This window comes from Vagococcus humatus, assembly GCF_003950325.1.
In the GTDB taxonomy this organism is placed as follows: Bacteria; Bacillota; Bacilli; order Lactobacillales; family Vagococcaceae; genus Vagococcus_C; species Vagococcus_C humatus.
Window position 1 is genome coordinate 1 of record NZ_PXZH01000008.1, and the last position, 57,671, is coordinate 57,671.

The 57,671-nt window shown below is 35.1% G+C and carries 51 protein-coding genes, 5 tRNA genes and 1 riboswitch (1 of these 57 running past the window's edge); of the genes, 44 read left to right on the plus strand and 12 right to left on the minus strand.

Going from position 1 to position 57,671, the window contains the following annotated elements; translation table 11 throughout:
• The first annotated feature begins 51 nt into the window (after positions 1-51).
• The 8 genes from C7P63_RS09835 (at position 52) to C7P63_RS09870 (ending at position 3,727) form a co-directional block, all read left to right on the plus strand.
• Positions 52-124, plus strand: a tRNA-Thr gene (locus tag C7P63_RS09835).
• A gap of 42 nt (positions 125-166) precedes the next feature.
• A tRNA-Gly gene (locus C7P63_RS09840) sits at positions 167-238 on the plus strand.
• Between the two features lie 23 nt (positions 239-261).
• Positions 262-347: transfer RNA gene (locus tag C7P63_RS09845), tRNA-Leu, on the plus strand.
• A gap of 4 nt (positions 348-351) precedes the next feature.
• Positions 352-425, plus strand: a tRNA-Arg gene (locus C7P63_RS09850).
• A 33-nt stretch (positions 426-458) separates the two neighbouring features.
• Positions 459-532: transfer RNA gene (locus C7P63_RS09855), tRNA-Pro, on the plus strand.
• A 189-nt stretch (positions 533-721) separates the two neighbouring features.
• Entirely contained in the window at positions 722-1,888 is a 1,167-nt protein-coding gene (locus C7P63_RS09860; RefSeq protein ID WP_125943989.1) for an NAD(P)-dependent malic enzyme, read from the plus strand.
• 29 nt (positions 1,889-1,917) lie between these two features.
• Entirely contained in the window at positions 1,918-3,288 is a 1,371-nt protein-coding gene (gene fumC, locus C7P63_RS09865) for a class II fumarate hydratase (protein WP_125943990.1), read from the plus strand.
• Between the two features lie 136 nt (positions 3,289-3,424).
• Positions 3,425-3,727 carry a Dabb family protein gene (locus C7P63_RS09870; protein WP_125943991.1) on the plus strand — a complete coding sequence of 101 codons (303 nt, stop codon included), beginning with the start codon at positions 3,425-3,427 and terminating at the stop codon, positions 3,725-3,727.
• Between the two features lie 39 nt (positions 3,728-3,766).
• On the opposite strand, the gene C7P63_RS09875 is transcribed toward C7P63_RS09870, so the two are convergent.
• From C7P63_RS09875 to C7P63_RS09885, 3 genes are read right to left on the minus strand one after another with little or no spacing between them, the layout of a single operon-like run.
• Complete coding sequence (locus C7P63_RS09875) at positions 3,767-5,218, minus strand: ATP-binding cassette domain-containing protein (RefSeq protein WP_125943992.1); 1,452 nt, start codon at positions 5,216-5,218, stop codon at positions 3,767-3,769.
• Positions 5,215-5,868 carry an energy-coupling factor transporter transmembrane component T family protein gene (locus tag C7P63_RS09880; RefSeq protein WP_125943993.1) on the minus strand — a complete coding sequence of 218 codons (654 nt, stop codon included), beginning with the start codon at positions 5,866-5,868 and terminating at the stop codon, positions 5,215-5,217. The genes C7P63_RS09875 and C7P63_RS09880 overlap by 4 nt, the downstream gene beginning before the upstream one ends.
• Positions 5,861-6,472, minus strand: coding sequence for an MptD family putative ECF transporter S component (locus tag C7P63_RS09885; protein WP_165863819.1), 612 nt, complete (start codon positions 6,470-6,472; stop codon positions 5,861-5,863). Before C7P63_RS09885 ends, C7P63_RS09880 begins: the two co-directional genes overlap by 8 nt.
• Positions 6,473-6,658: 186 nt before the next feature.
• Here C7P63_RS09885 and C7P63_RS09890 point away from each other — a divergent pair, with 186 nt between their 5' ends.
• Complete coding sequence (locus C7P63_RS09890; RefSeq protein WP_125943995.1) at positions 6,659-7,423, plus strand: phosphopantothenoylcysteine decarboxylase domain-containing protein; 765 nt, start codon at positions 6,659-6,661, stop codon at positions 7,421-7,423.
• A 1-nt stretch (position 7,424) separates the two neighbouring features.
• Positions 7,425-7,979, plus strand: a complete 555-nt coding sequence (locus C7P63_RS09895; RefSeq protein ID WP_125943996.1) for a flavoprotein — start codon at positions 7,425-7,427, stop codon at positions 7,977-7,979.
• A gap of 134 nt (positions 7,980-8,113) precedes the next feature.
• On the opposite strand, the gene C7P63_RS09900 is transcribed toward C7P63_RS09895, so the two are convergent.
• Positions 8,114-8,590 carry a nucleoside 2-deoxyribosyltransferase gene (locus C7P63_RS09900; protein ID WP_125943997.1) on the minus strand — a complete coding sequence of 159 codons (477 nt, stop codon included), beginning with the start codon at positions 8,588-8,590 and terminating at the stop codon, positions 8,114-8,116.
• Between the two features lie 152 nt (positions 8,591-8,742).
• Between C7P63_RS09900 and C7P63_RS09905 the strand changes: the two genes are divergently transcribed.
• The 11 genes from C7P63_RS09905 (at position 8,743) to C7P63_RS09955 (ending at position 24,633) form a co-directional block, all read left to right on the plus strand.
• Entirely contained in the window at positions 8,743-9,861 is a 1,119-nt protein-coding gene (locus tag C7P63_RS09905; protein ID WP_125943998.1) for a coiled-coil domain-containing protein, read from the plus strand.
• A 157-nt stretch (positions 9,862-10,018) separates the two neighbouring features.
• Positions 10,019-10,492: a CtsR family transcriptional regulator gene (locus C7P63_RS09910; RefSeq protein ID WP_125943999.1), complete on the plus strand. Its 474-nt coding sequence runs from the start codon at positions 10,019-10,021 to the stop codon at positions 10,490-10,492.
• A gap of 6 nt (positions 10,493-10,498) precedes the next feature.
• Positions 10,499-12,988: an ATP-dependent Clp protease ATP-binding subunit gene (locus C7P63_RS09915; protein ID WP_125944000.1), complete on the plus strand. Its 2,490-nt coding sequence runs from the start codon at positions 10,499-10,501 to the stop codon at positions 12,986-12,988.
• Positions 12,989-13,116: 128 nt separating this feature from the next.
• Positions 13,117-14,040, plus strand: coding sequence for a peptidase U32 family protein (locus C7P63_RS09920; RefSeq protein ID WP_125944001.1), 924 nt, complete (start codon positions 13,117-13,119; stop codon positions 14,038-14,040).
• Positions 14,041-14,052: 12 nt separating this feature from the next.
• Positions 14,053-15,294, plus strand: coding sequence for a peptidase U32 family protein (locus C7P63_RS09925; RefSeq protein WP_125944002.1), 1,242 nt, complete (start codon positions 14,053-14,055; stop codon positions 15,292-15,294).
• A gap of 136 nt (positions 15,295-15,430) precedes the next feature.
• Entirely contained in the window at positions 15,431-16,789 is a 1,359-nt protein-coding gene (gorA, locus tag C7P63_RS09930) for a glutathione-disulfide reductase (RefSeq protein ID WP_125944003.1), read from the plus strand.
• A 102-nt stretch (positions 16,790-16,891) separates the two neighbouring features.
• Positions 16,892-18,286, plus strand: coding sequence for a cytochrome ubiquinol oxidase subunit I (locus tag C7P63_RS09935; RefSeq protein WP_125944004.1), 1,395 nt, complete (start codon positions 16,892-16,894; stop codon positions 18,284-18,286).
• Between the two features lie 7 nt (positions 18,287-18,293).
• Positions 18,294-19,310, plus strand: coding sequence for a cytochrome d ubiquinol oxidase subunit II (gene cydB, locus C7P63_RS09940; protein WP_125944059.1), 1,017 nt, complete (start codon positions 18,294-18,296; stop codon positions 19,308-19,310).
• Between the two features lie 2 nt (positions 19,311-19,312).
• Complete coding sequence (cydD, locus tag C7P63_RS09945) at positions 19,313-21,046, plus strand: thiol reductant ABC exporter subunit CydD (protein WP_125944005.1); 1,734 nt, start codon at positions 19,313-19,315, stop codon at positions 21,044-21,046.
• Between the two features lies 1 nt (position 21,047).
• Positions 21,048-22,799 (plus strand): thiol reductant ABC exporter subunit CydC, encoded by a 1,752-nt coding sequence (gene cydC / locus C7P63_RS09950; protein ID WP_125944006.1) that lies wholly within the window; start codon positions 21,048-21,050, stop codon positions 22,797-22,799.
• A 127-nt stretch (positions 22,800-22,926) separates the two neighbouring features.
• A complete protein-coding gene (locus C7P63_RS09955; RefSeq protein WP_125944007.1) occupies positions 22,927-24,633 on the plus strand; it encodes a hypothetical protein in 1,707 nt (568 codons plus the stop codon).
• Between the two features lie 64 nt (positions 24,634-24,697).
• Here the strand turns inward: C7P63_RS09955 and C7P63_RS09960 are convergent, their stop codons facing one another.
• On the minus strand, positions 24,698-25,678 hold the full coding sequence (locus C7P63_RS09960) for a polyprenyl synthetase family protein (RefSeq protein WP_125944008.1): 981 nt from the start codon (positions 25,676-25,678) through the stop codon (positions 24,698-24,700).
• Between the two features lie 147 nt (positions 25,679-25,825).
• Here C7P63_RS09960 and C7P63_RS09965 point away from each other — a divergent pair, with 147 nt between their 5' ends.
• Positions 25,826-26,728, plus strand: coding sequence for a prenyltransferase (locus C7P63_RS09965; protein ID WP_125944009.1), 903 nt, complete (start codon positions 25,826-25,828; stop codon positions 26,726-26,728).
• Positions 26,729-26,795: 67 nt separating this feature from the next.
• On the opposite strand, the gene C7P63_RS09970 is transcribed toward C7P63_RS09965, so the two are convergent.
• Positions 26,796-27,383 carry an ECF transporter S component gene (locus C7P63_RS09970; RefSeq protein ID WP_125944010.1) on the minus strand — a complete coding sequence of 196 codons (588 nt, stop codon included), beginning with the start codon at positions 27,381-27,383 and terminating at the stop codon, positions 26,796-26,798.
• A gap of 67 nt (positions 27,384-27,450) precedes the next feature.
• Positions 27,451-28,461 carry a YhdH/YhfP family quinone oxidoreductase gene (locus tag C7P63_RS09975; RefSeq protein WP_125944011.1) on the minus strand — a complete coding sequence of 337 codons (1,011 nt, stop codon included), beginning with the start codon at positions 28,459-28,461 and terminating at the stop codon, positions 27,451-27,453.
• Positions 28,462-28,664: 203 nt separating this feature from the next.
• On the opposite strand from C7P63_RS09975, the gene C7P63_RS09980 reads away from it, so the two are divergent.
• The 7 genes from C7P63_RS09980 to ispE all read left to right on the plus strand — a co-directional run bounded on the left by C7P63_RS09980 (position 28,665) and on the right by ispE (position 35,400).
• On the plus strand, positions 28,665-29,207 hold the full coding sequence (locus tag C7P63_RS09980) for a helix-turn-helix domain-containing protein (protein ID WP_125944012.1): 543 nt from the start codon (positions 28,665-28,667) through the stop codon (positions 29,205-29,207).
• Between the two features lie 22 nt (positions 29,208-29,229).
• Positions 29,230-30,327 (plus strand): ABC transporter ATP-binding protein, encoded by a 1,098-nt coding sequence (locus C7P63_RS09985; protein WP_125944013.1) that lies wholly within the window; start codon positions 29,230-29,232, stop codon positions 30,325-30,327.
• Between the two features lie 5 nt (positions 30,328-30,332).
• Entirely contained in the window at positions 30,333-31,145 is an 813-nt protein-coding gene (locus C7P63_RS09990) for an ABC transporter permease (RefSeq protein ID WP_125944060.1), read from the plus strand.
• The gene (locus C7P63_RS09995) at positions 31,145-31,975 is read left to right on the plus strand and encodes an ABC transporter permease (RefSeq protein ID WP_125944014.1); all 831 of its coding nucleotides are present in this window, start codon (positions 31,145-31,147) and stop codon (positions 31,973-31,975) included. The genes C7P63_RS09990 and C7P63_RS09995 overlap by 1 nt, the downstream gene beginning before the upstream one ends.
• The gene (locus C7P63_RS10000) at positions 31,972-33,045 is read left to right on the plus strand and encodes an ABC transporter substrate-binding protein (protein WP_125944015.1); all 1,074 of its coding nucleotides are present in this window, start codon (positions 31,972-31,974) and stop codon (positions 33,043-33,045) included. The genes C7P63_RS09995 and C7P63_RS10000 overlap by 4 nt, the downstream gene beginning before the upstream one ends.
• Positions 33,046-33,144: 99 nt before the next feature.
• Positions 33,145-34,524, plus strand: coding sequence for an aldehyde dehydrogenase family protein (locus C7P63_RS10005; RefSeq protein WP_165863820.1), 1,380 nt, complete (start codon positions 33,145-33,147; stop codon positions 34,522-34,524).
• A gap of 27 nt (positions 34,525-34,551) precedes the next feature.
• On the plus strand, positions 34,552-35,400 hold the full coding sequence (ispE, locus tag C7P63_RS10010) for a 4-(cytidine 5'-diphospho)-2-C-methyl-D-erythritol kinase (RefSeq protein WP_125944017.1): 849 nt from the start codon (positions 34,552-34,554) through the stop codon (positions 35,398-35,400).
• Between the two features lie 39 nt (positions 35,401-35,439).
• Here the strand turns inward: ispE and C7P63_RS10015 are convergent, their stop codons facing one another.
• A complete protein-coding gene (locus C7P63_RS10015; protein ID WP_125944018.1) occupies positions 35,440-36,126 on the minus strand; it encodes a metal-dependent hydrolase in 687 nt (228 codons plus the stop codon).
• A gap of 199 nt (positions 36,127-36,325) precedes the next feature.
• Here C7P63_RS10015 and metG point away from each other — a divergent pair, with 199 nt between their 5' ends.
• The 4 genes from metG to rsmA all read left to right on the plus strand — a co-directional run bounded on the left by metG (position 36,326) and on the right by rsmA (position 40,639).
• Entirely contained in the window at positions 36,326-38,332 is a 2,007-nt protein-coding gene (gene metG / locus C7P63_RS10020) for a methionine--tRNA ligase (protein ID WP_125944019.1), read from the plus strand.
• A gap of 69 nt (positions 38,333-38,401) precedes the next feature.
• Positions 38,402-39,175 (plus strand): TatD family hydrolase, encoded by a 774-nt coding sequence (locus C7P63_RS10025; protein ID WP_125944020.1) that lies wholly within the window; start codon positions 38,402-38,404, stop codon positions 39,173-39,175.
• A complete protein-coding gene (rnmV, locus tag C7P63_RS10030; RefSeq protein WP_125944021.1) occupies positions 39,172-39,765 on the plus strand; it encodes a ribonuclease M5 in 594 nt (197 codons plus the stop codon). The genes C7P63_RS10025 and rnmV overlap by 4 nt, the downstream gene beginning before the upstream one ends.
• A complete protein-coding gene (rsmA, locus tag C7P63_RS10035; protein WP_125944022.1) occupies positions 39,755-40,639 on the plus strand; it encodes a 16S rRNA (adenine(1518)-N(6)/adenine(1519)-N(6))-dimethyltransferase RsmA in 885 nt (294 codons plus the stop codon). Before rnmV ends, rsmA begins: the two co-directional genes overlap by 11 nt.
• Positions 40,640-40,839: 200 nt before the next feature.
• Here the strand turns inward: rsmA and C7P63_RS10040 are convergent, their stop codons facing one another.
• Positions 40,840-41,943 carry an ABC transporter ATP-binding protein gene (locus tag C7P63_RS10040; protein ID WP_125944023.1) on the minus strand — a complete coding sequence of 368 codons (1,104 nt, stop codon included), beginning with the start codon at positions 41,941-41,943 and terminating at the stop codon, positions 40,840-40,842.
• A 129-nt stretch (positions 41,944-42,072) separates the two neighbouring features.
• Between C7P63_RS10040 and C7P63_RS10045 the strand changes: the two genes are divergently transcribed.
• From C7P63_RS10045 to C7P63_RS10070, 6 genes are all read left to right on the plus strand, one after another.
• Positions 42,073-42,498, plus strand: a complete 426-nt coding sequence (locus tag C7P63_RS10045; protein ID WP_125944024.1) for a methylglyoxal synthase — start codon at positions 42,073-42,075, stop codon at positions 42,496-42,498.
• A gap of 69 nt (positions 42,499-42,567) precedes the next feature.
• A riboswitch (THF riboswitch) is annotated at positions 42,568-42,668 on the plus strand.
• 32 nt (positions 42,669-42,700) lie between these two features.
• The gene (locus C7P63_RS10050) at positions 42,701-43,225 is read left to right on the plus strand and encodes a folate family ECF transporter S component (RefSeq protein WP_165863821.1); all 525 of its coding nucleotides are present in this window, start codon (positions 42,701-42,703) and stop codon (positions 43,223-43,225) included.
• Positions 43,226-43,636: 411 nt separating this feature from the next.
• Positions 43,637-44,626 carry a tryptophan ABC transporter substrate-binding protein gene (gene trpX, locus C7P63_RS10055; protein WP_125944026.1) on the plus strand — a complete coding sequence of 330 codons (990 nt, stop codon included), beginning with the start codon at positions 43,637-43,639 and terminating at the stop codon, positions 44,624-44,626.
• Positions 44,627-44,642: 16 nt separating this feature from the next.
• Positions 44,643-45,515 (plus strand): ABC transporter permease, encoded by an 873-nt coding sequence (locus tag C7P63_RS10060; protein WP_125944027.1) that lies wholly within the window; start codon positions 44,643-44,645, stop codon positions 45,513-45,515.
• Positions 45,512-46,267 carry an ABC transporter ATP-binding protein gene (locus tag C7P63_RS10065; protein WP_125944028.1) on the plus strand — a complete coding sequence of 252 codons (756 nt, stop codon included), beginning with the start codon at positions 45,512-45,514 and terminating at the stop codon, positions 46,265-46,267. Before C7P63_RS10060 ends, C7P63_RS10065 begins: the two co-directional genes overlap by 4 nt.
• A 101-nt stretch (positions 46,268-46,368) precedes the next feature.
• Positions 46,369-46,848 (plus strand): GIY-YIG nuclease family protein, encoded by a 480-nt coding sequence (locus tag C7P63_RS10070; RefSeq protein WP_125944029.1) that lies wholly within the window; start codon positions 46,369-46,371, stop codon positions 46,846-46,848.
• Positions 46,849-46,881: 33 nt separating this feature from the next.
• On the opposite strand, the gene C7P63_RS10075 is transcribed toward C7P63_RS10070, so the two are convergent.
• Positions 46,882-48,657, minus strand: coding sequence for a sigma-54-dependent Fis family transcriptional regulator (locus tag C7P63_RS10075; RefSeq protein WP_125944030.1), 1,776 nt, complete (start codon positions 48,655-48,657; stop codon positions 46,882-46,884).
• A gap of 211 nt (positions 48,658-48,868) precedes the next feature.
• On the opposite strand from C7P63_RS10075, the gene C7P63_RS10080 reads away from it, so the two are divergent.
• Positions 48,869-50,029, plus strand: coding sequence for an iron-containing alcohol dehydrogenase (locus C7P63_RS10080; RefSeq protein ID WP_125944031.1), 1,161 nt, complete (start codon positions 48,869-48,871; stop codon positions 50,027-50,029).
• A gap of 40 nt (positions 50,030-50,069) precedes the next feature.
• On the plus strand, positions 50,070-51,530 hold the full coding sequence (locus C7P63_RS10085) for a CoA-acylating methylmalonate-semialdehyde dehydrogenase (protein ID WP_125944032.1): 1,461 nt from the start codon (positions 50,070-50,072) through the stop codon (positions 51,528-51,530).
• 97 nt (positions 51,531-51,627) lie between these two features.
• On the opposite strand, the gene C7P63_RS10090 is transcribed toward C7P63_RS10085, so the two are convergent.
• Together C7P63_RS10090 and C7P63_RS10095 are read right to left on the minus strand one after the other, a co-directional pair.
• Complete coding sequence (locus C7P63_RS10090; RefSeq protein WP_125944033.1) at positions 51,628-53,370, minus strand: ABC transporter ATP-binding protein; 1,743 nt, start codon at positions 53,368-53,370, stop codon at positions 51,628-51,630.
• Positions 53,367-55,106, minus strand: a complete 1,740-nt coding sequence (locus C7P63_RS10095; RefSeq protein WP_125944034.1) for an ABC transporter ATP-binding protein — start codon at positions 55,104-55,106, stop codon at positions 53,367-53,369. Before C7P63_RS10095 ends, C7P63_RS10090 begins: the two co-directional genes overlap by 4 nt.
• 146 nt (positions 55,107-55,252) lie before the next feature.
• On the opposite strand from C7P63_RS10095, the gene C7P63_RS10100 reads away from it, so the two are divergent.
• The 3 genes from C7P63_RS10100 to C7P63_RS10110 form a co-directional block, all read left to right on the plus strand.
• Positions 55,253-56,071, plus strand: coding sequence for a putative ABC transporter permease (locus C7P63_RS10100; RefSeq protein WP_125944035.1), 819 nt, complete (start codon positions 55,253-55,255; stop codon positions 56,069-56,071).
• Between the two features lie 377 nt (positions 56,072-56,448).
• Positions 56,449-57,072, plus strand: a complete 624-nt coding sequence (locus C7P63_RS10105) for a 50S ribosomal protein L25/general stress protein Ctc (RefSeq protein ID WP_125944036.1) — start codon at positions 56,449-56,451, stop codon at positions 57,070-57,072.
• Between the two features lie 102 nt (positions 57,073-57,174).
• A protein-coding gene (locus C7P63_RS10110) for a glycoside hydrolase family 3 N-terminal domain-containing protein (RefSeq protein WP_125944061.1) crosses the window boundary here: on the plus strand, positions 57,175-57,671 show its 5' portion. It continues 658 nt past the right edge of the window; only the first 497 of its 1,155 coding nucleotides appear in the window; its start codon is at positions 57,175-57,177; its stop codon lies off the right edge, out of view.

Here is a 57,671-nt window from a genome sequence, read left to right on the forward strand (position 1 = left end):
GCCTAACGGCGTGGGGGTTCAAGTCCCTTCACCCGCATCAAGAAGATAATAGCCGGCTTAGCTCAGTTGGTAGAGCATCTGATTTGTAATCAGAGGGTCGAGGGTTCAAGTCCTTTAGCCGGCATTAGAGAGTTAAAAACTCTCAACTTTTTTATTTTATGAGTTTGCGGAAGTAGTTCAGTGGTAGAACATCACCTTGCCAAGGTGGGGGTCGCGGGTTCGAACCCCGTCTTCCGCTTTCTAAGAACATAAAATAATTAAGCCGGGGTGGCGGAACTGGCAGACGCACAGGACTTAAAATCCTGCGGTAAGTGATTACCGTACCGGTTCGATTCCGGTCCTCGGCATTATGCGCCCATAGCTCAATTGGATAGAGTGTCTGACTACGGATCAGAAGGTTAGGGGTTCGACTCCTCTTGGGCGCGTATTGCGCTTTTTTTTATAAAATTAAGATATTTCGGGAAGTAGCTCAGCTTGGTAGAGCACTTGGTTTGGGACCAAGGGGTCGCAGGTTCGAATCCTGTCTTCCCGATTATAATGAAAAGAGTAGCTAATATTAGCTACTCTTTTTTTGTTTATTAGAAAATATAGGGCTATTTATGAAATTGCTTACAAAACGATTGGAATAAAATAATAAAACCTAAGTTAATCAGAATATTATGCTTAGATGCGTTATAATATGAATGAATTTGGGTTGGAAACAGAAAGGAATGAACATTGAATGGATCTTAGAGAAGAAGCTTTACAAATGCACTGTGAAAAACGAGGTAAAATTTCAATAGAAAGTAAGGTATCGGTTAAAAATAATCATGATTTAGCCTTAGCTTACTCACCAGGAGTTGCAGAACCATGTAAAGAAATCCATCAAGATGTTTCAAAAGCATATGAATATACATCTAAAGGAAATTTAGTAGCAGTTGTATCTGATGGAACTGCTGTTTTAGGTTTAGGTAATATTGGTCCAGAGGCAGCAATGCCTGTAATGGAAGGTAAAGCTATTTTATTTAAAGAGTTTGCTAATGTGGATACGATGCCTTTATGTTTAGATACACAAGACACAGAAGAAATTATTGAAACAGTTAAAAGATTAGCTCCAACTTTTGGTGGAATTAACTTAGAAGATATTGCCTCACCAAAATGTTTTGAAATCGAAAAACGGTTGGATGAAATGCTTGATATTCCAGTTTTTCATGACGATCAACATGGCACGGCTATTGTCGTAGCTGCTGGTGTCATTAATGCGTTAAAATTAACAAATAAAAAATTAGATGAAGTAAAAGTTGTTTTAAATGGCCCAGGTGCAGCAGGCACAGCTATTATGAAAATGTTACTGGCTATGGGAGTAACCAATGCAATTGTATGTGATCGTGAAGGAATTTTGGATGAAAAACGAGTGACAGGTCATAAATTAGAATTAGCTCAAGCAACTAATCCGGAACATGTTACTGGAACATTAGCAGATGCGATTGAAAATGCTGATATTTTTATCGGTGTGTCAGTAGCTAATGCCTTAACTAAAGACATGGTTCACAAAATGAATAAAGATGGGATTGTTTTTGCTATGGCAAATCCTGTTCCTGAAATAATGTATGAAGATGCGAAAGCATGTGGTGTTAAAGTTATGGGCACAGGTCGCTCAGATTTTCCAAACCAAGTTAACAATGTGTTAGCTTTCCCAGGTATTTTTAGAGGAGCATTAGATGTAAGAGCGACAACTATTAATGATGAAATGAAAATAGCAGCAGCTTACGCTATTGCAGAATTAATTGCTGAAGAAGATTTAAGGGAAGATTATATTATTCCAAGTCCATTTGATCCAAGAGTAGCTGATCAAGTAGCTAAATATGTAGCTGAAGCAGCAGTAAAAACTGGTGTGAATCAGATTTAAATTGATTAATAATTGAGGGGGTTATAAGTGTGGTAGATTACCGAATTGAACAAGATTCTATGGGAGAAATAAAAGTATCGACATCTGCTTTATGGGGGGCACAGACCCAACGAAGTTTACAAAACTTTCATATAGGTTCTGAAAAAATGCCGCAACCACTTATTTTTGGATTAATTCGTTTAAAAAGAGCTTGTGCTATTGTGAATTTAAAAGAGGGCAAGTTAGCTGAAAATTTAGGGACTAGCATTGTTGCTGCCTGTGATGAGATTTTAAAAAATCAAGCTGAGTATTTAGAGCAATTCCCTTTATGTTTGTGGCAAACAGGTAGTGGTACACAAACAAATATGAATACAAATGAAGTTATTGCACATTTAGCTACAAGTCTAGGAGGAGAGACTGTCCATCCTAACGATCACGTGAATATGTCTCAAAGTTCTAATGATGTTTTCCCAACTGGTATGCATATTGCTAGTTATACACAAATCAAAGAAAACTTAATTCCAGAATTAAACTTGTGGATAAAAGAATTAAAAGAACTTGAAGAAAGTTATGCACAAGTGATTAAGATTGGTAGAACTCATTTACAAGATGCGACACCTTTAACGTTTGGTCAAGAAATTAGCGGCTGGCGGAGTATGATAGAACATAGTTTGCAAGCAGTGGAAACTTCTAATGAAACTCTACGTTATTTAACCATTGGTGGTACAGCGGTAGGAACTGGTATTAATGCCTCTAAAACTTTTGGTGAAGAAGTTTGTTTAGAATTGAGTGAAGAGACTGGTTTTGAATTTTTAAGTGAAGAAAATAAATTTTTTGGCTTAACTAGTCATCAAAATATATCTTTTGCACATGGGGCTTTACGCGCTTTAGCCAGTGATTTGATGAAAATTGCTAACGATATTAGATGGTTAGCTAGTGGTCCTCGCTGCGGAATAGGTGAATTAACTATTCCAAGTAACGAACCAGGTAGCTCGATTATGCCAGGAAAAGTTAATCCGACTCAAGCTGAAGCTTTAACCATGATTGCTACACAAGTTATGGGAAATGATACAACGATTCAAGTTGCAGCTAGTCAAGGTAATTTTGAATTGAATGTCTTTAAACCAGTTATTATTCATAACTTCTTACAAAGTGTGACATTACTAACAGAGGGCATGATTTCTTTTAGAGAGAAATGTCTACATGGTCTAGTAGCAAATGAAGACCGAATGCATGAATTATTAGTTAATTCTTTGATGTTGGTAACAGCATTAAATCCTCATATCGGTTATCAAAAGAGTGCAGAAATTGCTAAAAAAGCCTTACAAGATAAAACGACTTTAACAGTAGCTGCTGTTACATTAGGCTATGCAACAGAAGAAGAATTACAAGATTGGTTAAATCCTGAAAATATGTTATAAAGAGATAAAATTAGTAAATAGCAAATCATTTCTAGAAGACGGCTAGAAAATGATTTGCTATTTTTCGCTTATTTTTACTAATGTGATAAAAATAGGTATACTGAAGAAAAGGCTGATAGAAAAGGAGAGCTGACAGATGTTAAAACATATTGTTTTATTTAGTTTTAAAGACGCTAAAAGAGAAAGTAATTTAGAAGATGTTAAAAAAATTAAACAGGAGTTAGAAGCATTGCCTCAAAAAATTGACGGCTTAATTTCACTACATGTGGTAATCGAGCCAGAATCATCTAGTAACCGAGATTTGATGTTAGAATGTGTGCTAACAGATAAAGAAGCGTTAAGTTATTACGCAACACATCCTGAACATGTTAAAGTGAGTCAAAAGATTGGTGAGATAATGGAAAACCGGACAGTCATCGATTATTTTTTAGAACATTAAGCTAAACCTATATAAAAAACCTTAAAGAAATAAGTTTCTTTAAGGCTTTTTTTCATCATGCAAAAATAAGTGGGAGATAGAACTATCAATTAAAGGAGAATCTTGGCTAATTTTTCCGTGTTCTAAATATAATAGACGTTCTCCTACCAATTGAATTAATTCTAAATCATGGGTGATAATTAATAGTAATCTCCCTTTTTTAGCTGCGAGTTGGATAGCTTTAGCCACTTGGGTTAGATGATAATAATCCAAGCCACTAGTTGGTTCATCTAAAATTAAAAAAGAACGTTGGCTTAAAAGAGCTAGGGCTAAAGCTAGTCGCTGTTTTTCTCCCCCAGATAAGTTAAAAGGATTGTGATTTAAAACAGGTTTTAAATTAAGACATTGAATCATTTCTTTTAACTCTTTTTGATCAGTTGAAATAGATAAAAGTTCTGCCAAAACAGTGTGTGCGGTAAATTGATAGGTAACTTCTTGTGGCACAAGCCAAGATAGGGTTGTTTTTTTTCTAATAGTTTGGCCATTAAGCTTTAGTTTCGCTTTCTTTTGCGGTAAAAAACCACATAGAAGATGAACCAATGTAGTTTTGCCTGCGCCATTTTTTCCAGCAAGTATGTTAACTTGTTGATTACTTAGTGATAAATGTTCAATGGATAAAACAGGATATTGACGTTTATATGCAAAACAGGCAGGAGCCATCACTAGTTGTTGCAACTTTTCTGAATGTTGAAATTTTGGTAAAGGTGCTACTTCAAACTGTAAAGCGCGAAGCCCCATTTTTTTTCTTTGTTGAGTAGGTAAAGCGATTAATTCTTGGGTAGTAAATATTTGTAAGTTGCCTTCATCTAAGTAAAAGTAGCGGTCTGCTAACTGAAGTAAATAGTAGAGACGATGTTCAGCAATAATCAAAGTGGTACCTAACTGTTTGATGTGCCGTAATACATCAGCTAACTTTAAAATAGTTTCTTGATCAAGGTGACTACTAGGCTCATCTAAAATAAAAATAGCAGGCTCATGAATATAAGCAGCCGCGCAAGCTACTAGTTGTTTTTGTCCACCAGATAAGTGATACATGGAAGTGTCTAATAAATCTTCTATGCTAAATAAAGCGGCGATTTTAGTGATTTGTTGCTGGGTTTGCTCTGAAGACATCCCTAAATTTTCACATACAAGAGTTAATTCATCTCGGACTCTGTCGCTAAAAAACTGTGTTCGTGGATTTTGAAAAACACTTCCAATTAATTTGACACGTTCAAAAGTGGAGAAGTCTTGCCAAGATTTATCTTGAAAAGTTAACTCACCTTGCAGAGACCCTTCTTCGACTAACTGAGGAAGTAATTGATTCAGTAGTAAAAGTAGCGTGGTTTTTCCGCAACCACTTTTTCCGCAAAGCACCACACATTCACCTGGTTGAATTTGAAAGGTTAAATGATTTAAAGTCAAGGGAGCAGTAGGGTTATATTGATAGCTAAGCTTAGTTGCTTGGATCATAAAAAACTCCTCCAAACTATCAAACCTAGACTACTTGTTGCAACTAGATAATCTAGGAAAGTAAGTGATGTTAGTTTTGAAACAGGTCTAGTTTCTAGCTGATTAATACCTTTAGCTAGGGCTGCCATAGTTAATTCTTGTGAACTTTGAATGGCCGCGTGAAGCAAGACGATTAAGGTTCTTTCTAGTCGTTTAAAAAGAGAAGAATGAGGCACTCTCATTTTTTGTAGTCGAAAGGTATGTTTAAAATCCTCTTTGAAGTGAGGAATAAAGCGAAACATAACTGTGATTGGTAAGATAAGATACATAGGTAGTCGGCATTTTTTTAATAAAAGAATCCAATCAGAAAGTAAGCTAGTCCGAATTAATAGACTACCTGCTAAAAAACAAGGATACAGTAGTAGAAACACCATAGCTAGTTGTCCGAAAGAATGACCTAAAAAGCTTTTAAAATAAGGTAAAGCTATTAGAATACCAAGCAAAACTAAGTAAATACTGCCGTATAAGAGACTTCGTTTTCTTTCTTTCTCCAAAAAGAGTATGCTTAGTAATAAGCCGACTAACACAGTTTGTTGTACTGGGTGAAAAGGGATAAATAAAAAAATATGGGTGATAAATAATAGCAAACATTTGATTTGAATGTTAATCATACAAGTCACTGATTTGTTTTGAACTAGTTTGACCAAAGTGTTTTGCTACGAGTTTTTGTCCGTAAATACCACCTAAAATAGCACCAATTAAAATGAAAAACATTAACAGGATAAAGAAAGTAGGCGTAACATATTGAAACATGCCACTAATGTAAGTGGCTGTTTTTCCTCGGCTAGTTAGATTGTCGATATATTGTTGTTTCATAAACCAAAGGGGCAGTAAAGGGCCAGTTAATCCGTAACTAAATAAAATATAACCTAAAAGTGATTTGTGTTTAGTTTGAAAAGTTGTTCGGTAAGTAAACCAATCAGCTAAGCCACTAAATCCTAAGTTAGCTATAATAGCTAAAGGAAAATGACCTGATAAGAGTAGAAAAGTTCCCATAACTAGACTAAAAATAGTGATGGCTCCAAATTTTGGTACTTGTTTCAGTAATAAAAAATAAATGGAACCAGTTGTTAAAGCAGCTACAGCTGGTAAGAGAAAATTGCCTAAAACAGGTAGAGTGAACATACAAATAAATGTAACAAGTCCAATGGCTAAAAAATAAAGAGCAGAGAAGATACCTGCTGTCATTAAATCTTTGGTAGTTAGATGTTTCATAATAAGACGAGTCCTTTCTAGATGATAATTATTTTTAATTAAAACCATGTTCATTTTAGCATAAAGTATGGGGAGTTTCATGGGTGACAGGTTGTCGATATTAAATTAGTGTAAAGTTATTTGACATTTCATTTAATCTATTTTTTAATACTTAAAGAAGCTATAAAAAAGCAAGGAGGTTTTTTCATGCGTGTTTTAATAACAGCAGGAGGAACAACTGAAAAAATTGATGAAGTGAGAGCTATTACTAACCATTCTACTGGTCGGTTAGGAAGTTTAATAGCTGATTATTTTTATGAAGCAGGGGCAACAGAGATTGTGTATATATGTTCAGAACAAGCTAAACGACCTAAACACATTCAGAAAATGAGAGAGTTACCTATTGTTTCTGTTCAAGATCTTTATCAAACCTTAACTAAGGAATTGATATCAGCTAGTTTTGATATTGTGATTCATAGTATGGCAGTAAGTGACTATTATCTTGAAGGAACAGCCAGTCAAGATGTTTTAACAACAGAAATTGTGAAACAATTAAATCAGCATCCAGATATGTCACAAGAGGAGGCGGTTAAACAGGGATTAGAATTAGCTTTTCACGAAATGACTTCAGCTAATCAACCGAAAAAGATGAGTTCCGCCTTACCTACAGTTTATTTTCAGTTAAAACAAACCCCTAAAGTCATTCGGCAAATTAAAAAGATTCAACCCCATGCTACTTTAGTTGGATTTAAATTATTAGTAGATGTAGATTCAACAGAATTGGTTCAGGTAGCTAGTCGGTTGATGGAAAAAAATGATGCAGATTATGTATTAGCGAATGATTTGTCACAGATTAAGGGAGATCAGCATGTAGGGTATTTATTACAACAAGATGGTAGTTATACCTTATTTCAGACAAAACAAGCGATTGCTAAAGGCATTGTAGAGGCGACTATGAAGGGAGTTAACTAAAGTGAAAAAACGTGTGGTATTAGGTGTGACTGCAAGTATTGCCGCTTATAAAGCAGCAGAAATTGTTTCCGCGTTAAAAAAGCAAGAGATTGATGTGCATGTAATTATGACAGAACATAGCACTCACTTCATTACTCCTTTAACGATGCAAATTTTATCTGAAAATCCAGTGCATGTAGATGTGATGACGGAACCTTCTGTTGAAAGAATTAATCATATTTATTTGGCTCAAAATTCTGATTTATTTGTGATTGCTCCAGCAACAGCCAATATTATTGGAAAGATTGCGAATGGATTGGCAGATGATATGCTTTCTACTGTTAGCATGGCGGTTCCAAATGAAACGCCTAAGCTTATTGCGCCAGCTATGAATACGAAAATGTATGAAAATAAAAGTATGCAACATAATTTACAGCAAATAAAAGAGTGGGGATTTAAAGAAATTACCCCTGTATCAAAAGTATTAGCATGTGGGGATATAGGAATAGGTGGATTAGCGCAAGTTAATCAAATAGTAGCAGCTATTTTAGATGAACTGGGACAGACGTCTATTTAACTAATCAAGATAAAATGACTGGTCACGAAAAAAATAAGCGCCAGTTATGTTAAACCAGTGTGCTAAAAATTGACTTTATTAAATAAATAAATAGGCTCTATCTAGTTTTAAAAGCTAGATAGAGCCTATTTTTATTACAAATATGTTTCAATCGTTTCAAGAAATGTTGCTTCATTGTTAGCAATGGTTCCGTTTAATTTTATTAAACCAATGGTATATAAGTTAGCATATGGAAATTGAGATTCAGCTATTTCTTGTAAGGCAGCTAATTTTTTAGGGTTAGTTGCTCCTTGCTGACGACTATCAGTAAACAAGCCGATAATGGGAATATTTGCTTGATAGGCTACACCGATTTCTGATGCTACTCCAACGTCAATCACTGGTCCATCTAGGACAGCTAACATCAGTTTGCTATTTAAAAGAGCGTCAGTATCATATTTAGCAATGAGTTTAGAATCAGCGTAGCTATTTTTGTCATTGATACTCATTTGTTCTTGGGGAACGTAAAAGGTTTCATTTGGAAATGTTTCTCTTAGTTGTTGTACCAAATACTGGTTATATTGTTGCTCCATATTAGAAAAAAGTGGGGCAGCATAATAAATTTGTTTCATCCTATTTTTCACTCCTATTATGAAAAGTATATTACGAACTATTCTTAGAATACCTCATATTGTAATATAATGTAAAAGGATTGTTACATCTAGACCGATTTTTATTAGTATAATGATAAAGCGAACATGAAAAAGAAAGGTGATGTAACTTTTTGAAATCTAAATATTGGCTTTATCTAGGGTTATCTACTTTGTTTTTCGCTATCTTGTCACCTATCACTGTCCAAGCAGCTTCTGTTTCTGATATGAAAGCAGAAGAAGCAAGAGTGAAAGAAGAAGGAGCTAGCCTAAACCGAGAGATTGATGCAGTAGTTAAACATATTAATGAAAAGTATCAAGAATTAGCTAAAATTGAAGAAAAAATCACTACTTCAAAAGAAAATATAGAAAAAACAGAAAAAGATATTCAACAAACTCAAGGAAGTATTGATAAACGAACTGAACTAGTTGCTAACCGTATGCAAAATTTGCAAGTCAATGGAAGTAATCAAGGGTCTATCCAAATGTTGTTAGAGTCTGAAAACTTTTCTGATTTTATTAATCGTGCTTATGCAGTAACTGTTCTTCAAAGTGCTGAAAAAGCAAAAGTAATGTCACTTTATCAAGATAAAGAACATTTAAATCAATTAGAAACTCAACTAAAATCTAGTCAAGATACGTTAGAAAAAGAGCAACAGCAAGCTAAAACTGAGCAGTCTGAGTTAGATCAACAAGTTAAAGGATTACAGGCTAAACTTGCTAAAAATGAAACAACCTTGCGACAAGTGACAGAACAACGTATGGCTAAAGAAGCTCAAGCTAGAGCAGAAGAATTAAAACGTCAACAAGCAGAAAAAGAACGTCAAGCAAAAGAAAAGGCAGCTGAAGAGGAAAAAGCAGCAGAACAAGTGCAGCAAGTACCAACTCAACCTGAAGAAAAGCCACAAAAACCTGAGGTAGAGGTGCCAACTCAACCTACTCCGCCAACAGAAGTGACGCCACCTTCAGGCATGGTTAACGGTCAAGCAACGGCTTATATTGCAACAGGTAACAACACAGCAACAGGAACTGTTCCTGGAGTTCATCGTACGATTGCCGTTGATCCTTCTAAAATACCTTTAGGCTCAAGAGTTATGATTCAAGTACCTAGTCTGCCTCAGTATTCAGGTATTTATGTCGCTGAAGATACTGGTGGTGCAGTTAACGGAAATATTATTGATATTTTTGTCGGAAGTCAAAGTGAAGCCATAATGTTTGGTAGACGGGCTATTTTGTTTTCAGTTTTAGGTTAATTAGTATAAATAACTCAAATTTTAATAAATATATGACAAGCTTTCTCTAATACTTTAGAGGAAGCTTTTTTCTTTGAGTAAAGTAACTTTCTTTCCCTTTTTAAAAAACTCTAGTATAATAAAGGTCAAAGATAGTCAATGAAATGAGGTGTCGTAAGTGACTAATCACAATATGTCTGATTTAATAGAAGAATACATTAAACAGTTATTGGAAGAAGAAGGATTAGTTGAAATCAGACGAACAGATATGGCAGACCAATTTCAGTGTGTTCCTTCTCAAATTAATTATGTGATTAATACACGCTTCACAGTTGGACAAGGATATCATGTGAAAAGTAAGCGAGGTGGTGGTGGTTATATTCGTATTCAAAAAGTCGAATTAAATCATCACGGAGACCTGTTATCAGAGTTGGAAGATTGGATTGATCAAAAATTATCCGTAAAAGATAGTATGGCAATCCTCCAACAGCTGTATAAGTATGATATTATTACTAAGAGAGAGGCAAATTTATGTTTGTCTTTATTAAGTAGTGATGCTTTAAAATTGTTGGATAAAACCACAGAAGAAAAAACTCGAGCTTGTATGATGAAGCGGCTTTTTGAGCGTCTTCGTTATGAAGAAAAGGAGTAGTGACTTATGGATGAAATGTTTACAGAAAAGGCTAAAGCCGTTCTGGTTATTGCCCAGGAAGAAGCTAAAAACTTTCGTCATCAGTCCGTCGGTTCAGAGCATTTGCTTTACGCATTAGTCATTGAACCAGGAGGTATTGGTGGAAAGATTTTAAGGCAAGCGGGTATTACAGAAGAAGATATCCGAGAAGAAATTGAAAAATTAACAGGCTATGGCATGGTTCGGGGATATAGTAAAGGCATTTATTTACCTTACTCGCCTAGAGCTAAAAAAATATTAACATATGCAAGTGATGAGGCTAAGCGCTTAGGAGCTCCTCATGTAGGGACAGAACATATTTTATTAGGAATATTGCGTGATGAAGAAATTTTAGCTACACGTATTTTGCGTAACTTTGGCTTGGATTTACAAGGAACTCGTCAAACGGTACTGAAAAAAATAGGTATTTCAGATCCTAAAAGTCAAAAACAATTATTGAAAAAAACACCTAATAATAATCAAGCAGTAGCAGAAGCTGGTACACCTACCTTAGATTCACTTGCAAGAGATTTAACTCAGTTAGCTAAAGATAATCAACTAGATCCAGTTGTTGGACGGAAAGAAGAAGTTCAACGATTAATTCAAATTTTAAGTCGTCGAACTAAAAATAATCCTGTTTTAGTTGGCGAACCAGGTGTGGGTAAAACAGCTATTGCTGAAGGTCTTGCTCAAAAAATTATTGCTGGAGAAGTGCCAGAGGAAATGACTAAAAAACGCTTAATGATGCTTGATATGGGCTCATTAGTGGCTGGTACAAAATATCGAGGCGAATTTGAAGACCGAATGAAACGGATTATTGAAGAGATTTATCATGATGGAGATGTTATTTTATTTATTGATGAATTACATACGCTTATTGGAGCTGGTGGGGCAGAGGGAGCGATTGATGCTTCCAATATTTTAAAACCTGCTTTAGCTAGAGGGGAATTGCAAACGATTGGGGCAACCACCTTAGATGAATATCAAAAGTATATTGAAAAAGATGCAGCGCTTGAACGTCGTTTTGCAAGAGTACAAGTAGATGAACCTACAGCAGATGAAGCTATTGAAATCTTACAAGGACTTCGTTCACGTTATGAAGAACACCATAGAGTAACGATTACCGATGAAGCGGTCAAAGATGCTGTTCATTTATCTATCCGCTATATTAACTCTAGACAATTACCAGATAAAGCCATTGATTTAATTGATGAAGCCTCTGCTAAAGTGCGGCTAAGTGCTGCTTACAAAGCTTCTCCTAAAGTGAAACTTCAACGAGAATTAGATGGGTTGAAAGAGCAAAAAGAAGAAGCTATTCAACAACAACAATTTGAACAGGCAGCGAACCTTCGAAAAGAAGAACAAAAATTAGAAGAAAAAATTATAGCCTATGAGAAAAAACATGCAAATGAAGATCATTATGCTAACCAAGTGGTTGCTGAAGATATTGCAGAAGTTGTGTCTCAATGGACTGGAGTTCCTCTTCAACAATTAGAGAAAAAAGAAAGTGAACGCTTGCTTCACTTAGAAGAAGAATTACATAAACGAGTGGTTGGTCAAGATGAAGCAGTGGTTGCAGTAGCCAAAGCAATTAGACGGGCGCGAAGTGGTCTAAAAGATCCAGGGAAACCAATTGGATCCTTTATGTTCTTAGGGCCAACTGGTGTTGGTAAGACAGAATTAGCTAAAGCTTTAGCTGAAGCAATGTTTGGCTCAGAAGATTCACTTGTTCGAATAGATATGTCTGAGTTTATGGAAAAATACACGACGAGTCGTTTAATTGGTTCGCCTCCAGGTTATGTAGGATACGATGAAGGTGGTCAATTAACAGAAAAAATTCGTCAAAAACCTTACTCAGTTATTTTGTTTGATGAAGTCGAAAAAGCCCATCCTGATATTTTTAACGTATTACTTCAGGTGTTAGATGATGGTCATTTAACAGACGGAAAAGGTCGTAAAGTTGATTTCCGTAATACGATTATTATCATGACATCAAATGTGGGAGCTACAGCTCTTAAAGAAGAAAAATCAGTTGGATTTAATGTACTGGATATCACTCAAGATCATAAAGCTATGCAAAGTCGAATTTTAGAAGAATTAAAAAAATCATTCCGTCCAGAATTTTTAAACCGGATTGATGAAACGATTGTCTTTAAATCTTTAGATAAACCAGAATTACGTGAAATTGTTAAAATTATGAGTCAATCGATTGTGAAGCGTTTGGCGGAACAAGATATTCAACTTAAAATTACTCCAGCAGCTTATGATGTGATTGGGCAAGTTGGTTTTGATCCGGAATATGGAGCTAGACCGATTAAACGAGCTCTTCAGCGTGAAGTGGAGGATCGTTTAAGTGAAGCGTTACTATCAGGTCAAATTAGTTTAGGCGATAAAGTAACGATTGGTGCCTCAAAAGGCGTAATCACTTTAAATGTTACTGAGTCCAACTCTCATGAGAGTGAAAAAGTTAAAGCATAAGACAAAATGAAAAGAAAGTTGATAAGTCTCATACTTATCAACTTTCTTTTACTGTTTGTGAAATGGGACTTGGCTTTACTAAGCGGCTATGATAGGATTATTCTTAGTTATTTGAAGGAGGAAACCTTGTGAACATTGAAATAACAACAACGGTTGAGTCAATTGAACAAGCGAAACAGCTTTTAGAAAAAGGAATAGATACACTTTATTTTGGTGAGGAAACATATGGTTTGCGTTTACCTACTTCTTTTTCACGAACTGAACAACAAGAGTTAGTTGAGTTGGCTCATAGTTATGGTAAAAAAGCAACAATTGCTGTGAATGGCATCATGCACCCAGATAAGATGGCCACTATTTCTGAATATTTAGATTTTTTGGCACAAATTAAAGTAGATGCTATTACAGTAGGAGATCCAGGTGTTATCTATTTATTAAATAAAGGAGATTATCCTTATTCCTTTATTTATGATGGACATACCTTAGTCACAAATGCTCGTCAAGTTAATTTTTGGGCTAAAAAAGGAGCGGTCGGAGCAGTTATCGCTAGAGAAGTTCCTTATGAAGAGTTAAAGGCTATGAGTTCTCATTTAGATGTTTGGGGAGAAATATTAGTTTACGGTGCAACGTGTATTCATCAGTCTAAACGGCCCCTTGTTCGTAATTTCTTTTCATTTATTCAAGCAGAAGAATCTGTTGGAAAAGAAAGAGATTTATTTATATCAGAACCTAAAAAACCAGAAACTCACTATTCCATTTATGAAGATACCCATGGCACTCATATCTTTGCGGATAATGATTTGAATTTAATGGGGCAATTAGATAAATTAGTTGAGTCTCAGTTTACTCACTGGAAGTTAGATGGTCTTTATACACCAGGAGATAATTTTGTGGCTATTGCAGATTGTTTTATTCAAGCTCGTCAGTTGATTGGTGAGGGAAAATGGACGACAGAGCAGATGAACCGATTAAACGAACAAATAGAAGTATTACATCCTAAAGGTCGTGGCCTAGATACTGGTTTCTTCCTAATGGATCCAGACGAAGTTAAATAAGGAGTTTAAGTAATGACAACTAAACAATTAAAGCGTCCAGAAGTGCTAGCTCCTGCTGGCACACTTGAAAAATTAAAAACAGCTATTCATTACGGAGCAGATGCTGTTTATATTGGTGGAGATGCTTATGGATTAAGAAGTCGTGCAGGGAATTTTAGTTTTGAAGATATGGCTGAAGGTGTGGCATTTGCCAAAGAGCACAATGCCAAAGTATATGTAGCAGCGAACATGGTTACTCATGAAGGAGATGAACAAGGGTCTGGCGAGTTTTTTAGAACACTGCGAGATATTGGGATTAATGCAGTGATTGTTTCTGATCCTGCTTTAATCGAAATTTGTGCGTTAGAAGCTCCTGGCTTACCTATTCATTTGTCTACGCAAGCCTCTGCTACTAACTATGAAACACTTGAGTTTTGGAAAAATGAGGGCTTAGAGCGAGTTGTTTTAGCTAGAGAAGTTTCAATGGAAGAAGTTAGAGCGATTCGGGCTCATACAGATATTGAGATAGAAGCATTTATTCACGGAGCTATGTGTATTTCCTATTCAGGTAGATGTACATTGTCTAACCATATGTCTAAGAGAGATGCAAACCGTGGAGGATGTTCTCAGTCTTGTCGCTGGAAATATGATTTATTTGATATGCCAATGGCGGATACAAGACGCTCTCTTTTAACTAGTGGGGAAGTTGAAGAAGAAGATTTCTCTATGAGTGCTGTTGATATGGCAATGATTGAACATATTCCAGATTTAATTGAGGCAGGTGTAGATAGCTTCAAAATTGAAGGACGGATGAAATCAATTCACTACGTTTCTACAGTAGCTAATGTTTATAAAGCAGCCGTGGATTCTTATATGGCAGATCCTGATAATTATGTTTGTAAGCAAGAGTGGCTAGACGAACTATGGAAAGTTGCTCAAAGAGAATTATCTACAGGTTTTTATTATCAAACACCTAGCGAAGAGGAACAATTATTTGGACCACGACGCAAAATTCCTGTTTATAAATTTGTAGGAGAAGTCTTGGCCTATGATGATACAACAGGTTTGGCGACTATTCGTCAAAGAAATCATTTTAGTGTGGGAGATGAAGTGGAATTTTATGGTCCAGGATTTAGACATTTCCATCAACCTGTTACAGAAATGATCGATGACAAGGGAGTTTCTATTGAACGAGCTCCTCATCCAATGATGGTTTTAACAATGCCAGTTATCTCTCCTGTTGAACCTGGGGATATGATTCGTAAGAAAAAATAAAATCTTTTTATCAAAACAACCTGTGAATAAACTATTCACAGGTTGTTTTTTTGACAAGGGGTAATTCCATGACATTAATGGGAGATATGTTAGAATAAAAATGAGATATCTATTAGAAAATGAAAGAGGTGAAAAGATGCAATCATTCGATTATATCGTTATTGGCGGTGGCAGTGGTGGGATTGCCTCAGCTAATCGAGCAGCACTTCACGGAGCTAAAGTTTTGTTAATTGAAGGTCGTTATTTAGGAGGAACTTGTGTCAATGTAGGCTGTGTACCTAAAAAAGTTATGTGGCAAGGCAGTGAGTTATTCCATCAAATGATGACAGAAACAAAAGCTTATGGTTTTGATGTAACGAGTCAAGACTTTGATTTTTCTACATTTGTAGCTAACCGAGATAACTATATTCAAAGACTTCGCCAATTATATCAACAAGGTTTGGATCAAAATGGTGTTCAAGTTGTTTTTGGCTTAGCTCGCTTAAAAAATCAACAAGAAGTAGTCGTTAACGGAGAGAGTTATATTGGCAAACATATTTTATTAGCAACAGGTGGAGCCCCAGTTATTCCAGAAATACCAGGTGCTGAATATGGTTTAACTTCCAATGATTTTTTTGACATGAGGGAATTACCTAAAAAAGTCGCTATTATTGGTTCTGGTTATGTAGCAGTCGAACTAGCTGGAGTTTTAAGTCATTTTCAGGTGGAAACTCATTTAATTTACCGACATGATCATGTTCTACGTTCCTTTGATAGGGAAACGGTTAGTCATTTAGAAGAGCTTTATAGAAAAGAAGGTCTTCATTTACATCCTTATCAAGAAGTTCAATCAGTTAAAAAGCAGTCACAAGGTTATCAGTTAAACTTGAGTGATGGTAGTTTTTTACAGGTAGATTTGTTTATTTGGGCAGTTGGTAGAAAACCGATGACTGACTCATTAGGATTAGAAACAACAGGTGTTAGGGTAAATGAGCAAGGATATATTCAAGTAGATGAGTATCAAAATACAAAGGTAGCAGGTATTTATGCCTTGGGAGATTTAACTTGTCAGCCCCATCTTACTCCAGTAGCCATTAAAGAAGGTAGACAACTATCTGAACGTTTATTTAATCATCAGGTAGATGCTAAAGCAGATTTAACCTATGTTCCTACAGTTGTTTTTTCACATCCTCCACTAGGGACAGTTGGATTAAGCGAAGAGGAAGCTAGGCAAAAGTATCCAGATGAGCTTATTACAGTTTACACGTCTCAATTTAATCCAATGCGTTATGCATTACTGTCTCATAAGTTGCCTGCTTTTTTTAAATTAGTGTGTGTAGGTAAAAAAGAGCAAGTCATTGGATTACATGGTGTAGGAGAAGGAATGGATGAGTTATTGCAAGGATTTGCTGTTGCCATGGGATTAGGTGCTACTAAAGCAGATTTTGACCGAACAATAGCTATTCATCCGACAGCAGCAGAAGAGTTTGTTACGATGACTAGAAAAAAGGATTAGATTTTAATAATGTATTTTATTTTTACAGCTATTTAGACTATAATAGTTATGTATTGATAATTATTATACTATACAAAAACATATAAGAAGGGAGATTTAATGATGAGCATTTTAACGTTAGCGCGTTTTCAATTTGCTATGACGACAGTCTTTCACTTTTTCTTTGTACCACTTTCGATTGGACTAGGCTTAGCTGTAGCAATTATGGAAACTATGTATGTCGTCAAAAAAGACGAAAAATACAAAGATATGACGAAGTTTTGGGGGAATATCTTTGCCTTAACATTTGCTGTAGGTGTTGTAACAGGGATTATCCAAGAGTTTCAATTTGGGATGAACTGGTCAGAGTATTCTAGATTTATGGGGGATATTTTCGGGGCACCATTAGCAGTGGAAGCTTTATTAGCATTCTTTATGGAATCTACTTTTTTAGGCCTTTGGATGTTTACTTGGGATAAAGTAAGTAAAAAAATGCACTGTGTCTTTATGTGGTTAGTAGCATTTGGTTCTACTTTGTCTGCTTTATGGATTTTAGCAGCCAACTCATTTATGCAAAATCCTGTAGGCTTCAAATTAAATGAAGCAACAGGTAGAGCAGAATTAACTAGTTTTGGTAAATTATTAACCAACCATCAATTATGGTTAGAGTTTCCTCACGTTATTTTTGGTGCTTTTGTAACAGGTGGTTTTATTATTGCAGGTATTTCAGCATTTAAATTGTTAAAAAATAAAGATAAGGAATTTTTCCGTACATCTTTAAAATTTGGTTTAATTATGGGTCTTATTTCTTCTATTTTAGTGATTGGTGCAGGTCACTATCAAACACAAGCTATTATTGAAGATCAACCAATGAAGTTTGCAGCAACAGAAGGGTTATATGAAGATACTGTTGATAAAAATGTTCCTTGGAAATTGATTGGAGCGTTTGATACTGAAAATCATAAAGAAGGAGCTTCCATTGAAATTCCTTATTTATTGAGTATCTTAGGTAGTTCTCACGAAGGTAGTTTCAAAGGAATGAATACTATTAACGAAGAACTAAAAGAAAAATACGGAGATCAGTTGAATTATTACGTACCAACTAAAACTCTTTTCTGGAGTTTCCGAGTAATGGCAGGATTTGGTAGTGGGTTAGCTGCCTTAGCTATTTTAGCTTTACTACTACTTAAAAAAGATCGTCTATTAAAAATTCGTTGGTTACTATGGATTGTTGGTATTTGTACATTCGTTCCATTTGTAGCTAATACATGTGGGTGGTTAATCACTGAATTAGGTCGTGCTCCTTGGACAGTTTATGGTTTATTTACTATTGCAGATAGTGTTTCTCCAAGTGTAACGGCTAACCAATTGTTATTTAGTAACATTGTCTATTTCTTATTGTTTACTGTTTTAGGAGGAGTATTAGTCTTCTTAATTTACCGTGTGTCTAAGAAGGGTCCATACGCTAAAGCTGAAGTAACAGATAATGTAGATCCTCTAGCAAAGGAGGCTTTCTAAAATGGCAATGACAGGTTTACAAATGTTATGGTTTATCTTAATCGCAGTACTTTTTATTGGCTTTTTCTTTTTAGAAGGATTTGACTTCGGTGTGGGAATGGGTATGCGTTTCTTAGCTCATAACCGAGAAGAAAGAGATGTTTTAGTTGCAAGTATTGGACCAGTGTGGGATGGTAATGAGGTTTGGTTAATTACTGCTGGTGGAGCGTTATTTGCTTCTTTCCCAGAGTGGTATGCTACATTATTTAGTGGCTACTACATTATTTTATTCCTGATTTTAGCAGGATTGATTTTACGTGGTGTTTCGTTTGAGTTTAGAGCTCATATGCATACAGACAAGGGACGGAATATTTGGGAATGGGCAATGTTTATTGGTAGTTTCCTAGCACCTTTCTTATTCGGTATGATGTTTACTAGCATGGTAAAAGGTATGCCAATGGGAGCAGATAAAAATATTTATGCCACATTTGGCGACTATGTTAACTTGTTCTCTGTTGTAGGGGGAGTAGCAGTTACATTGATTTGCTACATTCATGGTTTAAACTATATTCGGTTAAAAACTCATGGACCTATTCGCTACAGAGCAGAACATCAAGCTAAACGTTTGTACCCACTTTTATTTATCGGTTTAGTTGTTTTTGCTATTTTAGTGAAAACAGAAACAGATTTCTTTGATTTAAGACCAACATCTACTTTGCTTCTTTTAGGATTTATTGTGTTAAGTGCTGTAGTAGCAGCAGTAAGTACCTTTAAAGGGAAAGAGTTAGCATCATTTTTAGCAACAGGTTGTATTTTAGCAGGTGTGGTTATCCTATTATTTAATGGATTATTCCCACGTGTGATGGTAGGATCTGTTGAAGGAGTAAAAGAAGCTTTACTAATTACGGAAGCATCAAGTTCTCCTTATACATTAAAAGTTATGACCTATGTAGCATTTGGTTTACTTCCATTTGTTTTAGCTTATCAAGCATGGTCATACTATATTTTCAGTAAACGACTAAAGGCAGGAAAAGTTGAGGGATAAAAATGATTGATAAGAATTTATTTCGAATCAACCGAATCAAACCTGTTCTTATAGGGCTTGCAGGACTAGCAGTTCTGCAGGCTCTTTTGATTATTGGTCAAGCCTATTTTTTGTCAAAAGGAATTAGTCAGTTATGGAAGGGAGCTACTGTAGCAAGTCAACTAGCTCCTATTTTCATTTTTTTCGCCTGTTTTATGGGTCGTCAGCTAATTAATTGGCTTAGAGATAAGGCTTTAGATGACTATGCGTATAATCAATCAGAGTTGATTCGTCAACAGTTGATGACAAAACTATTTAATTTAGGACCTCAGTTCATTCAAAAAGAAGGAACGGGGAATACAGTAACAACAGCGATTGAAGGAATTAGTCAAGTCGAAAACTATTTACATATTATTTTGCCTAAAATTACTAATATGATGGTGGTTCCTTGGGTTGTTTTAATTTTTGTTTTGACCCAAGATATTCGTTCAGGAGTTGTTTTATTTTTAGTTTTTCCTATTATTATTATTTTTATGATTGTATTAGGTTATGCCGCAAGAGCTAAAGCGGATAAACAGTATGAAGGGTTTCAAATTTTAAGCAACCATTTCATAGATTCGTTGAGAGGGCTTGAAACATTAAACTTACTAGGTTTAAGTAAGCGTTACGGAAAAAATGTTTATCAAGTCAGTGAAAATTATCGTTTAGCAACTATGGGAACATTGAAAATTGCTATTTTGTCCACCTTCGCTTTGGATTTTTTCACTACATTGTCTATCGCAGTGATTGCTCTTTTCTTAGGGTTACGACTGATTAACGGAGAAATGCCTTTATTTCCAGCGTTAACCGTGTTAATCTTAGCGCCTGATTTTTTCATGCCGATTCGCGATTTCGCTAATGATTATCATGCTACGTTAAACGGAGGAAATACCCTTAAAAGTATTTTTGCTATTTTAGATAAAGAAAATCCTTTAGAGCAAGGAACAGATAGTTCATTACCCCTGTTTCAAGCTAACAGTGAGTTGGCGCTAAATCAATTATCTGTTCAATATCAAGCAGATAAATCCGACTTAGCTTTAGACAACATCGACTTTAACTGGCAAGGTTTTGGAAAAATCGGTATTATCGGGTTATCTGGCTCTGGCAAATCTACGCTAATCAAAGTATTAGGTGGTTTTTTACCAGGGACTAATAAGCAGGCTATTCGTATGGATGGGATAGATTGTCAGCATCTAATGCATCCTGATTGGCAAAAACAATTAGCTTATATCCCTCAAGATCCTTATATTTTTCATGATACATTAAGATATAATATTGCGTTTTATGTACCAGAGGCAACAGAAGAAGAGGTACATCTAGCTTTAGAAAAAGCTGGCTTAGGGCAATTAGTTCATTCTCTTCCTGATGGGTTAGATACAGTGATTGGTGAAGGAGGACAAGCGCTAAGTGGTGGCCAACTTCAACGGGTTGCTTTAGCTCGGGCCTTTTTAGATCAATCTCGGAGAATTTTATTATTTGATGAACCGACAGCCCATTTAGATGTGGAAACCGAAGCGGAACTTAAAGCAACTATGTTACCATTATTTGATCAACGTTTGGTATTTTTTGCTACCCACCGTTTGCATTGGATGAAAGAAATGGATTATATTTTAGTTTTGGATCACGGAAAACTTGTGGAACAGGGAACTTATGAAGAACTGTCACAAAAAGAAGGGTATTATCAGGCTTTTGTAAGAAAGATTAGGGGGGAAGTATAAGATGAAACAATCCTATCTTGTGTTAAGTCGCAAGGATAACTGGGTACGTCCCTATTTTAAAAAATATAAAAAACTTTTAGCTTTGGTGTTATTCCTAGGCTTTTTAACTTTTTTTTGTGGCAGTGCATTAATGTTTACCTCAGGATTTTTAATCAGTAAATCAGCCACTCAACCTTGGAATGTGTTAGCTGTCTATGTTCCGATTGTTTTAACTCGGGCTTTTGGAATAGGCCGGCCTGCCTTTCGCTATGCAGAACGTTTAGGAAGTCATAATTGGGTGTTGAAAATGACTTCAGATATTCGGCTTAAATTGTATCAATCCTTAGAAACACGAGCAACACGAGCTAAAGAAGAATTTCAATCTGGTGATATACTCGGTATTTTAGCTGAGGACATTGAACATATTCAAAATCTTTATTTAAGAACAATTTTTCCTACTTTAATTGGATTATTACTGTATGTATTTATTGTGGTAGCATTTGGTGCTTTTTCTCTACCATTTGCTCTATTAATCTTACTTTTATTAGGGATTTTAATTGTTTTTCTACCCTTGGCTTCCGTGGCGGTAAATCAAGGTCGCTCTTACCGGCGCAAAGCTAAAAGACATGTGTTGTATAATGAATTAACAGATTCTGTTTTAGGGGTAGGAGACTGGCAGTATAGTGGACGTTATGAAGATTTCTTAGATCACTATAGTCAATCATTAAAAGCAGTTAGACAAGAAGAAGCTTCTCTTAATCGGTCTAAACGAATTCAAGGGACTATTGTTCAATTTGTTTTTGGCTGGATTGTGGTGGCTATCTATATTTGGGTAGGAAGTTATTTCTATCAAACTAATCAAGATAACTTGAACTGGATTGCTGCTTTTGTTTTAGCAACATTTCCTTTAATGGATGCTTTTGGGCCTATTAGTCAAGGGGTGGCAGAATTACCGATGTACGAGGACTCTACAAGGCGTTTACATCAATTGCCTATTCCTAGTGATAAACCAGAAAAAAGTGTCTCAGAAGAGGTTTTAGCTAAGTTAACAGGTAAGATAGACGTGAAAGATTTGTCTTTTACTTATAGTAATCAAACTTTACCAATTTTTACTGAGTTTGATTTAACTATTCACCCAGGAGAAACGGTGGCAATTCTAGGTAAAAGTGGGACAGGCAAAACAACTTTAGCTAAATTATTACGTGGAGACTTACTTCCTTCAAAAGGGGAGATTACTTTAGATGGGTTATCCTTGGAACACTTAGAGCCTAGTATGTCTAAAGTGATTGGTGTGTTAAATCAAGCCCCTCATTTGTTTAATACCTCTTTGTATAACAATGTGCAGCTAGGTAATTTAAATGCCTCTGAAGAAGAAGTTATGCGAGCAATTTCGCAAGCCGGTTTAGATCCAGTTATTGCTAAATTAGCTGATGGGGTCCAAACGCTAGTTGAAGAAGGAGGCAAACGTTTTTCCGGTGGAGAACAGCAACGAATCGCTTTAGCTAGGATTCTCTTGCAAGATACGCCTATTGTCATCATTGATGAACCAACGATTGGTTTAGATCCAATTACTGAAAAGTCTTTATTAGAAACGGTGTTTAAAGAATTAGAAGGCAAAACAGTTATTTGGATTACCCACCATCTTTTATCCATTGAGCATGCGGACCGAGTGGTATTTTTAGAGAAGGGTCAAGTAAAAATGGATGGTACCCCAGAAGAATTATCTATGAGAGATAAACATTATCAGGCACTTTTAGCTTTAGATTATGTATAAAATGTGGTGAAATGCCTAGATTTTTTTAATCTAGGCATTCTTTTTAAACTTTTTTGAGTTGTAATCTTTACACTTTTTCTTTTTCTAGGTAAGATTGAATACGAAACAGAGAGTGAGGGAAAAACAGATGGGGTCATCATTAAATCGGGTAACGGTCCATGAAGAAAAAGAACCAGTTATTTATAATCGGGCACAACATGTGGTGCTTATGCATCCAGTGAATGATACAAAAGATAGAACAGAGCAACAGGTTGTTTTAACCTGTGAGCCTCAAGGTATGGATTTTGATACATTAAAATTGGTTAGTGAAGATGTGTTAAACTATTGGCCAAGATACTTTTATTCTTATGAATTGAATCAGTCCTTTTATTATGAAGCATTAAATGGTGATTTTTTACTATATATTAATTATTTACTACCTGTTAACAAGCAAGAAGTCCTACCTGAATCTATGTTTCATAAGAAACTCATTCGCTTGTTTTCCGTTAGTTTGCAACAAATAATCAGACAGATTATTTTTGCTCAAGAAGAAGAGCTTTATCAAGTTAAACACAATCAAAAAGAATTACAGGAGCAAATTATGAGACAAAAAGAAAAATGGCAAAATTGGATGGCGGAAAAAGAAACAGAATTAATTGGTTGGCAAAAAAAATGTCATCAATTAGAAGAAGTCGTGGAAACATTATCAAATGAAAATACTCAACTAGCACAGAGTTTGAAAGAAATGAAAGAAGTGTACGGAGTATATCAAAAACAAAATAATGACCTAATGGCAGCTATCGACTTAATTCAAGAAAAACAGCAACAAATCGAAAAACAAATGCAACGAGAAAAAGAATTAACTCAAGCTTTGACTGGTAGAGAAAGAAAAGAAACACAAGATGTTCAGCTAGAAGAAGAGACTGCTTTAACGGAGCAAGAAACCTTTCTTGCAGAAGAAAAACAAGTAGCTTTAGAAGAAACAACTTCCACTGAAGAAGTAGCTTCTGAAAGTCTAGTGCTTGGTTCTCATGTGGAAGTAAACTTAGAGAAACAAGAAACAGATGTTCCTCCTTTTCATGTTTGGCAAGATTTTGTTTTACCCCAACAACCAGTTGAGGAAAGTGTGACCATTGATATACCAGATTTAGAGCCGATTGAAAAAGAAATTAACAATGAAGAAGTACCAGAAATACTTGAAACAGAAGAACCATCAGTAGAAGAGAAAGTCGTAGAAGTAGAAGAAACAACTGAAATAGAGCCAGTATTAGAGCCAGAAGAAGTTACAGAAGAGTTTGACGAAGATGTGACGATTGAATTAGATTTACCAGAAGAATTGCTTTTACCAGAAGAACAAGAAAAGAGTGATTTGGATGTCACAGAGAAAATGGCTCCTGCAGAAGAAGCTACAGAGACAACAAGTTCACAATCTCACTCTGCTCCTGTTTTACAGCAACCTTTAACTGATTTAGCAGGTAAAACATATACTAATTTAATGGAGATTGAACAAGGGATTGTAGAGGGTTTTTTAACAATCTCTCACTTACCTTCAGATGACCGAGTGAAAATTTCTATTGAGCAATTTCGTGTGGTTCGGCAAGAGTTAGACTTTTTAGAAGCCCATTATGAGCAGTTACAAGACAATCATCAATTGGCAACTAACTATCCTTATTCGTTAGAGTGGTGTCAACCATATTTACAACGGTTAAGTATTTTCCAACAAGAAATGCCTCACCAAGTTTTTAAAAATATGTTTGTTAAAAAACATTACTACACAGATAGTCAAACCTATCAACAATTTGTGTTATATGATTTACTTTATCAATATTTAAATCATTACATTAATGAGTTTTAAACAATTAAATAGATAACAAAAAGCTGTCTAAAATTGACTTACAGGTCAACTTTAGACAGCTTTTTTAGTTTTTACGAGTTAATAACTGTTCAGTAATAGTTTGTAAGATAAACTTAGCTTCTATGTCTGGTAAGCGTTGGATATCTTTTAATGCTTTATTAGTATATCTTTCAGCTAGCTTAGTCGCATATCCTACCCCATCAGTTTGCTGGATGAGACGAAGGATGTCTTGGAGTTGTTCAGTTGTTACATCTTGATCAGGTTGAAGTAATACTTTAAACTCTTGAGGCTTTTGAGTCATGGCATAAATAAGTGGCAATGTATAATAGCCGTTACGAATATCTTCAAGAACTGGTTTTTGTAATTCTTCTGTAGTGGAAGAAAAGTCTAGTACATCATCTAAAATTTGGAAGGCCATACCAATGTGGTAGCCAATCCGTTGGGCTAAGAGTTGTACTGATTTAGAGGCGTTTGAAAAATGAGCCCCTTGATAACAGCTTAGTTGAAATAATTGGGCTGTTTTTCCTCGAATATGTTGAAGATATTGTTTGATAGTAATATTTGGATTATAGCGCAAGTGCATTTGATCTAGCTCTCCCACTAGAATTTTTTTCATGTAAGCTGCATTGGTTTCTAGAGCTTTCATATCATCTGTGGAGCTAGCAATTAACTGGAAATAAACGGTAAAAAGAAAATCTCCAGCATAAACCGCAATATCTTTACCATAAACTGCTTGAATAGAGGGTAAATTTCGGCGGACAGGAGATTCATCAATAATATCATCATGAATCAAAGTAGCTGTATGTAGAATTTCAAGTGATGCGGCTAACTGGTATTTACTTTTTTCTGAAGGAACTTGTCCAAATTGGGAAAATAATAAAAAATATGCTGGTCGTAATAGTTTACCTCCAGATTTAAAAAACAGTTGTAAAGCTTCCGTCATCTCTTTGTTACGAATTTTAACAGAGCGTTCCATAATACTTTGTGTTGCGATAAGTTCTTGTTGGATAGTAGGATAGTTGTCCCACAATTGATGAATAGCCATAGATTCCTCCCAGTTTATTGCATTAATTACAATCTATCGAAAAGCATGAAAGATGTCAATCAATTGCAACCTCTTGTTTTTAATTATAGAATGAACTGTAGGAATTCTCAATCATCTCAAGATGTTTTTTTAGAAAGGACTTATTTTATGACATGGAAATTATTTGGTGAACTAATTGAAATTAAGGCAAAAACAGCCAGTGTTTTTCCTTTTATCATTGGTTTAGCCTATTCAGTTTATCATTTTAAGACAGTGAACTGGCTTCATATGGGGTTGTTTTTTATCGCCATGTTTCTTTTTAACATGGTTGTGGACATGTTTGATAATTACATGGACTACCATCATGCTACAGAAGGACATGACTATAAAGATAAAACTAATATTATTGGCCGAGAAGGGCTGTCCTTGACGTTTATTCGAAATTTAATCATTGGTTTAACAGTTCTATCTGGAGGAATTGGCATATTTTTAACTTATCAGACAGGTTGGCCTTTGCTGTTGTTAGGATTGATTAGTTTTGGGGTAGGCTTTTTATATTCTGGGGGACCAAGACCGTTATCTAGTTTACCAGTTGGAGAATTAGCATCAGGGATAACTATGGGATATTTAATTCCGTTAATTACAGTTTATCTAAATATTTATGACAGTTATTCGTTGACTTGGCAAGTTTTAGGACAAGTGTTCTTTATCTGCTTACCAGGAATATTACCTATTGCTAATTTGTTATTTGCCAATAATATTTGTGATGTGAAAGAGGACCGGTTAAATTTACGAGTTACTTTGCCTCATTGTTTAGGGAAAAGTCGCTCTTTACGGTTGTTTCAATGGGTCGCTTATTTACCTTTTGTTTTGATTGTATTGATTTATCTCACACAGGAAGGCCCTTGGACTATTTTATTTAGTTTATTAGTGTTACCTATGATTCATAGACAAACGAAAGGTTTCTTACAAAAGCAAATAAAGACGGAAACATTTCCTTTAGCGATTAAAAATTTAGCAATGACTCTATCTCTTTACAGTTTAACCTTTTTAATAGGAAGTTTCTTCTAATAAAAAAACCTAAAGTCAGCAGACTTTAGGTTTTTTTATTTGGCTAGTTAGTGATAATAAGTAAGATTTAATGAAGGGAAGATTTCAATGCCCGAGTAATTAGTGGCACCACTAAACAAGCAAAAATAGCTTCTGGTACTCCATTTGTCAGGACAACAGCACCTAATGGTTTCAGTAACTGAGAGGCATCGACCCCGTATTGTTTCGCTACCACATCTGTATAAAGTATAGCCATAGAGCCTAATACAAGAATGGTATTAGTTAAAGTGGCAATAGCAGCAGATGTGATGGACCCAAGGTAGAGATTTTTACTTGCTTGATAGATCCACCGAAAAATAAATCCGGCAACTAATCCTACAATCATTCGCGGTAACACTGATACTAATGGGTTTCTAAAAACTAAGGTATCAATAATTGAGGTAGGGGCAACATTTGCTCGAATGAGGGTACACATTCCCCAAATAAATCCCATCAACATACCATCTTTAGGTCCTAAAACAATTGCAGCAACAATAACTGTGACATGAATCGTTGTGATACTAATAACACCAAATAAGGGAATATAGCCTAAAAAGGGAATCATTGCTTGCAGTAAAATGATGGCAATTAAAATCCCTCGAATAGCTACACGGTGGGCAGCATTGGTTTTAGCCATAATTCAAAACTCCTTTACGCTTAGATAGTGTCTATATCATAATGATAGATTGAAAACTCGTCAAGTATTAGTTAGTTAATCTGACTAAATATCTACCTTGCATGTTTCCTTGTAAAATAGTTTGGCAAGCATCAGGGACTTGTTCTAAAGTGATTTCTTGTTGAATATGTTGGGATAAGTCGGCTGGTTTCATCTCCGTTATCATTCTATCCCAAATCTGTGTGCGAAGAGACATTGGAACAGCGACAGAATCGATACCAAATAAGTTAACCCCTCGTAAAATATGAGGCAAGACAGTTGTTGTATAGCTAATCCCTCCAGCATTACCACAAAGAGCTAGGCTTCCTCCGTAATACATTTGAGGTAAGAGTATTTCTAATTGATGTCCTCCTACGGTATCAATGATATAATGAAATTGTTGAGATAATAACGGTCGTTTTTTATCTGGTGTTATTTCTTCAGGAGTAAAGACTTGGGTCGCTCCAATTTTTTGGAAAAATTCTTTGGCAGAGTCTTTTTTTCGTGAAAGAGCCCAAACGTTGGTATACCCTAATTGTTTTAACATCTGAATAGCTAAGCTACCAACACCACCAGAAGCACCTGTAACTAAAATGTTCGGTTGATTTTTAGGTGTCATCTCTCCTTTGGTTTCTAAAGCGTGAATAGCTAAAGCTGCGGTAAACCCAGCTGTTCCAAAGCACATAACTTCTCGGTTAGTGGCTTGTTTTGGGGTTTTAACCACCCATTCATGAGGGACAGAAACAATTTCACTTAACCCACCTGTATGAGAGACCCCTAAACCGTAACCTGTGACTAAAACATTGGTTCCAACAGGTAAATCTTCTTGGTTAGACTGGATAACTTTTCCACTAACATCAATTCCTGGAATAATAGGGTAAGAACGAATGACTCCTGATTTAGCTTGAGTAGCTAACGCATCTTTAAAATTTAGAGAGGAATAGTCACTTTGAATGGACACATCTCCTTCAGATAGTTCTTCTAATTGGGTTTTTCGGATACATGTTTCGATTGTTGAATCAGTTGTTTTAGACAACCATAACGCGTTAAAATTATTCATTCTAGTAAATCCTCCTTTAAAATCATATTACTTACTTTAAGTATAGAAAAATTAGCGGGAAATTGCGACTATTTCTGCCAAAAAAAGTTGATTTTACAAGAAATAGAAGGTATACTAACTTTGTTTTTAAACTTTAAGTTTACTTTTACATTACTTTTATAGTTTTTGTTTACTTATAGATAACTTTTAGAAAGGAACCCCCTATGGATATTGGAAGTAAAATTAAAAATTTACGGGTGCAAAAAAATTTAACCCAGGAAGAACTAGGGGAACGAACAGATCTGTCTAAGGGATATATTAGTCAATTAGAAAGAGATTTAAGTTCTCCGTCTATGGAAACATTTTTTACTATTTTAGAAGTATTAGGAACCACGCCACAAGATTTTTTTTCAGAAGAGGAAGAGGAACAAAAGGTTGTTTATCAAAAATCAGAGCGTACTACCTTTGTGGATGAAGAGCGACTTTATCAAATTGAATGGCTAGTTCCAAGCTCTAATGAAAATATTATGGAGCCTATTTTTTTGACCATGGAAGAACAAGGAGAGTTTAAAGAGTTTCCCCCTTCTATGTCAGATACTTTTGCTTATGTTATGGAAGGGGAAATTAGTATTCGCTTAGGTGCTAGAGTATATTATGCCACTAAGGGAGAATCAATTTACTACCGAGGGACACGTTCCCACCAAATTAAAAATGTTGGAAATAAAGCCGCTAAGTTATTACTTGTGGTAACTAATTCATATTTATAGAAAAGAAGGAAAGGGTGTTTACATGGCACAAAATATCATAACATTTCATAATGTTCGAAAAGAATACGATGATCAGGTCGTCTTAAAAGACGTTAGTTTTGAAATTGAACAAGGAAAATTCTATACGTTGTTAGGGCCTTCAGGTTGTGGTAAAACGACTATTTTGCGTTTAATCGCAGGGTTTATTGAAGCTAATCAAGGAGATATCAGGTTAGAAGGAAAAAAAGTCAATGATATTCCTGCTAACAAACGTAAAGTAAATACAGTTTTCCAAGATTATGCCTTGTTTCCTCATTTAAATGTGTTCGATAATGTAGCTTTTGGTCTACGAATTAAAAAACTACCTAAAAAACAGATTGAACAAAAAGTGAAGGACGTTTTGCGAATGGTTCAGTTATCTGGTTTTGAAGAGCGAGAAATTAGTGAAATGTCTGGAGGACAACGGCAACGAGTAGCGATTGCGAGAGCTTTAGCTAATGAGCCAGAAGTCCTGCTTTTAGACGAACCTTTGTCGGCCTTAGATTTAAAGTTAAGAAAAGACATGCAATATGAGTTGCGTGAACTACAGCAGCGTTTAGGAATTACCTTTATTTTTGTTACCCACGATCAAGAAGAAGCTTTAGCTATGAGTGATGAGATTTTTATTTTAAACAAAGGGGAAATTGTCCAAAGTGGGACGCCTGTTGATATTTATGATGAACCAATTAACCGCTTTGTAGCAGACTTTATCGGCGAAAGTAATATTGTTAAAGGTAAAATGGTAGATGATTATCTAGTTGAGTTTGTTGGGAAAAAATTTGAATGTGTCGACGGTGGTATGGGTAAAAATGAATCCGTAGAAGTCGTTTTAAGACCAGAAGATATTCAAATCACTTCCCCAGAAAAAGGTAAGATGCACGTAACTGTGGATACTCAACTTTTTAGAGGAGTTCACTATGAAATTGTTTGTTTAGATGAAGAGGGGAATGAATGGGTCGTTCATTCTACTAGAAAAGCGACTGAAGGAGCTCATGTTGGTTTGTTTTTTGAACCAGAAGATATTCATGTTATGCGTTTTGGAGAATCAGAAGAAGAATTTGATGCTCGACTTGAAAGTTACGAAGAAGAACAGGAGGGATAAGTATGATGACAAAAGCTCGGCGTGTCTATTCCATTCCTTATGTTCTCTGGTTGCTTTTATTTGTGATTGCTCCAGTGTTGTTGATTGTGTATCAATCCTTTATTGGGATGGATGGAAGTTATACGCTAGATAATTATAAAACCTATTTTGCTTCTAGCACTTATTTAAGAATGACCTTTAATTCAGTTTTATATGCATTTTTAATTACATTGATTGTGCTAGTCATTTCATATCCAGCTGCTTATATTTTAAATAAAACCAAGCACAAGCAGTTATGGTTAATGCTAATTATTTTACCAACCTGGGTGAATTTATTACTTAAAGCTTATGCTTTTATTGGTATTTTTAGTATGCATGGTAGTGTCAATCATTTTCTAGAATTTATTGGCATAGGCCCTAAACAACTTTTGTTTACTGATTTTAGTTTTATTTTTGTGGCAGCCTATATTGAAATTCCTTTTATGATTATGCCTATCTTTAATGCGTTAGAAGAGATGAACCCTTCATTTATTAGCGCCAGCGTAGATTTAGGGGCTAATGCTTGGCAGACTTTTTGGCAAGTTATTTTCCCGCTATCTTTAAACGGGGTGAAAAGTGGTGTCCAAGCTGTATTTATTCCTTCTTTAAGTTTATTTATGTTAACGCGTTTAATCGGAGGAAACCGAGTAATTACCCTTGGAACAGCCATTGAAGAACATTTTATGGTGACACAAAACTGGGGGATGGGTTCAACTATTGGTGTAGTGCTAATTATTGCTATGTTAGCTATTATGTTAGTCACTGGAGAGAAAAAGAAAAAAAGGAGGCGAGCTAACTAATGAAAAAGAAAATTAATTGGCCTAACATTTATTTGTTTTTTGTGTTCATTTTACTGTACTTGCCGATTTTTTATTTGATTTTTTATTCCTTTAATAGTGGCGGTAATATGAATCACTTTAGTGGGTTTACCTTAGAAAATTATCAAGCAGTGTTTGAAGATAAACGCTTGATAGGCATTGTGCTAAACACTTTTCTATTAGCCTTTTTATCTGCTTTATTAGCTACGATGATTGGTGTGTTTGGTGCCATGATGATTTACTACACGAAAAAAAGACAAGCTCGTAATACGTTACTAAGTTTTAATAATATTTTGATGGTATCACCAGACGTTATTATAGGAGCAAGTTTTTTAATCTTCTTTACTTTTTTAGGAATACGTCTAGGTTTTTCATCAGTTCTGTTATCTCACGTAGCGTTTAGTATTCCAATTGTAGTTTTAATGGTTTTGCCTAAACTTCAAGAGATGAACGATTCTATGATCGACGCCGCAAAAGATTTAGGAGCTAATGCTTGGACGGTTATTAGTAAAGTCATCATTCCTTCTATTACGCCAGGAATTATTGCAGGCTACTTTATGGCATTTACTTATTCATTAGACGATTTCGCAGTAACTTTCTTTGTAACAGGTAACGGTTTTTCTACATTGTCAGTTGAAATTTATTCCCGGGCTAGACAAGGAATTAGTTTAGAAATTAATGCATTAAGTGCTTTATTATTTCTATTTTCTTTATTCCTAGTGATTGGTTATTATTTTATTAGCCAAAGTAATATGTCTAAAAAACAGCGACGTCTTCGTAAACAGCATGAGGAGGTAGCTCATATTCTATGAAAAATTTAAAAGTTTTATTTATTGGCATTTTAGCGATTATCGGGGTTTTGTTTGTGTCTAGTCGCCAATTAGAGAAAGCCCAGGGATTTTCAGGGAGTAATACGGTAACGATTTATAACTGGGGAGATTATATCGATCCAGCTCTGTTAAAAAAGTTTGAAAAAGAGACTGGGTATAAGGTAAGTTATGAAACTTTTGACTCCAATGAAGCTATGTTCACTAAAATTCAACAAGGTGGAACAGGCTATGATATTACGATTCCTAGTGAATACATGATCCAAAAAATGATGAAAGCAGATATGTTAGTTCCTTTAGACTATGGGAAGATCAAAGGGATGCAGCACATTGATTCTCGTTTTTTAGATTTGGATTTTGATCCTGAAAATAAGTATTCTATTCCTTATTTTTGGGGAACTTTAGGGATTATTTATAACGATAAATTTGTGGCTAAACAAGATATGCAGCATTGGGATGATTTATGGCAAAAAGGTTTAGCCAACAATGTTATGCTGATTGATGGTGCTAGAGAAGTAATTGGTTTGTCGTTAAATAGCTTAGGTTATTCGCTAAATAGTTTGAATAATAAAGAACTAACTCAAGCATCTAAAAAATTAGATAGTCTTCCTACAAATGTTAAAGCTATTGTAGCAGATGAAATTAAGATGTATATGATCAATGAAGAAAGTGCTGTGGCTGTTTCATTTTCAGGGGAAGCAGCTGAAATGTTAGATGGCAACGATCATCTCCATTATGTTATTCCATCAGAAGGTTCTAATTTATGGTTTGATAATATTGTGATTCCTAAAACCGTTCGGAATAAAGAAGGTGCCTATGCGTTTATTAATTTTATGTTGAAACCAGAAAATGCAGCTCAAAATGCTGAATACATTGGTTATTCGACTCCTAATAAAGAAGCGTTGGACTTACTGCCAAAAGATATTTCCCAAGATAAACAGTTTTATCCAGATGATAGTACTATTTCTCATTTGGAAGTATATAAAGACTTAGGTCCAGAATATTTAGGAATTTACAATGATCTATTTTTAGAATTTAAAATGCACCGAAAATAAAACACAAGCAAGTCTTAATAGGGCTTGCTTGTGTTTTATTATTTTCAGGATTGAAGATATGATACACTTATGACAAAGAATAAAAGAAAGGTGAGTGCCATGGAAATTCACGAGATTGTGTCTAAGCAACGCCAATTTTTTAATAAACAACATAGTCAACCGATTGCTTATCGACTTTTTCAATTAGATCGCTTAGAAAAGCTAATTAAAACCTACGAAAAAGAGTTATTGGCAGCTTTGAAAAAAGATTTAGGGAAACAGTCAACGGAAGCCTATATGACTGAAATTGGTTTAGTTTATCGCAGTCTTAATCAAATGAAAAAAAATCTAACTACTTGGTTAAAACCGACAGCTGTTTCCACTCCGTTTTATTTACAACCAGCTAAAAGTAAGGTAGTGAAACGTTCTTATGGTGTGTGTTTGATTATTTCTCCTTATAACTATCCTGTTTTGTTAGCTATGGATCCACTTATAGGTGCCATTGCAGGAGGGAATACGGTCGTGTTAGGTTTATCTGAACACACTCCCTATGTTAACCAAGTATTGTTTACTAGTTTTCAAGAGTTTTTCTGCTCAAACTATATTTATTTATATGAAAGTAACCAAAAAAATAATCAATTGGTTTTAAAAGAACAGTTTGATAAAATATTTTTTACAGGGAGTCCCAAAGTAGGTCAAATTGTTTTAGAAGCGGCTAGTCAATACTTAACCCCTACTACCTTAGAATTAGGTGGAAAAAGTCCTGCAGTTGTCTTAAAAGATGCTAAACTTAAACAAGCAGCTGAACGGATTGTTTGGGGAAAATTTTTAAATGCAGGGGCTACCTGTGTTGCTCCAGATTATGTATTAGTTGAACGTGACGTGTTAGGGCCTTTTTTAACTGAAGTGAAAGAAGCGTTAAGTCGTTTTTACGGTAGACATCCAAGACGTTCTAAAGCCTATGCTAGAATCGGAACAGATCAACAGTTAAACCGGCTGATTGAATTACTTAAAGCAGATCAGGATTGGTTGTACTTGGGAGGGAGATATAGTAAAATGAGTCGTTATCTCTCGCCAACGATTTTACTTGGCAGTTTAGACACACCTATGAATGCGATGGAAAATGAAATTTTTGGCCCTATTTTACCTATTTTAGTAATGGAGAATGAACAAGCAGGTCATGATTTTATTCGGCAACACGCGACTCCTCTAGCTTTTTATTTGTTTACAGAAAGCAAAAGTAAGCAAACAGATTGGTTAGCTACCCATCAGTTTGGAGGAGCGACGATTAATGACACTATTTTACACTTAACCAATCACCAATTACCTTTTGGTGGTATTGGTCAATCAGGGATGGGAAATTATCATGGAAAATATAGCTTGAGAGCTTTTACCTATGATCAGGCACAGCTAACTCGGTATAATTTTCCTAATTTGCCGGTGATGCACCCTCCTTATACTCCTATCAAGAAACAACTTATCCGTCTTTTCTTAAAATAAGTCAATGAAGAAGTGAGGTGGCTCCTTATGGAATTAATAGAAAAAGCCCCAGCAAAAATTAATCTAGGTCTAGATGTATTATCTAAACGACCAGATGGTTATCATGAATTAGAAATGATTATGACAAGTATCGATTTAGCAGATCGCTTAACCTTTCAACCACTTCCTACGAAAGAAATTGAAATTGTCACTAATTGTAGTTTTTTACCTTTAGATAAAAAGAATAATATTTATCAAACAGTGCAGTTGTTACAACAGAATTATGGTGTTAATGAAGGGGTTAGAATTCATTTGCAAAAAGAAATTCCTGTAGCAGCTGGTTTAGGTGGAGGAAGTAGTGATGCAGCTGCTACATTGCGAGGCTTAAATCGTTTGTGGCAGTTAAATCTTCCGATGACTGAATTAGAACAATTAGGAGATGCAATTGGAACAGATGTGCCCTATTGTGTACAAGGTAAAACATCAAGAGTGACTGGCCGAGGGGAAATTGTGACTACACTCCCTCCTATTCCGCCATGTTGGGTAGTAGTGGCTAAACCTAAAGTCAGTGTTTCTACTGGAAAAATTTTTAAATTAGTGGCTGTTGAAGAGTTGTATCATCCAAATATTTCGGCGATTGAAGCCGCTATTTTGGAACAAAATTATTTTGAGATGGTCAATCATTTAGGTAATTCTTTAGAGCCAGTGACAGCGAAGCGTTATCCTCAAGTTCATCTGTTAAAAGAAAAATTTATGCAGTTTGGAGCTGACGGGGCAGTTATGAGTGGCAGTGGTCCTACTGTTTTTGGTTTGTGTCATAAGTATTCCCGAGCTAAAAGGGTGTATAACGGCTTGAAAGGTTTTTGCGATCATGTAAGTATTGTGCGAACTTTATAAAAAAAGAAGAGGCTAGCCTCTTCTTTTTTTTAGATTAAATTAGATTAAATCAAGGACTTTTCCAATTGGTAAAATAACTCCTTGTCTAGGATCATCTAGGGCTTGGATAAAATCTTCAGGATTTTGATTGATTAAAGGGAAGGTATTGAAGTGAATAGGCACTACTTGATTTGCTTGAATCCATCTAGCTGCTTTGGCTGCTTCTTTTGGCCCCATAGTAAAGTTATCTCCAATAGGTAAGAAAGCGTAGTCTAGTTGGTGGCTGTGGCCAATGAGTTTCATGTCATAAAATAAACCAGTATCACCTGCATGATAAATAGCTTTGCCTTCAGCTTCTAGTACAAAGCCAGCAGCTAAACCTAACGTGATTAAACTGCCGTCACTTTCTTCGTAAGTGGATCCATGAATCGCAGAAGTCATAAAAAGTTTACCAAAATCAAAGTTATAGGCTCCTCCAGGTTGCATACCATGAGTTTTGAGCCCTTTGTTAGCAAAGTAAGTCGCTATTTCAAAATTAGCAATAATGGTGGCGTCATTTTGACGAGCGATAGCTTCTGTATCACCAATGTGGTCATTGTGGGCATGTGTCAGTAAAATATAGTCTACTTGAAGATCTGAAACGGTTAAATCAGATAAAGGGTTGTCTGTAATATATGGGTCGATAATCAGTCGGCTCTTTTCTGTTTCAATCTGCAAACAAGCCTGTCCGTGCCAAGAAATTTTCATAGTAAAGTTTCCTCCTTTAAGTGTGGGATTTATCCTTATAACCATATTGTAACATGATAAAAAAGCGTTACCAAAAAGGAAGAAGAAAACTGAGGAGAATATTTAACCTTTTGAGCTTTTTTTTAAAAATATGGTATACTGTTATGGAAATCTTAATCAGGAGAGACTGCTTTTCTAATTAGAAGGAGGATTCTGTTTCATGACAGAAAAAGGAACTTTTTATATTACAACACCTATTTATTATCCAAGCGGCCGCTTACACATTGGTAGCTCATATACGACTATCGCATGTGATGCAATGGCTCGTTATAAACGTTTAACAGGCTATGATGTGTTTTATCTAACTGGTTTAGATGAGCATGGTCAAAAAATCGAAAAAAAAGCGGATGAGATGGGGATTACCCCTCAAGCTTACGTGGACGAAATGGCAACGGATGTCCAAAAATTATGGAAAGAGTTAGACATTAGCCACGATAAATTTATTCGTACAACTGATCCAGAACATGTTAAAATTGTCCAAGGAATTTTTGAGCGTTTATTAGCGCAAGGAGATATTTATAAAGGAGAGTACGTCGGTTGGTACTCAGTTTCTGATGAAGAATACTTTACAGAAAATCAATTAGCCGAAGTTTACCGAGATGAAGATGGCAACATGATTGGTGGTAAAGCCCCAAGTGGTCATGAAGTAGAACAAGTTAAAGAAGAAACTTACTTTTTCCGTATGAGTAAATATGCGGATCGTTTATTAGCATACTATGAAGAGCATCCTGATTTTATTCAGCCTGCTTCTCGTAAAAATGAAATGATTAATAACTTTATTAAACCTGGGTTAGAGGACTTAGCCTTAACTCGGACATCTTTTTCTTGGGGAATTCCAGTACCAAGTGATCCAAAACATGTTATCTATGTTTGGATAGATGCTTTGGTGAACTACATCTCTGCCCTTGGATACGGAACAGAAAATGATGCAAACTTCCAAAAATATTGGCCAGCAGATGTTCATGTAATTGGAAAAGAAATTGTCCGTTTCCACACGATTTATTGGCCAATTATTTTAATGGCACTTGACTTACCGTTACCTAAAAAAGTGTATGCACACGGTTGGATTGTGATGAAAGACGGAAAAATGTCTAAATCTAAAGGAAATGTCATTTATCCTGAGTCTTTAACAGAACGTTATGGTTTAGATGCGTTACGTTATTATTTACTAAAAGCTGTTCCTTTTGGGAATGATAGTGTCTTTACACCAGAGGATTTTGTATCCAAAGTCAATTATGACTTAGCCAATGATTTAGGTAATTTATTAAACAGAACAGTAGCTATGATTAATAAATATAATGAAGGCATGGTGCCTAAGTATGCCAGTCATGTGACTGAATTTGATAGTGAACTATCTACGACTGCAGCTAATGTGATTGCTAATTACCATAAAGCTATGGAAAATATGGAATTTAGTGTGGCATTAAAAGAAGTTTGGACGTTAGTGTCACGAGCTAATAAATACATTGACGAAACAGAACCATGGGTCTTAGCAAAAGATGAAGAAAAAGTGGCAGAACTTCAAAGTGTGCTAGTTCACTTAGCAGAATCTCTAAGAATTTCAGCTATTTTACTGCAACCTATTTTAACGAGAACACCAGGTAAAATTTTCGAACAATTAGGTTTAGAAACGGAAGCAGTCAGTATGGAAGCTATTCACTTTGGAGAATTTCCACAAAACATTAAGGTAACTAGTAAAGGAAAACCTATTTTCCCTCGTTTAGACGTGGAAGAAGAGGTGGCTTATATTCAAGAGAAAATGAATGAGAATATGAACCAACCTGAGAAGAAAGCGACTTGGAATCCAGAAGAAACAGAATTAGTGTCTGTAAAAGATAAGGACATTAAGTTTGATGTTTTTGATAAAGTTGAATTGAAAGTAGCTGAAGTGATTGACTGCCAAAAAGTTAAAGGGGCAGATAAATTATTGCAATTTAGACTAGATGCAGGGGATTCAGCAGATCGTCAAATTTTATCTGGTGTAGCAGAATTTTATCCAGATCCAGAAAAACTTATTGGTAAAAAAGTGGCTATTGTAGCCAATTTAAAACCTCGTAAAATGCGGGGACAAATTAGTCAAGGAATGATTTTATCAGCAGAATATGAAGGAAAACTTCAATTAGTTGAAGTCCCAAGTCATGTTCCAAATGGATCAGTGATTGGCTAGATAATTAGAAAACGATTGAAGGGAGATATCATCTCTTTTCAGTCGTTTTCATTGTTTAGGAGGAAAGACATGAATATTTTTGATACACATACCCATCTTAATGCAGAGCAGTTTAAAGAAGATATTCCAGAAGCTATTGCTCGCGCTAAAGAGTTAGCTGTGACCAAAATGGCAGTGGTAGGGTTTGACGCTTTAACTATTGAAAAGTCATTAGAATTAAGTCAAAACTACTCAGAAATTGTCAGTATTATTGGTTGGCATCCGACTGAGGCAGGTAGCTATACGAAAGATGTAGAGCAGAAGTTACAGAAATTGTTAGAGAGACCTAAAGTAGTTGGGTTAGGAGAAATAGGGTTAGATTATTATTGGATGGAAGACCCTAAAGAAGTTCAAGAAAAAGTCTTCCGAAGACAAATAGGAATCGCTCGGGAAATGAATTTACCTATTAGCGTGCATACCCGAGATGCTTTGGAAGATACTTATCGTATTTTAAAAGAAGAAAAAATTCATCAAGTTGGCGGGATTATGCATAGTTTTAGTGGAGATGAGGAATGGATGGAACGTTTCTTAGATTTAGGCATGCATATTTCCTTTAGTGGAGTTGTAACCTTTAAAAAGGCCTTAGACGTCAAAGAGGCTGCTAAACGGGTACCATTAGATAGAATGCTTGTTGAAACTGATGCTCCTTATCTTGCCCCTGTACCTTACCGAGGAAAACGGAATGAACCAGGCTATACCCGTTATGTTGTAGAGTATTTAGCTGAACTTCGTCAGTTGTCTGTTGAAGAAATATCTGAAAGAACATGGACAAATGCCCATAATTTATTTAAAATCAAAGCATGATTGAAGAAAACAAAGTAAAGATTGAAGAAATTATAGTCGTCGAAGGTAAAGATGACACCAAACGCATTCAAGAAGTAGTAGAAGCAGATACCATTGAAACAATTGGTTCTGCTATTAATGCAGAAATTTTAGACCGAATTAGTCATGCTCAGGAAGTACGTGGTGTGATTGTTTTTACAGATCCAGATTTTTCTGGGGAAAAAATTAGAAAAATTATTCAAGAAGAAGTCCCAGATGCTAAACATGCTTTTTTATCTCGTAGAAAGGCAGCTCCTAGCCGAAGAGGGGCTAGTTTAGGTGTGGAACATGCTAGTGATGAAGCTATTTTAGAAGCATTAAAACATGTGGCTACACCTATTGCGAAAGAAGATTTACAGATTCCACCAATTCCTCGTTCTCTTTTAGTATCCTATGGTTTAATTGCAGGAGAGAAGGCTAAAGCTAGAAGAGAAGCATTAGGGGATCATCTTAGAATTGGTTATACTAATGGTAAACAGCTAGTCAAAAGACTACAAATTTTTCAAATTTCTAAAGAAGAATTTGAACAAGCAATGACAGAAATTTTAAAGGATGAAAAAAATGGAAAATAAAGACATAGCAACACCAAGTCGGACACGTGCTATCTTAGAACAGTATGGCTTTTCATTTAAAAAAAGTCTCGGTCAAAATTTTTTAACTGAACCGAATATTTTAAGAAAAATTGTAGAGGTAGCCGGCTTAGACCAAGAAACTAATGTGATTGAAGTAGGGCCAGGAATTGGTGCTTTAACAGAGCATTTAGCAAGAGCTAGTCATCAAGTGTTAGCCTTTGAAATTGATGGCCGTTTAATTGAAGTGTTAGCAGATACACTTAGTCCTTATCCTAATGTGACGGTTTTACATCAAGATGTTTTAAAAGCAGATTTAGCTTCTGCCACAAAAGAAGTTTTTGATACTTCTTATCCGATTAAAGTAGTAGCTAATTTACCTTATTATATTACTACACCTATTATGATGCACTTTTTAGAGTCTAATCTGGAAGTAACTGAGTTAGTAGTGATGATGCAAAAAGAGGTAGCTGACCGGATTATTGCTAGTCCAGGTAGTAAAGCTTATGGCTCTCTTTCAATTGCCGTCCAATACTACATGGATGCTGAGATTGCGTTTATTGTTCCTAAGACAGCTTTTGTTCCTCAACCTAATGTAGATTCTGCTATTTTAAAATTAACTAAAAGATCTACTCCTCTTGTAGAAGTAACAGAAGAAGATTTCTTTTTTGAAGTAGTAAGAGCAAGTTTTAAACAACGAAGAAAAACTTTGTGGAATAATTTAACGGCGTTTCTTGGGAAAGATGACTCAACCAAGTTAAACTTAGAAGCCAGTTTAAAAGAGTGTGAGATAGATCCAAAACGTCGAGGAGAAACGTTGTCTATTGAAGAATTTGCTCAATTAGCTAACAGTTTATCCACATGGCGAAAAAAATAAGATATCCACAAAATAAATAAGATATCCACAAAATCTGTGGATATCTTATTTTTAATTGTCTAGTTAATAATTATTTGTGGATAAATCGCTTACTTATTAACAAAAAATGGGGATAAATAAACAACGCATAAAAAAACTCAACTTATTCACAAGTTGAGTTTTTTGAAAATTTGGTAATAAGACCAAATTGAGGGGGTTAATTAGCGAATAACTTCTTCTGTTTCTGTGTCAAAGAAGTGACTCTTATTTAAATTAAAGGCTAAATCTACATGTTCACCTGGACGATATTCAGAACGAGCATCTACTTTAGAAATAAATTCTGTATCGCCAATCATTGTGTAAAGCATTGTTTCAGCACCTAAAAGTTCTGCTACAACTACTTCAGATTTAATAACTGTTTCAGGTTGTGCTTGTAGAGCAATTGGTTCACTATGAATATCTTCTGGTCGAATACCAAAAATTAAATCTTTGCCTTCATAACCTTTTTCTCGTAATACTTTATATTTTCCTTCTGGTAAAGTTAATTTAAAGCCATGTTGATTAGAGATAACGCCGTTGTTTAGAGTCACGTTAAAGAAGTTCATAGCTGGTGATCCGATAAAGCCTGCTACAAAGGCATTATTAGGTGTATCATACACTTCTTTTGGTGAACCAATTTGTTGAACAAAACCATCTTTCATGATAACAATACGGTCTGCCATAGTCATAGCTTCAGTTTGGTCATGGGTTACATAAATAGTAGTTGTTTCTAGACGACGGTGTAATTTAGCAATTTCAGCACGCATGGCTACCCGTAACTTAGCATCTAAGTTAGATAAAGGTTCATCCATTAAGAATACTTTAGCATCTCGTACAATAGCTCGTCCTAAAGCAACCCGTTGACGTTGTCCACCAGATAAAGCAGCTGGTTTACGTTGTAAATATTCTGTTAATCCTAAAATTTCAGCAGCATCTTCAACCCGACGTTTAATATCTTCTTTTGGATATTTACGTAATTTCAAACCAAATGCCATATTATCAAACACAGTCATATGTGGATATAAAGCGTAGTTCTGGAATACCATGGCAATGTCTCTATCTTTTGGAGCGACATCATTCATCATGCGGTCGCCAATCCATAATTCGCCTTCTGAAATATCTTCAAGTCCTGCAATCATCCGAAGAGTTGTTGATTTACCACAACCAGAAGGACCAACAAAGACAATAAATTCTCGGTCTTTAATATCTAAATTAAAATCAGTGACAGAATAAAAGTCATTGTTTTCGTATTTTTTATAAATATGTTTTAAAGCGATTTCCACCATTTTTTTCCCCGTCCTTTAATCATTTACTTGTTACTTATAGTATAATGAAAGCGTTAACGAGATTGTATGGCAATCTGCACAATAAATTAAAGGTATTTTTGGCAGAATGAAAGAAAGAAGGAAGATTAAATGAATATTGCCTTAATTGCACATGACCGAAAAAAAGATCAAATGGTAGCATTTGTAACAGCCTACCGAGAAATTTTAAAAGAACACCAACTTTTTGCTACAGGGACAACAGGTTTAAGAGTGGAAGAAGCAATTGAACTACCTGTTCACCGGTTTCAGTCAGGACCCTTAGGAGGAGATCAACAGATTGGGGCTCGAATTGCAGAAAATGATATGGATTTGATTATTTTTCTAAGGGATCCTTTAGCTGCTCAGCCACATGAACCAGATGTTAATGCTTTGATTCGGTTAAGTGATGTTTATGCAGTACCTTTAGCTACTAATATTGCTACTGCCGAAGTATTAATTAGAGGATTATCCAAAGGGTTAATGGATTTTAGAGAAATCACTCATGATCAGCTAACTCAACCGATTAATGCTCATTAATTTTTCTTAAAAGAGCTTTTAAATAGAGTAAATTGTGCTAATATAGTAATTGGTAGCGATACCAAAATAAACAGAGTAGAAAATAAAGCGTTAAGTGTTGTAGGATGGGATGTTGCCTACCAAACGAAGAATGTTCAATCATTCGCGGTTTTATTTTCGCATTCGCTGCAGTTTGTGGCTACTCTATGGAGGAGTTTTGAAAGTGCGTACAAAGAAATTAAGTACCAAAGGCATTGCGTTAATGGGGATTTTAATGGGACTTCAATTGATTTTTACCCGTTTTTTAGCAATTGAAACCCCGATTGTTCGAGTTAGCTTTACTTTTATTGCCACGGTTATCATGGCAATGATTTTTGGACCGTTATTAACAGGTGTTTGTTCGACATTATCTGATTTTATTGGAATTATGTTATTTCCTAAAACAGCCCCTTATTTTCCTGGTTTTTCTTTATCAGCTTTTATAACAGGAATTATTTACGGTGTATTTTTCTATAAAAAAGAGATGAGTTTAAAACGAGTCATTATAGCTAATTTAATCGTTAATATCGTAGTAGATATTTGTATGAATACGCTATGGTTATACATGATAATGGGACCTGCAGCGATTGCTCAGTTTCCAGTTAGATTAATTAAAATTTGTATTTTATTCCCAATTCGAGTAGCTATTATGTTTGCTCTAGGAAATCAAGGACTATTAAAACAGCAAGTCATTCGGTTTCAACAATAATTAATTAAAAAAACATCCACTAAGCAATAGGTGATAGACCTATTGCTTTTTTATTTGACAAACAGATAAAAGAATAATAAGATATTGATTAAAGTAAGATGAAAAAGGGAGGTCCTATTAATGAACACAATCAAGTCTACGAAACAACCAATGGCAATTCTTTGGCAAATCTGGCGTAGATGAGTTGTGTGTATGAAGAGACCTTTCATAGATACAACTTTGAATTTAAACATTCATTGAGGTATCTATGCGCAAAGATTTGCTTAACTAATCTAAGTAATTGATCTAAACAATTAACTTACCGCATAGAGAAAATCTATGCGGTATTTTGCTTATTAACCGAGTAAAAACCGCTACCTTTAGTTAGTGGTTTTTACTCGGTTTTTTTATAAATAAAAGGAGGATAAAAAAATGGGGAGAAAAGGTTTATACAGTATTTTAATAGTGATTGGGGTATTAGTTGGTAGTACATTTATAACAAAAGATGAGCCTTTTATGTTGAAAGAAAAGCAGCCTAAAATTGGTGTACTTCAGTTTGTTAGTCATCCTGCATTAGATGAAATTTATCAAGGTTTTTTGTCTGAGCTAAATAAACAAGGCTATAAAGACGGAAAGAATATTAAACTAGTGTTTCAAAATGCTCAGGGGGATCAAAATAAATTGTTAACTATGAGCCAGTATTTAAGAGAAGAAAAAGTTTCTGTCAGTGTAGGGATTGCGACACCAAGTGCACAAGCCCTAGCCAATGTGATGTCTGATAAGCAGCCAGTGGTATTAGGTGCTGTTTCAGATCCTAAAGCAGCAGGTCTTGTGAGTAATAATGAACATCCTGGTGGGTATATAACTGGTGTAAGTGATCAAGCACCTGTGAAAGAACAAATCCAGTTAATGAAAGAATTATTACCTAACTTGAAACGAGTAGGAATTTTATATAGTTCATCAGAAGATAATTCTAGTGCTCAAGTTAAAAAATTTAAGCAACTGGCGCCTAGTGATTGGGATGTGAAGGAATATAGTGTTCCAACACATAATGAAATTAAGCAAATGACTCAAGTTATGGTTCAGGAGGTTGAGGCTATTTATATCCCAATTGATAATACTATTGCAGATGGATTAGAAATGGTGGTTCAGTTAGCTGATGACAAAAAGGTGCCGATTATTCCTTCAGCTGAAACCATGGTAGAAGCTGGGGGGTTAGCTACAGTTGGCATTAATCAATTTAAGCTAGGGGAGCAAACTGCTAAGATGACCATTGATATTTTAGAACATAAGAAAAAACCAGGGGATATGCCGATTTATACATTTAACACAGGGGATAAGGTCATTAATCAGAAAAAGGCAGAAGAACTGGGGATTAAGATTCCTAAACAATTAACTAGTTATTTGAAAGTATTGGATTAAGAAAGGATGTATCAAGATGATTATTACAACAGTTGGACAAGGGTTAATCATGAGTATTTTAGGTATTGGTCTTTTTTTAACTTATCGAATTTTAGATTTTCCAGATATGACTACAGAAGGAAGTTTTCCTTTAGGTGGTGTGGTAAGTGTCACAGCTATTACTTACGGAGTGTCTCCCTTACTGGCTACTTTTTTAGGGATATTAGCAGGAAGTTTAGCGGGATTGATGACTGCCCTTCTTTATACTAAAGGGAAAATTCCCGTTCTGTTATCAGGTGTATTAGTGATGACCTCTCTTCATTCTGTGATGTTGTTTATCATGCAAAAAGCGAGTATCAGTTTGTATCATTTCCCTCATATTTTTGAGTATGGGAGAGGAATAAAAGGGGCTCCTTCACAGTTTGAATTAATAGTGATTGGTGTAGTAGCGTTAACTATCTTAATTGGCTTGATTACTTATTTTTTCCAAACGGATTTAGGTCAAGCTTATGTGGTGACAGGTGATAATGAAGTGATGGCTAGAGCTATGGGCATTCAAACTAATCGTATGAAAACTTTAGGACTTATGCTATCGAATGGCATTGTGGCGTTAAGTGGCAGTTTAATGGCACAAAGTGAAGGATATGCTAGCTTGAATAAAGGGATTGGGGTTATTGTGATTGGTTTAGCTTCTATTTTAATCGGAGAGATGTTATTTCAAGAATTGAATTTTACGGAACGGCTTTTAGCAGTAGTGGTTGGCAGTATTATTTATCAATGTGTCATTATTACGTTAATTAAATTAGGGGTTAATACGAATTATCTAAAAATATTTTCATCAGGTATTTTAACCATGTGTTTATTATTTCCTATGTTTCAAAAGAAAGTCAAAGGAGGTATGTTTGTATGAAACCCTTATTAAGTATTAAAGAAGGAGAAGTTATGGTTCAGACGGATCATTCAACTAAAAAATTATTAACAAATTTAGAATTAACTATCTATCCAGAAGACTTTATTGTGGTGTTAGGAGGAAATGGTGCAGGCAAATCCACGTTGTTTAATGTTTTATCTGGTAATCTAAGGCTGACAGCAGGAGATATTGTTTATCAAGATCAGTCTATTAACCATCTTTCTGAAGAAAAACGAGCTACTTTTTTATCTAGAGTTTTCCAAGACCCTAAAATGGGGACAGCTCCTAGATTAACCGTGTCAGAAAATTTATTGTTTTCTAAAAAACGAGGAGAGAAACGAAGATTTAAACGACGAAAAATAAAAGATTATCAACAAGAGTTTTATGACGTAACCAAAAGTTTAGGGAACCATTTAGAAACACATCTAGATACACCAGCTGGTCAACTATCTGGGGGACAAAGACAAAGTTTAAGCTTACTTATGGCAACAATTAGACGGCCAGATTTACTTTTATTAGATGAACATACAGCTGCATTAGATCCTAAAACGTCAGAACAATTAATGGCTATCACTAATCAAAAAATACAAGAAGATAAACTGACTTGTTTAATGATTACGCATCATATGGAAGATGCTTTAAAGTATGGTAATCGTCTACTTGTTTTAAAAGAAGGAGAAATTGTAGCTGATTTTTCAGAAAAAGAAAAAGAAAACTTGGAAAAGAAAGACTTATTATCATTCTTTTATTGATAATAGTATAAGTTTTTTCAGAAAAAACATGATATAAGTTTCAGAGTGTGCTATCCTAGTATCGTACAAATATTATTTATTAAGGAGAATGACGAAAAAACATGTTTGCTCTGTTAGGATCGATGTTATTGATCATGGTAGGATTAATGATTGTTTCAACAATAGTAGGAAGTTATGAAAAAAGGCGGGTTTGTGATCAAATTTCTGATTTAGCTAGTGAGGTTTTAGAACTTTCACCAGAGGAGTTATTACCTAGTCATTTAGGTGTAACTGTTGAGTCTGACAATCAAAATCCGAAAGAAATGAATGTAGCAGGAATTTATATCTTATGTAATCAAACGAAAGATATGTGTTATGTAGGTCAAGGTAGACAAGTGCTAGACCGTATTCCTCATCATTTTGAAGGAACAGGCAATCCAGAAGTATATGAAGATTATACAAATGGAGATGAATTTATCGTTAAGTTAATCCCTTTAAAAGATAGTGGTTATCAAAGTTTAAATGAGTTGGAACGACATACAATTATGACTTATAACGCATGTGATGCAGGTTACAATTCTGTGGAAGGAAAATTTAGATAGATTAAAAAAAGCAGCCAGTTTTGGCTGCTTTTTTTAATTGATTTGATAATTGGCTAGTTTTTTGTATAAGGTGGAGCGTTGAATACCTAGTAACTTGGCACATTGTTTTTTGTTGCCGTCACACATAGCTAAGGTTTGCTGAATGATAGCTTTTTCCACGCGTTGCATGTGATGCTCTAAAGAGTCAGTAGTATCATTAGTAATAGGTAGGTCTTCAGTTATGTCAGTGAATAGTTGACTAGGTAAATCAGCTAAACCGATTTGTAAATGACTGGATAATCCAACCATGGCTTCGCAAATATTTTCTAATTCGCGAATGTTTCCAGGCCAAGAGTAGTGGAGCAGTTTATCTAAAGCTTCAGGAGCTAAACTTTTTATCGGTAATTGGAATTCTGTTGAAAATTTTTTTAGAAAATAAGTCACCAAATCAGGAATGTCCTCAGTTTTCTCCCGTAAAGGATCTAACTTTAGCGCTAGTACATTTAGGCGGTAAAAAAGATCTTCCCGAAATTTATTTTCTTGAATGAGATGGGGAAGATTTTGATTAGTTGCTGCAATGACACGGAGATGAATTTTTTTTGAAGTAGTTGCTCCGACTGGTTCGATTACTTTTTCTTGCAAGACTCTTAGCAGTTTAGCTTGCATTAAGAGAGGCATGTCACCAATTTCATCTAAAAAAATTGTGCCATTTTCCGCTAGTTCAAATTTTCCTTTCTTTCCTGTTTGACTTGCTCCGGTAAAGGCTCCTGGTTCATAACCAAAAAGCTCAGATTCTAGTAAGCTTTCAGGAATAGCAGAGCAATTGACAGGTACAAAAGGACCAGTTCCAAAATTACTTAAATTATGAATGGCTCGAGCATAGACTTCTTTTCCTGTGCCACTTTCTCCTGTAATCAAAACAGTAGAAGGTAAGGCCGCTATTTTAACGAGTTGTTCTTTGGTTTTCTGAGTCTGAAGAGACTGTCCAATAATAGACTTTAAAAAATAAGCTTGTTTTTCTTGTGTTTGAGATTCAGTTGTTTTTTTAGGGAAAAAAGTTTTTTCAGCTAAGGTATACATCTCATCAATACTTTTAAAAATTAACATCCCTAAAGCCCCAATAATATGGGTTTCTTTTTTTAAAGGAATGCGGTGAACAATCATTTCTTTGCCGTTAATTCGTTGAATTCGGTTTCGTTCCTCTTCCCCTGTTTGACATGTTAAGTGGAGATGGGTATTTTCAATTACTTGTTGAACTGGTTTATGTAATACCTCTTCTCTTTTTTTTCCTAAAATTTGACAATAAGCGTCATTGATTTCAATGATTAGGCCTTGATGATCAACAATGACCATTCCACCGTAGGCACTATTTAAGGCTTGTTGTAAAATCCCAATATAATCTAAAGAAGATTTAACTGTATCAAATTCGATAGATTTTGCTTTCAGTAAATCTGTTCGGGTAATAATACCAACTAAGGTTTGGTCTTCCTTAATAACAGGTAAACAACCTTCTTTAATCCCCGTTGCTTTTTCAAGCGGATCTAAAGGAAAGACCACATCTAGTTCTACTTCCATAATATGACTAACTGGTAGAGAGCTATCTTGTTTGTTAAACAAAGCATTCATAATAGACGTTTTAGTTACCATTCCTTCTAAATGATTATGTTCGTCCACTACTGGCATACCGTAAAATTTATAATAGGAGAATAAAGTAATAGCTTCTTGAATCGTTTGCTGCTTGGTTAAAACAATAGGATTTTGAGTCATCCATTTACCAATATTATTTTGTGTATTAATTAAGTTAGGAACAGAAATAGAATGGTCTATCACAGGTAACACCTCATTTATGTAACTGTTTTTTATTGTATTTTATCACAAGTGTTCGTTTTCATATAATATTTGAACTTGAGTCTCTTAAAATAGACACACAAGAAATGAAAAGGCTTTATTTCTCTTGAGATGATAGTTGGCATGATAGTTGCATATAGTAAAGTGTCAAAGAGTTTTATTAAAAGATTTAAAACAGGAGGGAAAAAAGCTCATGAATATTTTTGAAATGCCTCAAAAATTAGTGTACGGCAAAGATGCTTTAAAAAACTTAGGTGATTGCGCTAAACAACATGGGGATAAGGTATTAATTGTTAGTGATCAAGTCATGGAAAAACTAGGCTATTTAGATACTATTACCAAGAATTTAGAACAAGCTGGGTTACAAACTGTTTCTTATTTAGGTGCTAATACTGAACCAAGTGATATTTATGTGGATGAAGCTTTAACTTTATTTAATGATAATCAATGTGAAGTGATTGTGACTGTTGGTGGAGGTAGTTGTATTGATACTGCTAAAGCTGTAGCAGTTGTCGCAACCAATGGGGGTTACATTGGAGACTACATGAAGGATAAAATTGCTACGAAAGCACCAGTTCCTTTAATTGCCATTCCAACTACTGCCGGAACAGGTTCTGAAGTAACCGACGTCACAGTTATTAATGATACTACTCATCACATTAAAATGATGATTAAACAATCTGCTTTTTTACCTAAAGTAGCGTTAGTTGATCCAGCTTTAACTCTTACAAGTCCTCAAAATGTAACCGCTGCAACTGGGTTAGATGCCTTATGTCATTCTATGGAATCTTACTTTTCTAGAAAAGCTCAACCGATGACTCAAACATTTTCTTTAGCAGCTATTGAAAAAATTATGAGCTATTTGGAACAAGCTTACCAAGATGGTAGTAATTTTGAAGCAAGAAATGCTATGTCCTTAGCTGCTACTCAAGCTGGTTTAGCTTTTTCTAATGCTTCTGTTACATTGATTCACGGCATGAGTCGACCAATTGGTTCTTTATTTCACGTGCCTCATGGTATTTCTAACGCGATGTTATTGCCAGCTGTTTTAGACTATACAAGAGATGCTGCTATTGAACCTTTGTCAGAAATTCAACATCATTTACACCCAGAGGAAACAGGGACTTCTGCTGAACTAGCTGATCGTTTTATTCAATCAGTTAAAGAACTTTGTCAAAAATTAGCTATTCCTAATCTTAAAGATTGGGGAATTGAAGAAAAAGCTTTTGAAGATGCGTTAGATAAAATGGCAGAAGATGCCTTAGCTAGTGGTAGTCCTAGTAATAACCCTAAAATTCCAACTCATGATGAAATTGTTGAGTTGTACCGTATTTGTTATACCTATAAATATTAAGTGATCCAATAAATAAAAAGAAAAAATGGAGGAATTGAACATGGCAACAATTAAAACATTAAAAAATTATATAGGTGGTCAATGGGTAGATAGCCATGCCACAGAATTTGAAGATATTATTAATCCAGCAACAGAAGAAGTGATTGCAAAAGTTCCTCTTTCACCACAAGAAGATGTGACTAAAGCTGTTAAAGTAGCCCAAGAAGCTTTTGAAATGTGGCAAAGAGTAAGTGTTCCAAAAAGAGGTCGCTATTTGTTTAAATTACAAAATATTTTAGTGGATCATAAACAAGAGTTAGCAGAACTGATTACCCTTGAAAATGGTAAACCAGTAGCAGAAGCGTTAGGAGAAGTTCAACGGGGAATAGAAAATGTAGAAAATGCAGCCAGTGTGACAAACTTAATGATGGGAGATACAGTATCAACTGCTGCCACAGATATTGAAGTAGCTAACTACCGCTATCCTATTGGCGTAATTGGTGGCATTACACCATTTAACTTCCCAATGATGGTTCCTTTCTGGATTTTTCCAATGGCTATTGCAACCGGCAATACAGTGGTGTTGAAACCTTCTGAAAAAACACCTTTGCTTACAGAACGAGTGATGGATTTAATTGAAGAAGCAGGTATTCCTAACGGGGTAGTCAATGTAGTTAACGGAGGTCGGGATGTAGTAAATGCTTTATTAACAGATCCTCTTGTTAAAGGCATTACCTTCGTTGGATCAAAAAATGTTGGGGAATACGTTTACCGTACAGGAACTCAAAACTTAAAACGAGTACAAGCTTTAACTGGGGCTAAAAACCATGTAATTGTTTTAAAAGATGCTAATCTTGATAAGGCAGTTGAAAATATTATTGGTGGAGCTTTCGGTTCTGCTGGTGAACGGTGTATGGCTGCTTCAGTCATTGTTTTAGAAGAGGCCATTGCTGATGAGTTCTTAGCTAAATTTAAACAAGCAGCGGAAGAATTAGTTATAGGTAATGGGTTAGAAGGTACTGTAACTTTGGGACCAGTTATTCGAAAAGACGCTCAAGAAAGAACCTTTGGCTATATTGAAAAAGGTATTCAAGAAGGAGCAGAGTTACTTTTAGATGGTCGTAAGAATTTACCTCAAACAGGTTATTTTGTAGGGCCAACTATTTTTGATCATGTAACCACTGATATGGCTATTTGGAAAGACGAAATTTTTGCCCCTGTTGCTTCTATTGTTCGTGTGAAAGATGTAAAAGAAGCGGTAGCTTTAACTAATCAATCAGAATTTGCTAATGGCTCATGTATTTTTACTAACAATGCTTCTGCTATTCGTTACTTTAGAGAACATGTGGATGCAGGTATGTTAGGCATTAACTTAGGTGTACCAGCTCCGATTGCTTGGTTTGCTTTTTCTGGATGGAAAAACTCTTTCTTTGGTGATTTACATGCAAACGGTAAAGATAGCGTTGAATTTTATACTCATCGAAAAGTTGTCACTGCACGTTATGCAGAAACAGATATTTAAAGTACTGGGTTAGACTGATTTTCTAATAAAATAGCATATATTTTTAATATTAAAACACCTCTAAAACGTTATTCATTAACATTTTAGAGGTGTTTTTTTAAGTATGTAAAAATTGGGCTTCATAAATATCTTTATAAGCACTGTTTTCTCGTTGGAGTAATTCTTGGTGAGTTCCGATTTCTAAAATATGCCCATGTTCCATTACAATAATTTTATCTGCTTCTTGAATGGTAGCTAAACGATGGGCAATGACAAAACTTGTTTTACCTGTCATAATTGCTGAAAAAGCCTCTTGAATCATTTTTTCAGTTAATGTATCCACTGAACTAGTGGCTTCATCTAAAATTAAAATAGGTGGACTAGCTAGCATTACACGAGCAATCGTTAGTAATTGTTGTTGGCCTTCTGAAATACTAAGCCCTTGAGAACCAATTTGTGTCTCATAGCCTTCTGGTAATTTTTGGATAAAGGAATGAATTTTCGCCTCTTTGGCTGCTTGTATCATATCCTTCTCGCTAGCCTGAGGGTTTCCGTACAATAAGTTAGCCTTAATACTACCGTCAAATAGCCAAGTGTCTTGTAGCACCATTCCGAAAGCTTGACGGTAACTGTCTAGGGAATAATCGTAAATGGAAAGACCATCTAGTTTAATAGTTCCTTCATTAATAGGATAAAATCGCATAAGTAGGTTAACAATAGTAGATTTTCCTGCGCCAGTTTTTCCTACAATAGCAATGGTTTCCCCTGGATTAGCTTGAAGAGAAAAGTTTTCTATTAAAGGTTGGTTGCTTTCATAGGCAAAATCTACTTGATCAAAAACAATGTGACCTTGAAGTGTTTCTTTATCTAAAGGTAGATAACCAGTATCTTTTTCAATCGGTTTATCTAGGATATAGAAAACACGATTTAAACCAGCTAAGGCTGTTTGGATTTGGGTGATAATACCTGATAGTTCGATAAACGGTTTTGAAAATTGACTCGCGTAAATAGTAAAACTAGAAATCATTCCGATAGTTACATTTCCTTTATTTAGTAAGAATAAATAGCCGCCTAATACTCCAATACTAATATAACCTAAGTGGTCAATAAATCTTGAAACAGGGTTAGTCAAAGAAGAGATGAATTGAGCTTTTTGTCCTTCTACAAAAAGCTGTTGGTTCAGCTTATCAAACCGTTCTTCTGATTTTTCTTCATATTGAAAAGTTTTAACAAGTCGTTGGTTTCCAACAATTTCAGAAATAAAGGAAGAAATATCTCCCACAATTTGTTGCTGGGCTTGGAATCTTTCCTGACTATTTTTAGCTACGAACCACATGACTAGAAACATACAACCTGTCATAATTAATACAGTAAAAGTTAAAGGAATATTTAAACGCAACATAGAAAATAACGAAATAATGACAATCGTCATACCAGAAAACAAGTTTTGAAAAACAGCAACACTAGCTTCGGCTGTTACGTCTAAATCATTTGTTAATCGACTAATTAAATCCCCTTTAGCACTTTGATCATAAAATTGAATAGATAATTGATTAAGATGAGTAAAGGTTTCTTTTCTAAGAGTAGCAACTGCTTTATAAGACATATTATTTCCTAACCGCTGAACAATCCATTGACTGATGACAGTAACTAATAAGGTAATCAATAAAATGGTTAGGATGGAGAATAGGTTTGAAAATTTCACTTGATGAGGGCCGATTAAAGTATCGATTGCTTTACCTGTATAGTAAGTAATGGTAACACTGGCAATTCCACCAATAATCCCTAAAATAAGAGCCGCGATCATTTCAATCGGATATTTCACTAGATAAGGTAGAAAACGTTGAATGGTTTGTTTCATTTGTCTACCTCCTGAGTGTCAGTTTGTTGTGAGTCATAAATATCTTGATAAACATTTGAGTGATCTAACAAATAAGAATGAGGGCCAAAACCTTCCATGTGGCCGTCATTTAAAACTAAAATATTTGCGGCATCTTTAACGGAGCTAATTTTTTGAGAAATAATAATCAATCCTGTTTGGTTAAGTGAGCTTTGAAGAGATTTTCTTAAAGCTAAATCAGTTTGATAATCTAGAGCACTTAAAGAGTCATCTAAAATAAGTAGGGCAGGTTGTTGTATAATACTTCTGGCAATGGCTAACCGTTGTTTTTGTCCACCTGAAAAGTTTTTTCCTCCTTCAACAAGTAGGGTATCTAATTGCTTAGGTAAGGAAGTAACAAACTCTTTGGCTTGAGCGATATCTAGGGCCTGCCAACATTCTTGGTCTGACGCATCTTTTTTGCCCCACTGCAAATTTTCTCGAATAGTTCCATGAAATAGTACACTTTTTTGTGGCACCATTCCGATTAACTGTCTTAATTGAGATAAGGGCCATTCTTTAACTGGGTGTCCACCAATTAAAAGAGAGCCTGAAGAGATGTCATAAAAACGTGGGAGAAGTTGGACTAAGGTTGATTTTCCGCTACCTGTAGGTCCGATAATTCCTAGTGTTTCCCCTGAATTTAAATAACCACTAACCTCGGTTAAAGCCATTCCATTAGCTTTAGGATAAGCAAAACTGACTTTGTCTAACAGAACAAGAGGTTGCTCTTTTTTGATAGTCAAGTGAGTTTGTTTATGTTCATCAACAATGCTAGGTTTAACAGCTAATACTTCTTGGATACGTGTACTAGAGGCACTGGCTTTCGTAAAAATAACGACTAAATTAGCTACAACAATCAGGGCTAAGACCATTTGAATAAAATAGTTAATTAACGCTAAAACTTGTCCTTGAGATAATGCCTCAATTTGAACTTCTTGTCCACCAACATATAATAAAACAATAATAGATGCATTTAAAATAAGAGTGGTGGCAGGGTTTAGCAAGGTAGAAAGATTGGTGACTCTTGTGTAGGCTTTGGCTAATTGATTACTTTCCTGGTTCATTCGGTTAATATCTCGGTTGGTTTGAGAGAAAGCTCGAATAACTCGAATACCTGACAAATTTTCACTAATTAAAGTATTCATGTTGTCTACTTTTTGTTGAACAGAACGATAAAGTGGCACCGTTTTTTTCATAATGATGAACAAAATACTGGCAAAAATTGGCAAGGTGACTAAAAAAATCAGCCCCATTTTAGGTTGGATATAAAACGCCATAATAATTGAGCCGATGCTTAAAAAAGGTGCCCGAATCACTAACCGAATTAACATGGCTAAAGCCAGTTGCACTTGATTAATATCGTTGGTCATTCGGGTAATCAAGGTACTAGTTCCAAATTGATCGATTTCTTCATGAGAAAAAGTATTAATTTTTTGTAGAAGTTTTTGCCGCAATTCTGTTCCGAAACCTTGTGAGGCAATGGAGGAATAGTATTGACAAATAATGACACAGATTAATCCTAAACTAGCCATCAGTAACATGATTTTTCCTGTATGGAAGACAACAGAAAGTTGTTGTTTTTTGATCCCTAAATCAATTAATCTTGCCATATAAAGAGGCAAGAGCAGCTCAAAGACTGCTTCTAAAAATTTAAAAATAGGGCCTAAAATAATTTGTTTTTTATAATTCTTCGCATATGGAAGTAATTTAAACATAAAAAGCCTCCTAATTTATTCAGTTGTCATTATCATAAAATAATTGTGGGATTAATTCAAACAGGAATGTTGCTAGCAGGCTTACTTGGTTAAAACAGACAAGAAAAGTTAAGTTTGTTACAATAAAAATAAAAAGGAGAGATAGGATGACAGAATATATTGCAGTGATTAATTTATTTTTCATATATGCCGTCATAGGTTGGTTATGGGAGACGTTTTATTGTTCTTTTAGAGCTAAAAAGTTTGTTTATCGGGGTTTTTTAATAGGTCCTTATTGTCCTGTATATGGCTTTGGTGTCTTAAGTGTTCTTTATTTGGTAGAGCCCTATCAAAATAATCTGTTTGTTTTATTTATTTTTTCCACTGTCCTTGTCACAGTGTTAGAATTTTTAACTAGTTATTTCCTAGAAAAATTATTTCATACTACTTGGTGGGATTATCATCATCTACCTTTTAATATTCAAGGGCGAGTGGCCTTACCTATTTCATTATTTTGGGGAGCAGGTTGTGTCTTGATTACTGAAGTCATTCATCCTAGAATTATGTCTTTAGAATCGGTTTTAGAAGCCAAGTTAGGTTGGTATTTACCTATCGCTATTGTATTAGTTATGGGAGCAGATACTATTTACACAGTGATAAATATGATATCTTTCCAAAAAGCTTTAAAGAAATGGTCACAAGCTTTAGAGGAAGGCAAAGCAGAGTTTTTAGCTAAAAAAGCAGAATTTAGTGAGGAATTAAAAGAAAAAAGTAGCAATTTAGCCAAAAATTCGAATAAAGAAAGACCTTTACTTATCGGACGTAACTCAGAATTTATGCAAGTCATTCAAAAGAAAAAAGAGAGCCTGCCAAGCTTTAGTTTCAACCAAAGACGGGTGTTAAAAAGTTTTGAAGATTTGAAACATTTAGAGGTTAATAATATGTCTGAATTACGTGAGTTATTAAAAGAAATATGGAAAAAATAAAAAAACTCATTTTTCGAACAGCTTGACTTTATTGGAAATAGGGACTATGGTTATTGTATAAGCTTATATTATAGTGTGGTTCTCTTATATGTTGTAGGAAGAATTTCTATTGCATATAGGCAATCATGATGAGCAACTAAAAACCAACCTAGTTTTTAGTTAAGTGTTCTATAGAAAAATTGTCTCTTAATCGTTAAGTAAGGGAAAGACTTAGTCCATCACTTTCTTTCACATTTAAGAGGATTATCTATAACGTAAGTGAAGTTCTAGAAAGACATTGTTATTTAATAAATATAGCTAATTATTTTATCTATGTTTTTTAGATGTTTTTCAAATAGGAACTTATTTTAGGTAAAAATCTTAAGGAGGAATAGGAAATGGCAACAGTATTAAAAGTAGAACGTCGTGCAGTAAGACCAAGATCAATTCGTAAACAATTAAGAACTGAAGGTCGCGTACCAGCGGTTATTTACGGAAATGACATTGAAAACACAACTATCTCTGTAAGTGGTTATGAATTATCTATGTCATTACGTGAAGGTGGTATTAATGGTGTGTACAGTCTAGAATTAGATGGTAAAAAAATTCCAACATTAATTCGTGACTACCAATTAGATACATTTAACCGTGATTGGGTACACGTTGAATTCTTAGCAGTTGATATGAGTGTTGAAACAGAAGTGGAAGCTGACATTATCTTGGTTGGTACTCCTGCAGGGGTTAAAGCAGGTGGTATTTTAACACAAAATGTTCATAGTGTTATCGTATCAGCAACACCAGACAAATTACCAGATGTTGTAGAAGTGAATGTAGAAGGTTTAGCAATTGGCGACTCATTTACAATTGCTGATATTCCAGAAAATCCTGACTACAAGATTATTGCTGAAGACATGGGTGACCAAGTTGCAGCAGTTGAAGAACCAGAAATTCCATCTGAACCAGAAGATGAAGATGCAGTAGCTGCTGAACCAGAAGTTATTGGTGAAAAAGAAGCAGAATAAATTGCTAATTTCAAATAAATTTAGTATAAAAAGTTAGAGAGCATTTGTTCTCTAACTTTTTTTTATTGTGCTAAAAAGAAGGAGGTTAGCTAAGTGAAGTGGATGAAGTTTATTTTTGGCATTGTCTTTGTTTTAGTTGTCTATCTAGTTATTCAAGTTGGGTTAAAACAATCCATAACAGATAAGGAAAATCAGTCAACTTCTCTGTCCAGTGAAAGTAGCTTAGAAACAAAAACATCGAAAAAAAAGCAAAAGGATCCTCTTGCTTCTTATTTAAGTCATTTGACATTAGAAGAAAAAGTAGGACAACTTTTTTTTGCTAGAGTACCTGAAGAACATGCTTTAGAAGATATTAAAACCTATCATTTAGGGGGTTACTTACTTTTTTCAAGAGACACTGAAGGAGTAAGTCCTAAAGAATTAACTGAAACAATTAAAGAGTATCAAAGTGTTTCAACTGTTCCTTTATTAATTGGTTCAGATGAAGAAGGCGGTCTTGTTTCGCGGTTGATTTACGGAGATAATTTACTAGAGAAGCCATTCTTATCGCCTCAAGCTTTGTATCAACAAGGTGGGTTAGCTAGTATAAAAGAAGATAC

Coding starts and splice junctions, on each gene's coding strand:
- C7P63_RS09860 (WP_125943989.1), top strand. CDS start 722: ATGGATCTTAGAGAAGAAGCTTTACAAATGCACTGTGAAAAACGAGGT.
- C7P63_RS09870 (WP_125943991.1), top strand. CDS start 3,425: ATGTTAAAACATATTGTTTTATTTAGTTTTAAAGACGCTAAAAGAGAA.
- C7P63_RS09875 (WP_125943992.1), bottom strand. CDS start 5,218: ATGATCCAAGCAACTAAGCTTAGCTATCAATATAACCCTACTGCTCCC.
- C7P63_RS09880 (WP_125943993.1), bottom strand. CDS start 5,868: ATGATTAACATTCAAATCAAATGTTTGCTATTATTTATCACCCATATT.
- C7P63_RS09885 (WP_165863819.1), bottom strand. CDS start 6,472: ATGAAACATCTAACTACCAAAGATTTAATGACAGCAGGTATCTTCTCT.
- C7P63_RS09890 (WP_125943995.1), top strand. CDS start 6,659: ATGCGTGTTTTAATAACAGCAGGAGGAACAACTGAAAAAATTGATGAA.
- C7P63_RS09900 (WP_125943997.1), bottom strand. CDS start 8,590: ATGAAACAAATTTATTATGCTGCCCCACTTTTTTCTAATATGGAGCAA.
- C7P63_RS09915 (WP_125944000.1), top strand. CDS start 10,499: ATGGATGAAATGTTTACAGAAAAGGCTAAAGCCGTTCTGGTTATTGCC.
- C7P63_RS09925 (WP_125944002.1), top strand. CDS start 14,053: ATGACAACTAAACAATTAAAGCGTCCAGAAGTGCTAGCTCCTGCTGGC.
- gorA (WP_125944003.1), top strand. CDS start 15,431: ATGCAATCATTCGATTATATCGTTATTGGCGGTGGCAGTGGTGGGATT.
- C7P63_RS09935 (WP_125944004.1), top strand. CDS start 16,892: ATGAGCATTTTAACGTTAGCGCGTTTTCAATTTGCTATGACGACAGTC.
- cydB (WP_125944059.1), top strand. CDS start 18,294: ATGACAGGTTTACAAATGTTATGGTTTATCTTAATCGCAGTACTTTTT.
- cydD (WP_125944005.1), top strand. CDS start 19,313: ATGATTGATAAGAATTTATTTCGAATCAACCGAATCAAACCTGTTCTT.
- cydC (WP_125944006.1), top strand. CDS start 21,048: ATGAAACAATCCTATCTTGTGTTAAGTCGCAAGGATAACTGGGTACGT.
- C7P63_RS09955 (WP_125944007.1), top strand. CDS start 22,927: ATGGGGTCATCATTAAATCGGGTAACGGTCCATGAAGAAAAAGAACCA.
- C7P63_RS09960 (WP_125944008.1), bottom strand. CDS start 25,678: ATGGCTATTCATCAATTGTGGGACAACTATCCTACTATCCAACAAGAA.
- C7P63_RS09965 (WP_125944009.1), top strand. CDS start 25,826: ATGACATGGAAATTATTTGGTGAACTAATTGAAATTAAGGCAAAAACA.
- C7P63_RS09970 (WP_125944010.1), bottom strand. CDS start 27,383: ATGGCTAAAACCAATGCTGCCCACCGTGTAGCTATTCGAGGGATTTTA.
- C7P63_RS09975 (WP_125944011.1), bottom strand. CDS start 28,461: ATGAATAATTTTAACGCGTTATGGTTGTCTAAAACAACTGATTCAACA.
- C7P63_RS09980 (WP_125944012.1), top strand. CDS start 28,665: ATGGATATTGGAAGTAAAATTAAAAATTTACGGGTGCAAAAAAATTTA.
- C7P63_RS09985 (WP_125944013.1), top strand. CDS start 29,230: ATGGCACAAAATATCATAACATTTCATAATGTTCGAAAAGAATACGAT.
- C7P63_RS09990 (WP_125944060.1), top strand. CDS start 30,333: ATGACAAAAGCTCGGCGTGTCTATTCCATTCCTTATGTTCTCTGGTTG.
- C7P63_RS09995 (WP_125944014.1), top strand. CDS start 31,145: ATGAAAAAGAAAATTAATTGGCCTAACATTTATTTGTTTTTTGTGTTC.
- C7P63_RS10000 (WP_125944015.1), top strand. CDS start 31,972: ATGAAAAATTTAAAAGTTTTATTTATTGGCATTTTAGCGATTATCGGG.
- C7P63_RS10005 (WP_165863820.1), top strand. CDS start 33,145: ATGGAAATTCACGAGATTGTGTCTAAGCAACGCCAATTTTTTAATAAA.
- ispE (WP_125944017.1), top strand. CDS start 34,552: ATGGAATTAATAGAAAAAGCCCCAGCAAAAATTAATCTAGGTCTAGAT.
- C7P63_RS10015 (WP_125944018.1), bottom strand. CDS start 36,126: ATGAAAATTTCTTGGCACGGACAGGCTTGTTTGCAGATTGAAACAGAA.
- metG (WP_125944019.1), top strand. CDS start 36,326: ATGACAGAAAAAGGAACTTTTTATATTACAACACCTATTTATTATCCA.
- C7P63_RS10025 (WP_125944020.1), top strand. CDS start 38,402: ATGAATATTTTTGATACACATACCCATCTTAATGCAGAGCAGTTTAAA.
- rnmV (WP_125944021.1), top strand. CDS start 39,172: ATGATTGAAGAAAACAAAGTAAAGATTGAAGAAATTATAGTCGTCGAA.
- rsmA (WP_125944022.1), top strand. CDS start 39,755: ATGGAAAATAAAGACATAGCAACACCAAGTCGGACACGTGCTATCTTA.
- C7P63_RS10040 (WP_125944023.1), bottom strand. CDS start 41,943: ATGGTGGAAATCGCTTTAAAACATATTTATAAAAAATACGAAAACAAT.
- C7P63_RS10045 (WP_125944024.1), top strand. CDS start 42,073: ATGAATATTGCCTTAATTGCACATGACCGAAAAAAAGATCAAATGGTA.
- trpX (WP_125944026.1), top strand. CDS start 43,637: ATGGGGAGAAAAGGTTTATACAGTATTTTAATAGTGATTGGGGTATTA.
- C7P63_RS10060 (WP_125944027.1), top strand. CDS start 44,643: ATGATTATTACAACAGTTGGACAAGGGTTAATCATGAGTATTTTAGGT.
- C7P63_RS10065 (WP_125944028.1), top strand. CDS start 45,512: ATGAAACCCTTATTAAGTATTAAAGAAGGAGAAGTTATGGTTCAGACG.
- C7P63_RS10070 (WP_125944029.1), top strand. CDS start 46,369: ATGTTTGCTCTGTTAGGATCGATGTTATTGATCATGGTAGGATTAATG.
- C7P63_RS10080 (WP_125944031.1), top strand. CDS start 48,869: ATGAATATTTTTGAAATGCCTCAAAAATTAGTGTACGGCAAAGATGCT.
- C7P63_RS10085 (WP_125944032.1), top strand. CDS start 50,070: ATGGCAACAATTAAAACATTAAAAAATTATATAGGTGGTCAATGGGTA.
- C7P63_RS10090 (WP_125944033.1), bottom strand. CDS start 53,370: ATGAAACAAACCATTCAACGTTTTCTACCTTATCTAGTGAAATATCCG.
- C7P63_RS10095 (WP_125944034.1), bottom strand. CDS start 55,106: ATGTTTAAATTACTTCCATATGCGAAGAATTATAAAAAACAAATTATT.
- C7P63_RS10100 (WP_125944035.1), top strand. CDS start 55,253: ATGACAGAATATATTGCAGTGATTAATTTATTTTTCATATATGCCGTC.
- C7P63_RS10105 (WP_125944036.1), top strand. CDS start 56,449: ATGGCAACAGTATTAAAAGTAGAACGTCGTGCAGTAAGACCAAGATCA.